The sequence below is a fragment of the Pseudomonas sp. Marseille-Q7302 genome (assembly GCF_965111925.1).
Window position 1 is genome coordinate 3597915 of sequence record NZ_CBCOPK010000001.1, and the last position, 54385, is coordinate 3652299.

Here is a 54385-nt window from a genome sequence, read left to right on the forward strand (position 1 = left end):
CCAGGTGCTCTTCGTAGTTGGGGCTGGCGATGCTGTAGGCACGCATCAGCGGACGACCACCTTCGGTCTCCAGGCCGATCATCACGAACTGACCGTTCTCGAAACGCAGGCCCGCATTGCGGGTGGTCTTGAAGCTGAACAGGGTGTCGTTCCAGTGATGAACGCTCAGGACGCGCTCGGTGTACAGGTTGCTCATCGATGACTCCAGGAAAAATCGGTACAGCCCGGGGCTGGATAGAAATTGCGCGACAGTTTATAGAGGGGGAAAATATCCGTGAAATGAATAATTCGAATATAGGTTATCCAAAAGGCAGATATGAGATTCACGTTGCGTCAACTCGAGGTCTTCGTCGCCGTGGCCCGCCAGGAAAGCGTTTCCCGCGCGGCCGAGGCGCTCAGTTTGTCGCAGTCGGCTACCAGTACCGCCCTGGGCGAACTGGAACGGCAATTCGACTGCCGGGTGTTCGACCGCGCCGGCAAGCGTTTGACACTCAACGCCCTGGGTCGTCAGCTGCTGCCCAAGGCGGTGGCCCTGCTGGACCGCAGCGCCGAGGTGGAGAATCTGCTGCGCGGCAAGACCGGCTTCGGCTCCCTGGAGGTCGGCGCCACCCTCACCATCGGCAACTACCTGGCCACCCTGCTGCTGGGCGACTTCATGCAGCGGCATCCCGATTGCCGGGTCCGCCTGCATGTGCACAACACCGCCAGCGTGGTGCAGCGGATCGCCAACCATGACATCGACCTCGGCCTGATCGAGGGCGATTGCCAGCACCCGGACCTGGAGGTGCAGCCCTGGATCGAGGATGAACTGGTGGTGTTCTGCGCGCCCGGACACACCCTGGCGGGTACCCAGGCCGCGCAGGCCGAGTTGGAAGCCCAGGCCTGGATCCTGCGCGAACAGGGCTCCGGTACCCGGCTGACCTTCGACCAAGCCATGCGCCATCATGCCCAGCCACTGGACGTACGCCTGGAGCTGGAGCACACCGAGGCCATCTTGCGGGCGGTGGAATCGGGGCTGGGTATCGGTTGCCTGTCACGGCTGGCGCTGCGCGACGCCTTCGCCCGCGGCACCTTGGTACCCATCGAGACCCCGACGCTGGATCTGCGCCGGCAATTCTGTTTCATCTGGCACAAGCAGAAGTACCAGACCGGGGCCATGGTCGAATTCCTCGACCTCTGCCGGCAGCTGACCCTGGGCCTGAGCCGCAGCGATCAGATCGACACCGCGCGGCCCCGGCCAGGGCGCTAGTTACTGGCCCTGGTAGATCCGGCGATTCTCTAGCTCCCGCTGCTCGTGGCGGCGGTGGGCGCGCAGCGCCAGCAGGGCGAGGATGCCGATGACCAGGCGATAGCCCTGGGAATAGAGGTCCAGCTCGGCGGTGGCCGACTCGCCCAGCACGCCGCTGATCAGGCGTACCACGAACAGCGTCAGCTGCACGAAGGCCACCAGCAACAGCCCGGCCGACAGCCACTCCGCCCGGCGAAAGGCCAGCACGGCGAACAGCGCCAGGGCGAACTGCATGCCGCCATACCAGACCCGCGCCTCGGCTACCGACGCCGAATCCATCAGCACCATGCCGCGGGCATTGGCCATCTCGTAGGGATAGAACCAGTGCGCCAGGGCGAGTCCAAACCAGACCAGGGCCTGCAGACCCAACACCAGACGTGCGAAGCTAAGCTCGGACATTCCCCGTTTCTCCTTGGGGCCAGAGGTGGATGACAGTCGCTCCAGTGTAGCCAGTGTGGTGTTCCAGAGGTTAACTGCACACTTTTTTGGCGGCGCCTTTTCGGCCGCAGCGGCGGACCATCCTGGCGGCGTTGCCACTCCTCGCCATAGCCCTGCCATGACTCGTCGGGGCGCCTGGCCAATGCCAAAAAATCACTCGCTAGTCCTTGCGCGAACCTCTGAAACACCACACTAGCCAAGGCGCCCCGCGCAGGGAGCGATCCGCACTGCCGATGCAGACCGCCACATCCGGGTTAGGGTTCGCTCGAAGGGCTGGGGTAAGCTGCAGAGATTCTTCGTTTTCGGCTCGGATCGCGAGCCCGCTGCCCAGGTGACCGCCATGCCCGCCGCCTTGCCCGCCCAGCCGCCGCTGGTGCTGTCCATCCAGTCCCATGTCGCCTATGGCCACGTCGGCAACGCCGCCGCCACCCTGCCGCTGCAACTGCTCGGCCTGCAGCCAGTGGTGGTCAACACGGTGCAGTTCTCCAATCACACCGGCTACGGCGAATTCAAGGGTCAGGTCTTTCCGCCCGAACATATCCACGACGTACTCGACGGCCTGCGCGCCCGTGGCGTCCTGGAGCGCTGCGTGGCGGTGCTCTCCGGCTACCTGGGCGACGCCGCCATCGGCGAGGTGATCCTCGGGGTGGTCCAGGAAATCCGCCGCCAGCGCAGCGACCTGCACTATCTCTGCGATCCGGTGATGGGCGACGTCGGCCGTGGCATCTTCGTCCGCCCCGGCATCCCTGACTTCCTGCGCCGTCGCGCCATCGAACAGGCCAGCCTGATCACCCCCAACCACTACGAATTCGAGCTGCTGCATGGCCAGCCGCTGGCGGATACCGCCGACGCCGTGGGCGCCGCCCGCCTGCTGCTGGGGCGCCCAGGTCAGCCGGGCCCCGCGACCATCGTCATCACCAGCCTGCGCACCCCGGACCTGCCCGCCGACGTCCTCAGTACTCTGGTGGTGGAGAGCCAGGATGCCTGGCTGGTGCAGACGCCCTACCTGGACCTGCAGCCACTGCCCAACGGCATGGGTGACGTCTTCTCGGCGGTGCTGCTCGGCCAGTTGCTGAACGGCCAATCGACGCCCGTGGCAGCCTCCCACGCGGTCAGCGCCCTCTACGCCCTGGTCGCCCGCACCGCTCCCGGCAGCCGCGACCTGCCCCTGATCGCTGCCCGCGATCAGATCGTGCGTCCAAGCGAGCTGTTCGAGGCGCAACGGCTTTCGTAGGTTGGGCTGAGCGTTAGCGAAGCCTAACGGTACCGTGCTCGGCCTTGCTCTGTTGGGCTTCGACGATAGAGCCGTCTCAGCCCAACCTACTGGCGACCCTTCCTGCGCCATACCGCCCCCTCTCCCCTCGGGAGAGGGCTGGGGTGAGGGAAAGCCCAGTCACCGCACCCTCATGACGACTGCATATGCCGCTCGCGCTGCTCCTGGCGTTCCTTGGCTTCGACGCCAAGGGTGGCAGTGGGTCTCAGCAGCAGCCGTGCCAGGCCGATGGGTTCGCCGGTCTCCTCGCACCACCCATACTCATCACGGGCCAGGCGCTCCAGCGCCTCGTCGATCTTGTCCAGCAGCTTCTTCTCCCGCTCCAGCTGGCGCAGTTGCCATTGCCGCTGCTGCTCGGCGTTACCGACATCGGCCGGATCGCCGTGGGCGTCCATGCCACGCAGGTCTTCCACCTGCTCGTCGATCAGCCGCTGCAGATCGCCACGCTGATCGAGCAGCAGCCGGCGAAAGAAGTCGCGCTGGGCCTCGTTCATGTAGGCCGACTCGGGTTGGGCCAAGAGTTCTTCAGGGGTCATACGACAGCGCTCCTCGATACAAATGTTATATTATAACACTTCACAAGTGCTCTAGCCTGGGTCTTGTACCTAGCGAAGCCGTCACAAAAATCTCGTAGTGCCTTTGCCAAACCACTACACAAAGCCAAAAGGCTATGAGAAAGTAGCGCCACAACCTGTATGACAACCTTACAACCACAACAGCAGGTCTCTATGTTCGCCAAGGTCCCCGCCAATGTGCTGAGCGATAACGTCGCTCAACAGCTGCTGGACAAGATCGAAGCCGGTGTCTTCGCCCCCGGCAGCAAGATCCCCAGCGAAGCCCTGCTCTCCGAAGCCTTCGGCGTCAGCCGTACCGTGGTGCGCGAAGCCATCTCGCGGCTGAAGAACGAAGGCGTGCTGCAGCCCCAGCAGGGGCGCGGCATCTTCGTCACCACCCACGCCAGCATCCGCCCGCTGCGTATCGACGCCGACGAAGCCAGCCTGCCCGGTAGCGTCTTCCACCTGCTGGCCCTGCGCCGCGCCGTCGAGGCAGAGATCGCCTCCGAGGCCGCCATCAACCGCAGCGAAGCCGACCTGGTGGCCATCGACGAGGCCTTGGCCGCCATCGACGAAGACGTCGCCGACGGCCACGACGGGGTACGCGCCGACGTCGCCTTCCACCGCACCATCGCCCAGGCCGCCGGCAACCCCTACTTCATCAAGACCCTGGAATTCGTCAGCCAGTACCTGGAGACGGCCACGCGCATCACCCGTACCAACGAGGCGCGGCGCGAGGACTTTTCCCGCCAGGTGCACGAAGAACACCAGGCCATCGTTGCCGCCATCCGCCTCGGTGACCCCCTGGCCGCCGCCAATGCCGCCCGCCAGCACATCTACAACGCCGCCCGCCGCCTGCGACAGGCCGGCTTCGCCTGACCACCTTTCTGGAGAACAACAAGATGCAAGACAACGTCGGTGTCATCGGCCTCGGGGCCATGGGTCTGGGCGTCGCCCGTTCGCTGCTGCGCGCGGGTTTCGCCGTGCATGCCTGCGATGTGCGTGCCAGCGTGCTGGAAAGCTTCGCCAGCGAAGGTGGCGTAGCCTGCACCTCGCCTGCGGCCCTGGCCGACAGCTGCGACATCCTGATCACCGTGGTGGTCAACGCCGAGCAGACCGAAGCTGTGCTGTTCGGTGAAGGCGGCGCCGCCTCTGCCCTGCGGCCGGGCAGCCTGGTGATCGCCTGCGCCACCGTGGCCCCGGCCTACGCCGTGGAGCTGGGCGAGCGCCTGGCCCAGCGTGGCATCCTGCTCTTGGACGCCCCGCTCTCCGGCGGCGCGGCCAAGGCCGCCAGCGGCGAGATGACCATGATGACCTCCGGTACCGCCGAGGCCTACGCCAGAGGCGAAGCGGTACTGGCCGCCATGGCTGGCAAGGTCTATCGCCTGGGCGATGCGCCCGGCCAGGGCTCCAAGGTCAAGATCATCAACCAGCTGCTGGCCGGGGTGCACATCGCCGCCTCCGCCGAGGCCATGGCCCTGGGCCTGCGCGAAGGCGTCGATCCGGACGCCCTCTATGAGGTCATCACGCACAGCGCCGGCAATTCCTGGATGTTCGAGAATCGCGTGCCGCACATCCTCAAGGCTGACTACACCCCGCTGTCCGCCGTGGACATCTTCGTCAAGGACCTGGGCCTGGTGCTGGATACCGCGCGCACCTCGAAATTCCCGCTGCCGCTGTCGGCCACCGCCCACCAGATGTTCATGCAGGCGTCCACCGCCGGCCATGGTCGTGAAGACGACTCGGCGGTGATCAAGATCTTCCCGGGCATCGAGCTGCCCAAGGCCGCGGAGTGAAACCCATGAGCCAGACCGAGACCCGCCCGCTGCTGGGCTGCATCGCCGACGACTTCACCGGCGCCACCGATCTCGCCAACATGCTGGTGCGTGGCGGCATGCGCACCGTGCAGGTGATCGGCGTGCCCGCAGCCGACGCCGAACTGGAGGCCGCCGACGCCGTGGTAGTGGCGCTGAAATCCCGCACCACGCCGGCCGCCGAGGCTGTGAGCGAATCCCTGGCCGCCCTCGCCTGGCTGCGCCAGCGCGGCTGCCGGCAGTTCTTCTTCAAGTACTGCTCGACCTTCGATTCCACCGCCGAAGGCAATATCGGCCCGGTGGCCGAGGCGCTGCAGGAGGCGCTGGACTGCGACTTCACCCTGGCCTGCCCGGCCTTCCCGGAAACCGGGCGCACCCTGTTCCGCGGCCACCTGTTCGTGCAGGACCAGCTACTCAGCGAATCCGGCATGCAGCATCACCCGCTGACGCCCATGGGCGACGCCAATCTGGTGCGGGTGCTGCAGGCGCAGAGCCGCGGCACCGTCGGACTGCTGCGCTATGACCAGGTCGCTAAAGGCCCGGAGGCCGTGCGCGCAGCTATCGACGAGTTGCGTCGCTCGGGTCATCGCCTGGCCATCGCCGATGCCCTGTCCGACGCCGACCTGCATACCCTGGGCGCGGCCTGTGCCGAGCTGCCCCTGGTCACCGGCGGCTCGGGCATCGCCCAAGGCCTGCCGGAGAATTTCCGCCGCGCCGGCCTGCTCCAGGCCCATGATGCCGCCGCCCTCGACCTGCCCGCCGGTGGCGAGGCGGTACTGGCCGGCAGCGCCTCCCAGGCCACCAATGGCCAGGTCGCCGCCTGGCTGGAAGCCGGTCGTCCCGCGCTACGCCTGGACCCGCTGGCCCTGGCCCGGGGTGACGACTCCATCGACGCCGCCCTCGCCTGGGCGCGCGAGCAGGGCCAGGCCGTGCTCATCTATGCCACCAGTCCCGCCGACGAGGTCAAGGCCATCCAGCGCGAGCTGGGCGTGGCGCGCGCCGGTGAACTGGTGGAACGTGCCCTCGGCCTGATCGCCCGCGGCCTGTTCGATCAGGGCGTGCGCCGCCTGGTGGTGGCTGGCGGCGAAACCTCCGGCGCCGTGGTCCAGGCCCTGGGCGTGCAAAGCCTGCGCATCGGTGCCCAGATCGATCCGGGCGTGCCGGCCACCCTCGGCCAGGTCGCGGGCGAACCCCTGGCCCTGGCGCTCAAGTCCGGCAACTTCGGCAGTCGCGACTTCTTCGCCAAGGCGCTGCGTCAGCTGGCAGGAGAGCAGGCATGAGCGTCGAAGCCCGTCTGCGCGAAGAGATCTGCACCGTCGGCGCCAGCCTCTATGCCCGCGGCTACACCGTGGGCAGCGCCGGCAACATCAGCGCCCGCCTGGAAGACGGCTGGCTGATCACCCCCACCGACGCCTGCCTGGGTCGCCTGGATCCGGCCGCCATCGCCAAGGTCGGCCTGGATGGCGACTGGGTCTCCGGCGACAAGCCGTCCAAGACCCTGGCCCTGCATCGTCAGGTCTATGACCGCAACCCGGGCGTGGGCGGCGTGGTGCACACCCACTCCACCCACCTGGTGGCCCTGACCCTGGCTGGCGTCTGGCGCCCCGACGACATTCTGCCGCCGATCACCCCCTACCAGGTGATGAAGGTCGGCCATATCCCGCTGATTCCCTATGCCCGCCCCGGCGCCGCCAGCGTCGCCGAGCAGGTGGCGCAACTGGCCAACCGGGTAAGGGGCGTGATGCTCGAACGCCTCGGCCCGGTGGTCTGGGAGAGCAGCGTGAGCAAGGCCAGCTTCGCCCTGGAGGAGCTGGAAGAAACCGCGCGGCTGTGGCTGCTGACCGAGCCGCGACCGGCGCCGCTCGATGCTGCCGCCCTGGCCGAACTGGCGGAGACCTTCGGCGCCGTCTGGTGACCTGAAGCCCGCGCTACCGCAATACCCCCACGATGGCCCTTGCCGGCCGTCGCGGGATCGGCTTGCCCTGGAAAAACAACAATAGCGAGGAAAGTGCCATGTCTTACGTCGTCAGCCCTACCCACCCGGAGTCCCGTTCATGAGTCCGTTGCTCCTGGTCCTCATCGCCGCGGCGGGCATCGCCCTGCTGCTGTTACTGGTCCTCAAGTACAAGTTCCAGCCCTTCGTGGCGCTGATGCTGGTGAGCATCCTGGTAGCCCTGGCGGCCGGGGTGGAACCGTCCAAGCTGGTGGCCACCATCGAAGGCGGCATGGGCAAGATTCTCGGCCACATCGCCATCATCATCGCCCTGGGCGCCATGATCGGCCGCATCATCGAACTCTCCGGCGGCGCCGAGGCCCTGGCCAAGACGCTGATCGAGCGCTTCGGCAATAGACGCACGCCACTGGCCCTGACCCTGGCCGGCTTCCTGGTCGGCATCCCGGTGTTCTTCGAAGTCGGGGTGATCGTGCTGATGCCGCTGGCCTATGGCATCGCCCGCACCGCGCGCAAACCGCTGATCGTCTTTGCCCTGCCAATGTGCGCCACCATGCTCACCGTGCACGCCATGCTGCCGCCCCATCCGGGCGCCGTTGCCGCCGCCGGCCAGTTGGGCGCCGACCTGGGTCGGGTGCTGCTGTTCGGCCTGCCGATCACCGCCGTGCTGGCCCTGATCGGCTGGTGGGTGGCCGGGCGCATGACCCGTCGTCACTACCCCATGACCGACGACATCCGCAGCGACGTCTATGGTCCGCAGATCACCGACACCCATCTGCAGCAGTGGGGCCGCGGCCAGGACATGGCCCCCGGCCTGCCCAGCCTCGGCGCCGCCGCGGTCAAGGTCGACGAGACCCCGGCCGGCCTCGCCGCCGGCCTGCCGCCCGCCCCGGCCCCCGGCTTCGGCCTGGTGGTGACCCTGATCCTGCTGCCCATCGTGCTGATCCTGCTGGGCACCCTGGCCACCAGCTGGCTACCGGCCGGCAACCTGCTGCGCGACATCTTCACCGTGATTGGCGCGCCCCTGGTGGCGCTGCTGATCGACACCCTGCTGTGCGCCTATGTGCTGGGCTTCCGCCGTGGCTGGTCGCGCGAGCAGGTCTCGGACGTCATCGGCTCGGCGCTGCCCGGCGTCGCCATGGTCATCCTCATCGCCGGCGCCGGCGGCGTCTTCGGCAAGGTGCTGGTGGACACCGGCATCGGCGCGGTGGTCTCGGAGCTGCTGCGCGCCACCGGCCTGCCGGTGCTGGCGCTGGGCTTCGTGCTGACCCTGCTACTGCGCGCGGTCCAGGGTTCCACCACCGTGGCCCTGGTCACCACCGCCGGCATCCTCGGCCCGCTGATTGCTACCCTGGACCTCTCGGCCAACCACATGGCCCTGCTCTGCCTGGCCATGGGCGCCGGTGGTCTGGCCGTGTCGCACATCAACGACGCCGGCTACTGGATCTTCACCAAGCTGGTCGGCCTGAGCGTCGCCGACGGCTTGCGCACCTGGACCGTCCTGACCACCCTGCTGGGGTGCCTGGGCTTCACCATCACCCTGCTGCTCTGGCCCTTCGTCTGACCTGGGAGACCCTCATGCCTCGTTTTGCCGCCAACCTCAGCATGCTCTACCCCGAGCATGCCTTTCTCGACCGCTTCGCCGCCGCCGCCGCGGACGGCTTCGAGGCCGTGGAATACCTCTTCCCCTACGACCACAGCGCCGCCGAGATCAAGACGCGTCTGGACGCCGCCGGCCTGACCCAGGTGCTGTTCAACGCCCCGCCCGGTGACTGGGCGGCCGGCGAGCGCGGCCTGGCTGCCCTGCCCGGTCGCGAAGCCGAATGCCGCGCCGGCATCGACCGCGCACTGGAATACGCCGCCGTGCTGGGCAATCGCCTGGTACACGTGATGGCCGGGCTGCTGCCCGCCGAGGTCGACCGGGCCCGCGCCCGCGACACCTACCTGGGCAACCTGACCTATGCCGCCGAACAGGCGGCCAAGGCCGGGGTGACGATCCTCATCGAGCCCATCAACGGGCGCGACATGCCCGGCTATTTCCTCAATCGCCAGGACGACGCCCAGGCCATCCGCCAGGCCATAGGCGCCAGCAATCTCAAGGTGCAGTTCGACTGCTACCACTGCCAGATCGTCGAGGGCGACGTCAGCAAGACCTTCGAACGCGACTTCGCCGGCATCGGCCATGTGCAGATCGCCGGCGTGCCCGATCGCCACGAACCGGACCTGGGCGAGTTGCACTATCCCTACCTGTTCGAGCGCTTCGACGCCCTCGGCTACGACGGCTGGATCGGCTGCGAATACCGTCCGCGGGGCGACACCTCGGCCGGGCTGGAGTGGCTGCGCAAACTGAAGGCTTGAAAGCCGTAGGTTGGGCTGAGCGCAGCAAAGCCCAACACCTCGCAACGCCAGTCGCGTGCCCCTGTTGGGCTTCGACGAAAGAGCCGTCTCAACCCAACCTACAATCTCCCGTAGGTTGGGTTGGGCAACGAAGCCCAACACTGCGCCCTTCCAGCTTGTAGCGTGGACAACGGCGCAGCCTTGTCACCGTCAGGCACCTAGGCCCAGTGGAAAACGCCAGGCGGTTTTCCACGCTACGGATCTATGGCTCCATCGCGGCCATGCCAGTGCGCCGTAGCGACCGCTCCTACAGAGCTGATGTTCCTGTAGGAGCGGCCCATGGCCGCGATAGACCCACCCGCCCCTACACCTCCACCACCGCCAACGGCTGACCCAGCCGCCTCCGGAATTCCTCCAGGAAGGCCGGGGCGAAGGCCCGGGCCGGCCAGTGGTTGAAGATGAAGCCCAGGTCGGAAAATGCGCACGGCTGGGGGAAGTCGAAGCCGTTGATGTCGTCTTCGTGGTCGCATTCCGGGCAGGCGAAGTTATCGCTTTCCGCCGGCATCCAGACTTCCAGATGTTCGAACAGCGCCTCGCCGATCTCGCGGCGGCAGGCGGGGCAGCGCGCCCGACCTTCGAAGCCGTCCAGCGGAGTGAAGATGCAGCGTTCGGTGACGATTTCCAGGCCGCCGTCGGCGAAGTCGCGCGGATCGTCCATGCCTGGCGTCAGGCGCAGCACCTCGGTCAGTCGCGGACCCGGCGCATGGCCACGCCGGCCGCGACTGGGCAGACAGGGCGAGGCCTCGGCCCTGACCACGCCGCTGGCGGCGAGCCAGCCAAGGATCTCCACGGCGGTACGCTCCACCCGCGGATGGCTGGAAATGCGGGGAGCAAGGATGGTCTGGCGCAGGGTCATGGAACGCGGGTCTCGAAGGAAGGGGCGCGCAGCTTAATGGGCTGCTCGCCCCGCGCCCAGAGCTGCTAAGGTGAGGCCGACGAAAGCCACAGATAGCGCCCCATGTTCAAGGATCCCTTCGCTCGCCTCGGCCTCGACCGCGAGGTGCTCAGCGTCAGCCAGCTCAACAGCCGCGCCCGGGTGCTGCTGGAAGACGTCTTCGCCCAGGTCTGGGTCGAGGGCGAGATTTCCAACTTGGCCAAGCCGGCCTCCGGCCACCTGTACTTCACCCTCAAGGATGGCCAGGCCCAGGTACGCTGCGCACTGTTCCGCCAGCACGCCAGCCGGGTACGGCAAGCCCTGCGCGACGGCCTGGCGGTCAAGGTACGCGGCAAGGTCTCGCTGTTCGAAGGCCGCGGCGACTACCAGCTGATCCTCGACAGCGTCGAGCCGGCCGGCGACGGCGCCCTGCGCCTGGCCTTCGAGGCCCTCAAGGAGCGCCTGGCCGCCGAAGGCCTCTTCGCCGCCGAACGCAAGCGAACGCTGCCCGCCCATCCCCAGCGCATCGGCATCGTTTCCTCGCCCACTGGCGCGGTAATCCGCGACATCGTCAGCGTCTTCAAGCGACGGGCGCCCCAGGTCGAGCTGACGCTGATTCCTACCGCCGTGCAGGGCCGCGAGGCCACTGCCCAGATCGTCCGCGCCCTGCAATTGGCCGACCGCCAAGGCTTCGACGCTCTGATCCTGGCCCGTGGCGGCGGTTCGCTGGAAGACCTCTGGTGCTTCAACGAAGAACCCGTGGCCCGCGCCCTGGCGGCCTGCCAGACCCCGGTGGTAAGCGCCGTGGGCCACGAGACCGATGTCTCCATCGCCGACTTCGTCGCCGATGTCCGCGCACCCACCCCTTCGGCCGCGGCGGAATTGCTCGCCCCCCATAGCGCCGACCTGCGCCAGCGCCTGGACAGTCTGCACCGCCAGTTGCTGCTGCGCATGCGCGAGCGCCTGGCCCGCGAGCGACTGCGCCTGGACGCCTGCAGCCGGCGCCTGCGTCATCCTGGCGAGCGCCTGCGCCAGCAGGCCCAACGCCTGGATGATCTGGATCTGCGTTTGCGGCGTGCCTATGTCATCGCCCAGAATCGTCGCCGCGATCGCCTGGCCCACCTGGATACCCGCCTGGCCGGCCAGCATCCCGGGCGCCAACTGGCCTTGCTGCGCCAGCGCCTAGAGCAGCTCGCCGAACAACTGCCCCGGGTCATGCAACGACAGCTGAAGGAACGTCAGCAACGCCTGGCTGGCGCGGTCCAGACCCTACAGATCGTCAGCCCGCTGGCCACCCTGGGCCGTGGCTACAGCATCCTCCTCGACGAACGCGGCCAGGCCGTGCGTGCGGCCGGCCAGGTACAGCCCGGTCAGAGGCTCCATGCCCGCCTGGCCGAAGGCGAGCTGGAGGTACGGGTGCTGGACAATCACCAGGCACCGGTCACCCTGTCGTTGCTGGACTGACGCTGGCGCCTCAGGGCGCCTTGGTCCCCGGATTGCCATGCTCCACGGTGCGCTCGGGCGACTGAGTGGCCGGATCGCTGCCGGGCGTGCTCTTCTGCACCACTTCGCTGCGCTGGGGCGGCGGGGTCTCCGGTGATTTGTCGCAACCGGCGAGTACCGCACTCAGGGTAAGCAAGGCCAGGCTGCTGGCGATGGGACGGAACATGGTCTTCTCCTCTGGGGTTTCAGGGAGGACCCCGGGATTTCCACGGACGTTCCCGCGCGGGCCAACGGCCAGCCGGCTGTCGGCCCTGGCGATCTTCCAGGCGGGCGGCGCAGTCGTACCTGCAGGACCGGTCCCTCCGGTCGCCCACCAGGATCCCACCATGTCCAGACCCGCCCTCAGCCGCCTTGCACTGGCCACGCTATTGACCGCCCTGCCCCAGGCACCTGCCGCCTTTGCTGCCGAGTCCAGCGCCAAGCTGGAAAAGGTCGCCAGCTTCGATCATCAGGTCACTGGCGTTACCGTCAGCGAGAACGGTCGGATCTTCGTCAACTTCCCGCGCTGGACCGAGGACAGCGAAGTCTCGGTAGCTGAACTCAAACCCGACGGTAGCCTGGTGCCCTATCCGGATCCGGCCTGGAACGGCTGGCGCAATGCCAAGCGCGATGAGCTGACGCCAGGCAATCACTGGGTGTGCGTGCAATCCGTGGTGGCCGACGGCCGTGGCAACCTCTGGGTCATCGACCCGGGCGCCCCAGCCCAGGCTCTGGTGGTGCCAGGGGCACCCAAGCTGGTGAAGATCGACTTGGCCAGCAACCAGGTGAGCAAGGTCTACGCGCTGGACGAGAGCGTGGCGCCCCAGGGCAGCTACCTCAACGACGTCCGTCTCAGTCCGGATGGCCGCCATGCCTACATCACCGATTCCGGCGCACGCGGGGCCCTGGTGGTGCTGGACCTGGACAGCGGCAAGGCGCGCCGCGCCCTGGATGGCGATCCCAGCACCCAGGCCGAGAAGGGCGTCAAGGTCAAGGCCGACGGCAAGCCGCTGATGCGTCCGGATGGCCGTGGCGTGGAATTCTCCGCCGATGGCATCGCCCTCTCCCCGGCCGGTGACTATCTCTACTGGCAGGCGGTCAAGGGCAACACCCTCTATCGCATCGCCACCGCCAGCCTGCAGGGCGATGAGCTCGCCAGCCTGCCGGCCAAGGTGGAAAAGGTCGGCGAGAACGGCCCGGCCGATGGCCTGCTGATGGATCCGCAAGGACGTCTCTATGTCAGCGCGGTGGAAGAGCATGCGGTGAAGGTCCGCGAGAACGGTCAGCTCACTACCCTGGTACAGGACAAGCAGCTGATCTGGCCGGACACCTTTGGCCGCGGCCCGGATGGCACCGTCTATGTCACGGATTCGCGCATCCCCGAGATGAATTTCTTCGATCCAAAACAGAAGCCGGCGCTGGAAACCGTGCTCTACAAGATCGTCCCCAACTGATGAAGAATGCCGCGGGCGCCTTGCCCGCGGCCCTTGCCTGCCCCAGCATGGGTGTTTTCGTCGCTGGAAATTCCCATGTCCCGCCTGCTGCCGCTGCTCTGCTGCCTGTTCCTCGCCCTGCCCGCCCATGCCGGTACCTACCTGCAACGCCTGCTGGACAAGCCCGTGCCGGGCGGCGTCGCCGTGGTCCCCATTCCGGGTGACGCGGCGCCGCGGGTGCGCTACCAGGGCAAGCCGGTGCTGGTGGTCAAGGATGGCAACAGCTGGGTGGCCATCGTCGGCATCCCCCTGGGCACCGCAGCAGGCCGCCAGCCATTGGAAGTCGTCGGCGCCACGCCCCTGGCGTTCACGGTTGGTAGCCGGCACTACGCCGAGCAGCGCATCACCCTGAAGAACCAGCGCCAGGTCACGCCCAATCCCGAAGACCTGAAGCGTTTCGAGCGCGAACTGGCCGAACAGCAGGCCGCCTACCGATTGTTCTCGTCCAACCAGCCCAGCAACCTGCTGCTGGACAAGCCCGTGGACGGTCCGCTCTCCAGTCCCTTCGGCCTGCGCCGCTTCTTCAACGGCCAGGAGCGTAACCCGCACTCGGGCCTGGACTTCGCCGTGCCTGCCGGCACCCCGGTCAAGGCCCCGGCCGCCGGCAAGGTGGTACTGGTGGGTGACTACTTCTTCAACGGCAAGACGGTGTTCGTCGATCACGGGCAGGGCCTGATCAGCATGTTCTGCCACCTCTCGCGCATCGATGTGCAGGTCGGTCAGGAGGTCCCGCGTGGCGGCGTGGTCGGTCGCGTCGGCAGCACCGGCCGCGCCACGGGTCCGCACCTGCACTGGAACGTCAGTCTCAATGACGTGCGGGTCGACCCGAGCATCTTCATTGGCGCCTTCAAGCCCTGACCGTAAGCAAACAATTGGTTGCAGTCGGGGGCATTGCCAGGCGTCCGGCGCTGGCTTAAAAGGGACGCCCTTCTCCGCCTCGACCTGGAACCGCCGCCATGACCCCAAGACCCCGCTTCGGCAGCGCCCTCGGCAGCATCCTGCTGGTCACCGCGGCCTGCTACCTGCTCGTGGGCTTCTCCCAGGGCTTCGTGCTGTCGGCCTGGTCCTGGCGCACCTGGCTGGTCTTCGCCGTCATGGTGACGATCTATCCGGTCGGCCTCTTCGCCGGCTGGTGGAAAAAGCGCGACCCAGTGGAGCCTTAGTTCCTAGCCCCAGCCGTGGCGGGCATAGGCCCGCTGGAGCCGTTCCTCTAGCGAATTGAACAGATCGCCGTCCGCCAGGCCGCTCGTGGCCAATAGCCGGTCCTCCAGCTCGGCCTGGCTTTCCAGCCGACCGTCCGGATGGATATGAGTGACCGCCAGGCCCCGCTGCCTCAGACAGGGCGCTACCAGCAATCCACGGTGACAGGTCAGGGGATCGCGCTCCGCGCACAGCAGGGCGATCCGCCAGCGTGCCTGGCCCTGCTCCAGGCGCAGCAGCCCCCGCTGAAACAGCGCACTGGCGGCCAGGCGGTCATAGCGCACCTGCCCATCCTCATAGTGCGCCGGATCCGGGCTGCGTGCGCCCAGCTCCTGGCCCAGGAACACATAGGCGATCCCGGCGGCCGCCAACCCTTCGCGCAAGGCCTCTCGGCGATACTGGGGCACGTGTCGGCTATAGGGCTGCGAGCGCACATCGGCCACGGCCGTCACCTCCTGCGCCTGCAGCAGTTCGATATAGCGCGCCAGTGGGTGATTGGAATGTCCGAGGGTCAGGATCATCGCGTTTCAGCGTAAGGGATCGAGGCGATACAGGCCGCCAATGGGGCACTCCATCCGACTGCCCCGGGCATCGGTTGACACCAGGAAGTCGCCCGGACGCAGGCCAGCGGCCCGCGAGCGATAGCCCAGCCGATTGCCAGCGGCAAGATTACGACAGGGTACGGCGAAGTCCACCAGGTAAGCACGGCCAAGCCCGGTACCCAGCGCCAGATGCCCGGCATCCAGGTAATGCCAGCCGGAGAGATCGAACCCCAGGATGGTGTCCAGGGCAGCGCCCTGCCGATAGCCCAGGTCGGCCAGGCGATCATCCAGAGTCGGCGGACCGAAGGGACGCCCGGCGCAACCGGCGAGCAGCAGTGTCGCGGCGACGGTAAGAACAGCAGCTAAGGGACGCATGGATATCTTCCTGAAAGGGCTGAACCTATGACCGACCGCAGATGACGAATACGGCAAGCAGGGCCCAGCTTTGCTAACGTGGCGTCCGTAGTATCCCGTCAAGAGACCCCCTATGCCCACGGCCCTGACCCGACTGATCGACGACCTCGAAAAACACCCCCAACTGCTCACCCTGGTAGCCTGCCTCGGCCTCCTGCTGGCCGCCTGGGTCCTCAACTGGATCGTCAAGCGCATCCTGGTGCGCGGCTTCTATCGCCTGCTGCGCAGCACCTCCTTCGGCCAGGATCACGAACTCAATCACCACAGGGTCATCGGCCGGCTGGCCAACATCGTCCCGGCCCTGGTGCTCTCGATCGGCATCGAGCTGGTGCCGGGTCGCCCCGACGCCCTGGTCACCGTGGTGCAGAATGTCTGCAGCGCCTTCATCGTGCTGACCATCGCCCTGGCCCTGGGCAGCGCCCTGAACATGGTCAACGTGCTCTATTCGCGGCGCCCTTCGGCGCGGCTCAAGCCGATCAAGGGCTACGTCCAGGTCAGCAAGATCGTCATCTACGCCATCGCGGTCATCCTGATGATCGCCACCCTGATCGACCGCTCGCCGCTGATCCTGCTCTCCGGCCTCGGTGCCATGGCCGCGGTGCTGCTGTTGATCTTCCAGGACACCCTGCTCTCCCTGGTGGCCAGCGTGCAGATCTCCAGCAACGACATCATCCGCGTCGGCGACTGGATCGAAATGCCCCAGCTCAACGCCGATGGCGACGTCATCGACATCGCCCTGCACACGGTCAAGGTGCAGAACTTCGACAAGACCATCACCACCATCCCCACCAAGAGATTCATCACCGACTCCTTCCGCAACTACCGCGGCATGCAGGAGGCCGGTGGCCGGCGCATCAAGCGGGCGCTCAACATCGACCAGAACAGCGTGCACTTCCTCAGCGACACCGAGCGCGAGCACCTGCACCGCTTCAACCTGCTGGATGACTACCTCACCGCCAAGGAGCAGGAACTGGCGGACTGGAACCGCAAGCTGGAAAAACGCGGCCAGGAACCGGTCAACACCCGCCGGGTGACCAACCTGGGTACCTTTCGCGCCTATGTGGAGCGCTACCTGCGTGCCCATCCCGGGGTCCACCAGGGCATGACCCTGCTGGTACGCCAGATGCCGCTCTCCGGCGAGGGTCTGCCGGTGGAGATCTATTGCTTCACCAACACCACGGTGTGGGCGCAATATGAGGGCATCCAGGGGGACATCTTCGATCACCTGCTCTCCATCCTCCCGGAATTCGGCCTGCATGTGTTCCAACACCCGAGCGGACGCGACTTCCGCGGGCGCCTGGAACCGCGCGAGGCGATGACCTCCCTTGGCGAACCGGGCACTCCGGCGCCCTGATCGTCCGTCCCCGGCCTAAGGAAAGACCATGATCATCGTCCACCACCTGAACAACTCCCGCTCCCAGCGGGTGCTCTGGCTGCTCGAAGAGCTTGGCATCGATTATCGGGTACAGCGCTACGAACGCGCCGCCGGCGGGCTGTTCGCGCCGCCGGAATTGCGCAAGGTGCATCCCCTGGGCAAGTCGCCGATAATCGTCGACGGCGACCTGACCCTGGCCGAATCCGGCGCCATCGTCGACTACCTGGCACGGCGCTACGGGCCGCAACTGCTGCCGGCCCAGGACAGTCCCGAGTTCGTGCGCTACACCTACTGGCTGCACTACGCCGAGGGCTCGGCCATGACACCGCTGCTGCTCAAGCTGGTGTTCGACCGTATCGCCACCTCGCCCATGCCCTTCTTCGCCAGGCCCATCGCCAAGGGCATCGCCGCCAAGGCCACCGCGAGCTTCATCCAGCCCCAGCTGGACCTGCACCTGGACTACCTGGAAAGCCAACTGGGCGCCAGCGGCTGGTTCGTCGGCGACCGCTTCACCGCGGCCGACATCCAGCTCAGCTTCCCCCTGGAAGCCGCCGCCAGCCGCGCTGGCCTGGACAACGGCAAGCGCCCCAAGCTGGTGGACTTCCTCCAACGCATCCACGCCCGCCCGGCTTATCAACGGGCGCTGGAGCAGGGTGGGCCCTACGTCTACGCCTGAGGCTGGGCTTGTTGGGCTTCGCTAAACGCTCAACCCAACCTACGGTCCTGCGCTTCCTCTCCCTCGGGGAAAGGCTGGTGTGAGGGGAAACTCCAGCCCCGTAGCGTGGAAAACCGCGCCAGCGTTTTCCACTGAGGGCCCGGTACCTTAGCCGCGTGGACAAGGCTGTGCCGTTGTCCACCCTACACTGCGTCCAGCTGGTCTCGAAGTGCCCCCTCTCCCTCTGGGAGAGGGCTGGGGTGAGGGCGCCCACCCCTACCGCCGCATCGGCATCCGGTCGACCGTGCCGAACAAGGCCTTGAGCGACCACCCCTGCTCTTCGCGTACCTTGATCCCACCGTCCTTGCCTACCAGATAAAGCGTCGCCGGTTGTCCCACACGGGCATCCAGCGCCTTGAGCAGCGCCTGGGTCTGCTCCGGACGCAATGGCTGGTCATTGCGACTGCCCGCCTCGCCCACCACCATGTAGAGCACCATCTCCCGCTCAGCGAAAGCTTCGCGATTGGCCGGTTGCGCCAGCTCCTCGCGTAGCTTCACGACCTGGGGATCGTTCGCCGTCGGCGCGACCAGGATCAGCGGACGCGTCTTCCAGCGTTCCGCCTCAAGAGGATTGTCCGCAGCCTGAGCTGCCGCCAAGCCAGAGATCAGGGTGGTCACCAGCCCTGCCAGCGCGAGAGTCTTCATGGACGCCCTCCTTCCGTTCGTTGCCAAGAGTCGTCCAGCATTGACCCCGGACCGGCGCCAGGGATCGCCTTTGCGATTCCGGGGTACACAAAAATCGCTACGAGCATTATTCATAAACCACCAATATCAGCGTCTTTCCAGCAATAAATCTTCAATAGAAATAACTAAGCAAACATTCCTGCCAATTTTAAAAAGAACATTGCGAGCACTACCCCGGGCGGACTAACGTTAGCCCCATGCACAACGCCCATACCCTCATCCTCCTCCGGCAGCACCGCTGCCTGCGACTGGTCAGTCCACGACTGCGAAGCTCGACCGCGCTCGCTTCGTAAGTCCCGACCACGCCCAAGGAAAGAATCGCCATGACCATGCTCCAAGATCCCTCGCAGAAGTACCGTCCCTTCACGCCCATCGCCCTGCCCGACCGCACCTGGCCGGACAAGGTCATCGACAAGGCGCCGATCTGGCTGTCCACCGACCTGCGCGACGGCAACCAGTCGCTGATCGAGCCGATGGACGCCGAGAAGAAGATGGCCTTCTTCAAGTGCCTGATCGCCGTGGGCCTGAAGGAGATCGAGGTGGGTTTCCCCTCCGCCTCCCAGACCGACTTCGATTTCGTCCGTGAGCTGATCGAGGGTGGACACATCCCCGACGACGTCACCATCCAGGTACTGACCCAGGCCCGTGACGACCTCATCGAGCGTACCTTCGAGTCGCTCAAGGGGGCCAAGCGCGCCATCGTCCACTACTACAACGCCTGTGCACCGAGCTTCCGCCGCATCGTCTTCAACCAGGACCAGGCGGGCGTCAAGGCCATCGCCGTGGCCGCTGGCCAGACCATCGTGCGCCTGGCCGCCGAGCGCCCGGAAACCCAGTGGGGCTTCGAGTATTCCCCCGAGGTGTTCAGCTCCACCGAGACCGACTTCGCCGTCGAGGTGTGCAACGCGGTGATCGCGGTGTTTGCACCGACCCCGGCCAACAAGCTGATTCTCAACCTGCCGGCCACCATCGAGTGCGCCACGCCCAACAACTACGCCGACCAGATCGAGTGGTTCGGCCGCCACATCGACCGCCGCGACAGCGTGCTGATCAGCGTCCACACCCACAACGACCGCGGCACCGGCGTCGCCGCCTCGGAACTGGCGGTGATGGCCGGCGCCGATCGGGTCGAAGGCTGCCTGTTCGGCAACGGCGAACGCACCGGCAACGTCTGCCTGGTGACCCTGGCGCTCAACCTCTACACCCAGGGCGTCAACCCCGAGCTGGACTTCTCCGACATCGACGCCGTGCGCAAGACCGTCGAGGAGTGCAACCAGCTGCCGGTGCACCCGCGCCATCCCTATGTCGGCGATCTGGTCCACACCGCCTTCTCCGGCTCCCACCAGGACGCCATCCGCAAGGGCTTCGCCCAGCAGAAGCCGGATGCGCTCTGGGAGGTGCCCTACCTGCCCATCGACCCGGCCGACATCGGTCGCGACTACGAGGCGGTCATCCGCGTCAACAGCCAGTCGGGCAAGGGCGGCATCGCCTTCCTGCTGGAACAGGAATACGGCATCAGCCTGCCGCGCCGCATGCAGATCGAATTCAGCCAGGTGGTGCAGCGCGAGACCGATCGCCTGGGCCTGGAGATGACCGCGGCCCAGATCCATGGCCTGCTCGAACAGGAATACCTGCAGGCCAAGAGCCCCTATGCGCTGGTCAGCCACAAGCTGCGCGAGGAAGACGGCACCTCCACCGTCGACATCAAGGTCGCCGTCGACGGTCGTACCGAACACTGGCACGGCACCGCCAAGGGCCCGCTGGAAGCCCTGGTCGCCAGCCTGCCCCAGGCAGTGGAGATCATGGACTACCACGAGCACTCCATTGGCGCCGGCGCCAACGCCAAGGCCGCCTCCTACATCGAGGTCCGCCTGGAAGGCCAGCGTCCCCTGCATGGCATCGGTATCGACGAGAACATCACCACGGCCAGCTTCCGTGCCCTGCTCAGCGCCCTGAATCGCGCGGTTACCCAGGCGCAGGCCAAGGCGGCCTAATACTGACATTCGTCAAACTTAAGGGAATGCCCGTCGGCGTTCCCTTTTTTTATGGCGCCTCTGCATCGATACTGGCCGCTTCGAGGAATTTCCGCTCCCGCCGTGCAGCGCCACGCCGAAAGCGGTCCGTTACGGACGGTCGATGAACGTATCTTCGCTTCGGGTTCACCCCGCCCTGGGTAGCGCCTTGGCACTCTGCGGCGTGTTCCTGATCGCTTCTCTGCTGTGCATAACGCTTGCCCGTCAAGATGCCAGTTCGGTGCCCACCCTGTGGTTACCCAACGGTCTGGCCCTGGCATGGCTGCTGCGCCGTCAGCCGCGAGAGTGGCCGCTACTGTCCATTGCGGTGGTAGCCGCCGCCGTACTGGCGGATCTGCTGAGTGGTGGAACGACACTGCATGGCCTGGGGTACGGCCTGAGCAGCTTGGCCGAGATCCTGCTGGGCGCCATGCTGTTACAGCGGCAACGTCTGGCGTTCGATCGCAACATCGCCGCCATGGGCCGCCTGCTTATCCATGGCGTTCTCCTGCCGCCCCTCCTGGGCGCGGCCCTGGGCACCCTGGTCATGCATCTGACAGGGGAGAACGAGTGGCTGACCGTGGCCGTCCACTGGTACATCGGTGACGCGCTGGGCCTGCTAGTAGTACTACCATTGGCCTTTCTACAGTGGCCGCTGACTTTGACGGTCTTCACCCGGCACGGCCTCGGGGAGTTTGTCGCGCTCCTCGTGCTGAGTCCGTTGCTGGCCATCTGTATCCTGAGTTACCTGCCCTATCCCTTCGTCTATCTGGCAATGCTGCTGTTGATGCTGACCATGCGCCTCACGGTAGAGGGTACGGCGCTCATCGGTGGGCTCAACATCTTCCTGCTGGGCAATCTCATTGCCTACGACCATGTCATCGATCTGACGGGCGCATCCCTGGTTACCCAGGCGCTCACCTATATCCCGGTGGCGCTGATGCAGATCCCCCCGCTGCTGCTGGCGTCCGCGGTGCAACAGAGTCGCCATCAGCATCAACGACTGCTGCGCAATCAGGCACGCTATCGGCACGCCATGCAGACGGCGCCCTATGGGATGGCGCTGGTGTCCACCCAGGGCCTGTTATCGGACGTCAATCCGGCTCTGGAAAGCATGCTGGGTTACTCACGCCATGCCCTCGAAGGCCAGCCACTGGGCGACCTGCTGGCCGAGCCCCATGTCGAACCCGACCTTGGCGAGCACGAGCAGACGTTGCAACTCCGCCACCATGACGGCCACGCCCTATGGGTGATGATGGCCTGTTCGCCCGACCACGACGACCAGGATCTGCTGACGGGTTATCTGCTGCAGGTTCGTGATATCGATGCCGAGCGGCGCGCCGATGAGATCAATGCGCACCTGCGCGAGCGCTTGCAACTGGCGATTCGCGCCAGCAACGTCGGCATCTGGGAGTGGGACAGCCGCAGTCGTCAGTTCATCGCCGACACCAAGGTCCATCAGCTCTACGGATTGCCGCTGATCGATGGCTATCACGAACTGACGACCTGGATCGGGGCCTTGCATCCGGAGGATCGCGAGGCCTCCATGACCCTCTTCCGCGAGTCGATCCGTAACCTTTCCTCCTACGAGCACGAATTCCGCATCGTCCGTCCGGACGGTGTCGAGCGCCGGATCCTCTCCGAAGTGATCGCCATCGAAAGCAGCGAGGGCCACTGCCGCATGGTCGGCAGCAACCGCGACGTCACCGAGCACCACCGGTTGACCACGGCACTCTACGAAGAAAAGGAACGACTGCAGGTCACCCTCGCCTCCATCGCCGACGCCGTCCTGACCACCGACGTGGACGGTCGCGTCCTCTTTCTCAATCCGGTCGCCGAGCAGCTGACCGGCTGGTCGCTGGCGGACGCCCAGGGGCGGCCCCACGAAGAGGTGTTTCTCATCCACGACAGCCAGAGCGATGCGATCCTGCCCAGCCCGGTGGCCCGCTGCCTGCGCGACCAGACCATCACCTCGCTGGACGAAGGCGCCGTGCTGCTCAGCCGGCATGGTGAGCGACACGAGGTACAGGATTCCGCAGCGCCGGTGCGCACGGTGGATGGCCGCATCATTGGCGCGGTGCTGGTATTCCAGAACGTCACCCATGCGCGCAACCTGCAGCGTGAACTGAGCTACAACGCCTCCCACGACACCCTCACCGGCCTCTTCAACCGCCTGAAGTTCGAGCAGGAACTGGACGCCGCCTGGCAACAGGCCCAGGCCGGCACCACCCAGCACGCCCTGTGCTTCATCGACCTGGATCGCTTCAAGGTGGTCAACGACTCCGCTGGCCATGCCGCCGGCGACCTGCTGCTGCGCGAGCTGGGTACCCTGCTGCGCGACTCCCTGCGCGGCTCCGATGCCGTGGCGCGCATCGGCGGCGACGAATTCGCCCTCTTGCTGCGTGACTGCGATCTGGTGCAGGCCGAGGCCGTTGCTGAAAAGCTCATCGCCAGCATCGGCGCCGTGCGCTTCAACTGGCAGAACCGGGTCTACGACGTCGGCGCCAGCGCCGGCATCGTCGCCATCACCGCCGAGACCCGCAGCCCCGCCGAGCTGATGAGTCAGGCCGATGTGGCCTGCTACACCGCCAAGCACGCCGGGCGCAATCGCGCCGCGCTCTATCGGGCCGGCAGCGAAGATGTGGAACGCCAGCACCGCGAGATTCTCATGGCCAGCGGTCTGCGCGAGGCCCTGGAACAGCATCGCTTCGAACTGCACGCGCAGCCTATCGTCGCCACGCGCGACAGTGGCCGCGACGAGCAGCATGTCGAACTGCTGCTGCGCCTGCGCGACGTCCAGGGCCAGCTGATTTCCCCGGCCACCTTCATCCCGGCCGCAGAACGCTTCGGCCTGATGAGCAACATCGACCGCTGGGTGGTGCGCCAGGTATTGATCGAGCTGGTGCCCTGGCTGCAGGCGCGTCCCCAGCTGCACGTGGGCATCAATCTCTCGGGCAACAGCCTGAGCGACCCGGGCTTCCTGCCCGAACTGCTGGAGCTGATCGCCGCCTCGCCGCTGGATCCACAGCGCCTGCTGTTCGAGCTGACCGAGACAGCGGTCATCAACAAGCTGTCGGTGGCCTCCGCACTCATCAGCCAGGTACGCGAACGCGGCTGCCGCATCGCCCTGGACGACTTTGGCGCGGGGCTCAGTTCCTTCACCTACCTGAAGCACTTCCGGGTCGACTACGTGAAGATCGACGGCAGCTTCATCCGCAATCTCGATCAGGACCCCCTGGATCGCGCCATCGTCGAGTCCATCAACCAGGTCGCCCATCACCTGGGGGCCGAGACCATCGCCGAGTTCGTCGAATCCCGGGCCACCTTCGAGCTGCTCGGTACCATCGGCGTCGACTACGCCCAGGGCTATGCGCTCGGCAAACCCATCCCCCTGCTGGAGTGGTCAGGGCCGCCGCGTCTCGAACCTTGAGCCGCGGCCATCGGTCGTAACCTGCATGTCTTCCCTATCCAGATGAGGATCCCATGCAAAAACGTACCCTCGGCCACTCCGACCTGCAGGTCCCGCCCCTCTGCTTCGGTGGCAACGTCTTTGGCTGGACGCTGGACGAAGCCCAGTCCTTTCGTATGCTGGACGCGCTGCTCGACGCCGGCCTGGATTTCATCGACACCGCCGACGTCTATTCGCGCTGGGCGCCAGGCAACCGTGGCGGCGAGTCCGAGACCCTGCTCGGCAAGTGGTTCGCCCGGAGCGGCAAGCGCGATCAGGTGATCCTGGCCACCAAGCTGGGCATGGACATGGGCGAAGGTCGCAAGGGCCTCAAGGCGAGCTATGTGCAGGAAGCGGTGGAAGCCTCGCTCAAGCGCCTGCAGACCGATCGCATCGACCTCTACCAGGCGCATTGCGATGATCAGGACACGCCCCTGGAAGAGACCCTGGGGGCCTTCGCCCACCTGGTGGAACAGGGCAAGGTGCGGGTGATCGGCGCCTCCAACCATGGTGGCCAGCGCCTGCGCGAAGCGGCTCAGGTCGCCGAGCGCCTGGGCGTGCCGGCCTACCAGAGCCTGCAGCCGCACTACAATCTACACGCGCGCAAGGACTACGAGACCGATCTGGAACCGGTAGTCCAGGAGCTCGGCCTGGGCGTGATCAGCTACTTCTCCCTGGCCAGCGGCTTTCTTACCGGCAAGTACCGCACCAAGGATGATCTTCAGGGCGCGCGGGCAGAGATGGTCAAAGGCTATCTGGACGAACGCGGCATGGCCATTCTCGCCGGTCTCGACGAGATCGCCGAAAAGCACGACGCCACCCCGGCCCAGGTTGCATTGGCCTGGCTGATCGCCCGTCCGAGCATCACCGCCCCCATCGCCAGCGCCACCTCCCAGGCCCAGCTCGACGACCTGATCGCCGCCACTCGGCTACAGCTGCCCGCCGACGACATCACCTTGCTGGATCAGGTCAGCGCCTATCGCGAATGACGCGCCCAAGCCCCGCTGCAGACTCCTATCGCGGCCATGCCGGTACGCCATAACGGCCGCTCCTACTATTCAAGTTCCATGTAGGAGCGGCCCATGGCCGCGATGACTGCAACCGGAGATATGAAGTCAAGACGTCAGTTTTGACCTTGCGAGCTCACGGATAGGAGCGCCTGCTCGGATACCCCCCTCCACCAGGAGAGAGCCAGGGGTGAGAGCAATGCGTTTCAGCGCCCAGTGGAAAAGGCTACGCCGTTTTCCACGCTACGTATCAGCTAGAGGCTGCCGAAGCCAAATGCTCGCTTGGATAACCCCCTCTCCCTCCGGGAGAGGGCTGGGGTGAGGGCATCGCGATCCGCTACCGCACATAATCCAGCGGCAACGCCGTGCTGTACTTGATCTGCTCCATGGCGAAGCTGGAGCTGACGTCCAGCAGGCCGGGTACCTGAATCAGGCGCTTGTAGACACCGTCGTAGGCGGCGATGTCCGGCACCACGATGCGCATCAGGTAGTCGGTATCGCCGGCCATGCGATAGAGCTCCACCACCTCCGGAATGGCCGCCACCGCCGCATGGAAGCGCTGCAGCCAGTCCATGGCGTGCTGGTTGGTGCGCACCGAGACGAATACGGTCACCCCCACATTGAGCTGCCGTGGATCGAGCAGCGCCACCCGGGCACGGATAACGCCCTGCTCCTCCAGCTTCTGGATACGCCGCCAGCAGGCGGTGGTACCCAGGCCGATACGTTCGGCGATATCGGCCACTGGCCGGGTGCTGTCTTGCTGTAACACCTCAAGAATGGCGCGATCGAAGCGATCCATGGAATAGTTTTCTCTAAAGCGGTCTTCTCCTGAAATTATATTCGCACCTGACAACCAACGAGCAGCCAGAAAGCAAATTTCTTCGAGGCTCGTGGCGTTAGCCTAGACGCATTCAAACGACCGAGGCCGCCATGGACGCTTACCCCCTGTATTTCGATTACGCCGCCACCACCCCGGTCGACGAGACCGTCATCGAAGCCATGCTTGGCTGCATGGGTCGCCAAGGCGTCTTCGGCAACCCTGCCTCGCGTGGTCACGCCTTCGGTAGCGACGCCCAGCGCGCCGTGGACAATGCCCGCCAACAGGTAGCCGAACTGGTCGGCGCCCGGCCCGAGCAGCTGATCTGGACCTCCGGCGCCACCGAATCCAACAATCTAGCCCTGCTTGGCGTGGCCCGGCGTCGCGGGCGTGGGCATCTGATCAGCAGCTGCCTGGAACACCGGGCGGTCCTGGACACCGCGGCCCAGCTGGAAGCCGAAGGCTTCGCCGTCACCTACCTGGCGCCGGACGCGGCAGGTCTCATCAACCCCGATGCCGTCGCCGAGGCCTGGCGGGAGGACACCTGCCTGGTCTCGCTGATGCTGGTGAACAACGAGCTGGGCACTCTGACCGACATCGACGCCATAGGACGGATGGTCCGCGCTCGTGGCGCCCTCTTCCATGTGGACGCCGCCCAGGCCACCGGCAAGGTCGCCATCGATCTGGCCAGCCTGGAGGTCGATCTGATGTCCTTTTCCGCGCACAAGACCTACGGCCCCAAGGGCATCGGTGCCCTCTATGTCGGTCCGCGTGCCGAAGGCGCCTTGCAGGCGCAGATCCATGGGGGCGGCCATGAGCGCGGGTTGCGCTCAGGGACCCTGGCCACCCACCAGATCGTCGGCATGGGCACGGCCTTCGCCCTCGCCGGTCAGGCCATGGCGCGGGAGAACGAGCGTCTCGGCCAGTTGCGCGAGCGGTTCCTGGCCGGCGTCCAGACTTTGCCTGGCATGCAGCTGAACGGCTGCGCCCGGCAGCGCATCCCCCATACCCTCAACCTGACCTTCGCTACGCCGCTCGACACCGCGGCGCTGCAGCGTCAGCTGGCCTTCTCCACCACGTCGGCCTGCAGTTCGGCCAAGGCGGCGCCCTCCCATGTGCTGCTGGGTCTGGGCCTGAGTGCCGAGCAGGCCGCGCGCAGCTACAGGTTCAGCCTGGGCCGCTACACCAGCGAGGCGGACGTGGACCAGGCCGTCGCCCTGATCAACCGCTACGCCGCCCAGCCAGCGCCCTTCTGGGCCTGATCAGTCCAGGCGGAAGGCATCGGCGTCGCGCTGCGCCGGAAAGCGCTCGCGATAGCCGGCCAGGGCCGCGGCCGACAGGGTCGTATGGAAGATGCCGGCTACTGCGCCGGCTTCCACCAGGGGTTCACCCTGGAAGTCCAGCACCTGGCTGTCACCGGCATAGGGATGGCCATTGCCGTCACTGCCGATGCGATTCACCGCCGCGACATAGCAGAGATTCTCGATGGCCCGCGCTGGCAGCAGCCGATTCCAATGCCCACGCCGAGGCGCTGGCCAGTTGGCCACGTAGAGCAGCAGGTCGGTATCGTCCTGAGCGCGACTCCAGACCGGGAATCTCAGGTCGTAGCAGATCAGCGGCCGGATCCGCCACCCCTTGAGCGTCAGCACCAGGCGCTGCTCGCCAGGCGCGTAATGCTCGTGCTCACCGGCCATGCGAAAGAGATGACGCTTGTCGTAGTGCAGCAACTCGCCTTCGGGCGTCGCCCACAGCAGCCGGTTGCGATGCTGTCCATCTTCGTCCTGCACGATCACGCTGCCCGTCACCACGGCGCCGATACGCTGGGCCTGTTCGCGTAGCCAGACGGCGGTCGGCCCATCGGCGGGTTCGGCGAGGGCCGCGGACTCCATGGAAAAGCCGGTGGTGAACATCTCCGGCAGGATGACCAGATCGGTCTCTCCTACCCGTGCCAGCAGTTGCTCGAAGTGGGCACGGTTGGCGGCCGGATCGTGCCAGACCAGTTCAGTCTGCAGCAGCGCCAGGCGCAGGTCCTGGCCGGGGGTCAGATCGCGCATAGCCGCTCCGCTGCCTGCCGCAGGGTGTCTTCGCGCTTGGCGAAGCAGAAGCGCACCAGGCGCAGGTCCGCGGGCGGCCTCTGGTAGAACACCGACAGCGGAATGGCGGCGACGCCGTGCTCGCGGGTCAGCCATTCGGCCATGGCCACATCGTCCAGATCCGGGCGAATGGCGGAATAGTCGACCACCTGGAAATAGGTGCCGGCGGCGCGCTGGAAGCTGAAGCGCGAATGACCCAGCAGATCGCAGAAGAGATCCCGCTTGGCCTGGTAGAAGCTCGGCAGTTCGCTCAGGTGCTCGGGATGAGCGGCCATGAAGTCGGCCAGGGCACCCTGGATTGGCGTGACCCCACAGAAGCTCACGTACTGGTGGACCTTGCGCAACTCGGCCGACAACGCCGGCGGCGCCACCACATAGCCGGTCTTCCAGCCGGTGACGTGATAGGTCTTGCCGAACGAACTGACCACGAAGGCGCGGGCATAGAGCTCGTCATGGGCGATGACGCTGGCATGGCACTCGCCGTCATAGACCAGATGCTCGTAGACCTCATCGCTGACCAGATAGAGATCACGACCGCGAATCAGGTCGGCCAGGCGGTTCAGTTCCGCCGCGCTGACCAAGGCCCCGCTGGGATTGTGCGGGGTATTGAGCACGATGGCGCGGGTGCGGGGGCCCAGGGCCGCCTCCAGCGCCGCCCAATCGATGCCGAAGCCTGGCAGCGCCAGGGGCACGTGCACACAGCGCCCACCCGCCAGCTGCACCGAAGGCTCGTAGCTGTCATAGCAGGGATCGAAGACGATGACCTCGTCACCTGGCCGCACCAGCGTCTGCAAGGCGCAGAACAGCCCCTGGGTGGCCCCCGGCACGATGGTGACCTCGGCGTCGGCATCCACCTCACGGCCATAGAAGTGGGCGACCTTGGCGGCCACCTGCTGGCGTAGCGCCGGCAACCCGGTCATGGGTGCGTACTGGTTGTGCCCGGCCGCCACATGGCGACCGACCGCGGCCATCAGTTCGGCGGGTCCGTCGAAGTCGGGAAAGCCCTGGGACAGATTCAGCGCACCGGTCTGGGCGGCGAGCTGGGACATGCGGGTAAAGATGGTGACGGCGAGGTCGGGAAGCTTGCTCTGGATCATCGCGCGGGCACGGGTCTGGTTGAAAAGACCAGCAGCCTGCGATTTTTTCCCGGCGAGGGCAAGAGAGGCAGCTTGGAAAGGGAGCGGTTCGGTTCGCGCGCCCAGCTAGACGCTCGACCCAACGCTCATCGCGGCCATGGGCCGCTCCTACAGAAGCTCGAATCCTGTAGGAGCGGCCCATGGCCGCGATCAACAGAACCTGGGGTTCCTTGGAAGCCGGACCGCCATGCCCTCGATAAGGTTGATCACGTAGCGTGGAAAACGGCGCAGCCTTTTCCACGAGTGAAGCCGCGGGGACGTCCTCACCCCAACCCTCGCCCCCAGGCAGAGGGGGTAGCTCAGTGCATCCGGTCGCATCAGCGCACCGCCATAGCTGTGATGAGGATGTCCACCAAGATGGGTCAGGTAAAGGCCCTCATCCATACATCCCCTGGCCCTCTCCCTCTGCGAGAGGGCCAGGGTGAGGGTAACTGCACAGCCCTTTCCACTGGAGCATCCACTACGGGAATGCTGACAGAGCGCCCAACGAAAAAGGGGGCTATCAAGCCCCCTTCCTTTCGCAGCGTCCTACGGTCTAGCGCCGCTTGTCCTTGCGCTTCTTCTCGGCCTTCTTGTGGTGGCTCATCAACCGGCGCTTCTTGTTGACCTGGCGCTCGGTGAGGGTGTTCTTCTTGCCCTCGAAGGGGTTCTCGCCACCGCGGTACTCGATACGGATCGGCGTACCCACCAGCTTGAGCACCCGGCGATAGGTCTTCTCCAGATAGCGGGTATAGGACTTGGGTACCGCATCGGTCTGGTTGCCGTGGATGACGATCAGCGGCGGGTTGGCACCACCCAGGTGGGCGTAGCGCAGCTTGATACGCCGGCCACTGACCATCGGCGGCTGGTGCTCCTGCACCGCATCCTCGAGGATCTGGGTCAGGCGGCTGGTGGGCCAGCGGGTGGTGGCCGAGGCGAAAGATTGCTGCACGGACTTGTACAGGTGCCCCACACCGGTGCCATGCAGTGCCGAGATGAAGTGGATGTCGGCGAAGTCGACGAACAGCAGGCGGCGCTCCAGTTCGGTCTTGACGTAGTCGCGCTCGCCGGACTCCATGCCGTCCCACTTGTTCAGGGCGATCACCAGCGCGCGGCCGGTCTCCAGCACGAAGCCGAGCAGGTTGAGGTCGTGCTCGACCACCCCCTCGCGGGCGTCCATGACGAAGATCACTACGTTGGCGTCCTGGATCGCCTGCAGCGTCTTGACCACCGAGAACTTCTCGACCGCCTCGAAGACCTTGCCGCGGCGGCGCACGCCAGCGGTGTCGATCAGGGTGTAGCGTTCTTCGTTGCGCTCGAAGGGGATGTAGATACTGTCGCGGGTGGTGCCGGCCTGGTCATAGACGATCACCCGCTCTTCGCCGAGCATGCGGTTGACCAGGGTCGACTTGCCCACGTTGGGACGGCCGATGACGGCAATCTTGATGCCGGTGGTCTCGTCGATGCCCTGGACGCGGCGGAAGACGTCACCGCCCTCTTCCGCGGCGGCACGGACCTGCTCCTCGGAGAGCTCCTCGACTTCGACCTCGTCCTTGGGAAAGACACCCAGGGCGGCTTCCAGCAGGTTGTTCACGCCACGGCCATGGGCCGCTGCGATGGGATAGGCATCGCCGATGGCCAGGGGGCTGAATTCCGCCCGGGCGATATCCGGGTCGACGGTGTCGACCTTGTTGGCCACCAGGAAGGTGCGCTTGTTTCGCTTGCGCAGGTGCTCGGCGATCATCTGATCGGCGACGGTCATCCCTTCGCGGGAGTCCACCAGGAACAGCACCGCATCGGATTCTTCGATGGCTTGCAGCGATTGCTCGGCCATTTTCAGGTCGATGCCTTCCTCGTCACCGGAGATGCCGCCAGTGTCGACCACGATGTAGGTACGCCCCTGCCACTTGGCTTCGCCGTACTTGCGATCACGGGTCAGGCCGGCAAAGTCGGCGACGATGGCATCGCGAGTCTTGGTCAGGCGGTTGAAAAGCGTGGATTTGCCGACGTTCGGCCGCCCCACCAGGGCAATTACGGGAACCATGCGGCTCTCCCAGAGCAGAAAACACGATGGCCGCTACCGAACTTCACGGTAGCGGCCATCGGTTGAGGATAATAATTTCTAGCGCAGACGATAGGCGACGAGTTTACCGCCATTGCCGTAAACGTAGAGCATGTCGCCGACGACCAGTGGCCGTACCCGGACGCCGTCACCATCGACCTTGGTCCGACCAACGAAACGACCATCGACCTGGCTCAGCAGATGGATGTAGCCGGCATAGTCGCCCACCACCACATTGCTCGACCAGACCACCGGACCGGTGAGCTGGCGACGGGCCAGATCGGCGTTGGTCCAGAGGGCGGAGGTCGAGGATTCCTCGACGGCTTCGACGGTGCCGTTGTCCAGGCTCAGGTAGACGTTGCCGAAGCCTTCGGCCACGCCGTCGTAGCTGGAGGCATCGCGCTGCCAGAGGATCTGGCCATTGGCCGGATTGAGCGCGGCCACGCGACCGTTGTAGCTGACCACATAGAGGGTATCGCCCGACAGCGACAGGCCACCGTCGACGTCAACGATCCGCTCCAGTTCGGAACGGCCCTTGGGCACGGCGATCTGCTGTTCCCACAGCGGCAGGCCGCGCTGCACGTCCAGGGCGACGACTTTTCCGCTGGCGAAACCGGCCATGACCACCTGATTCGCGATCAGGGGGGCACCGGTGCCACGCAGACTCAGCACCGGCTGGGTGTCTTCGTAGATCCAGCGACGAGTACCACTGCCCAGCTCAAAGGCCTGCAGCTTGTCGTCCTGGGACTGCACCACCACCACGTCGTCGTTGACGACCGGCGCCGATAACACTTCGCTGGACGCCTGGGCACGCCACTTCTCGTCGCCACTGCTGGCGTCGAGGGCGATCACCTGGCCCCGCAGGGTGCCGACCAGCACCAGACCGGAGCCCACGCCGACACCGCCGGACACAGGCAGGTCCAGATCCTTCTTCCACAACACCTGGCCGGTCTCGCGATTCATCGCCATGACCCGGCCATCGGCATCGGCGGCAAAGATGGTTTGGCCGTCGACGGCAGGGACCAGGCGGTTGTATTCCTTGCCCTGGCCGTCGCCCACCGAGCGACTCCAGACTTCATCCAGGCGGACTTCTGCCTTGATGTCCTTGAGCTCGGCGGGGGGCAGTTCCTTTTTACCGGTGCTGCTGCACCCGACGACCGCAAGGGCGAGACCCAGTACCGCGATAGGCTTCCAGCGCAACATCAGGCGTCTCCTTTGGCGAGATCATCGAGTTTCATCTGCAGCACGCCTTCGGCTGCATCGTTGGGCAGCGCGGCGCGGGCTTTTTCATAGGCGGCACGCGCTTCGGCGGGCTTCTTCAGCGCCGCCAGGAGATCACCGCGCAATTCTTCGCGATTGGCGACATAGGCCTTGGGCGCCTCGCCATCCAGCAGCTTGAGACCCTCTTCGGCCTTGCCCTGGGCAGCCAGCACCCGAGCCAGGCGCTGGCGCGCCAGCTCGCCGAGTTCGGCGTCATGGGGCTTGTCCACCACGGCCTTGAGCTCGGCGGCCGCGTCGTCCAGGCGATTGTTCTCCACCGCCACCTTGGCGACGAAGAGACTACCGTACTGGGCGTAGGCAGTACCGGAATAATCCTGCTTGAGCTTGCCGTAGGTGTCCGTCACCCGGGCGGTGTCGACCTTGCCACCGGGAGCCAGCGCGGCTTCCACCAGTTGCTGATAGAGCACCGAAGCGCCTTGCGCCTGGCTGTTCTGGTAACGCTGCCAGCCCTGCCAGCCGAGCACCGCCACCAGGGCGATCACACCACCCGCCACCAGCGGCTTGCCGTTACGCTGCCACCAGGCCTTGGCGACCACCAAATTGTCGTCGTCGATGGAACTCAAATCCGTTCTCCTCAATTCCCGCGACCGGAACCGGCCGGGGGCAAAATCTCGTCCAGGCGGGCGGCCAGGGCCGCGAAATCGACCTTTTCCTGGGGCGCATCGCCACGCAGCGGCTTGAGTGCCACCTGTTGCGCGGCCAGTTCGTCTTCACCCAGGATCATGGCCCAGAGCGCGCCGCTCTTGTCGGCCTTCTTGAACTGGCTCTTGAAGCTGCCGGCCCCGGCATTGACCAGCAGACGCAGGTCCGGACGGGCATCGCGCAACTGTTCTGCCAACTTCAGGCCGGCCAGCTCGGCTGCCTCGCCAAAGGCGCACAGGTAGAGATCGGCGGGTCGCTGCAGATCGCCAGGCAGGCATTCCAGGGTTTCCAGCAGCAGCACCAGGCGCTCGACCCCCATGGCGAAGCCGACACCCGGGGTGGGCTTGCCGCCGAACTGGGTGATCAGGCCGTCGTAGCGGCCACCGGCACAGACGGTGCCCTGGGCGCCCAGCTTGTCGGTGACCCACTCGAAGACGGTACGGCCGTAGTAGTCCAGGCCACGCACCAGCTTGGGGTTGATCTGGTAGCGGATGCCGGCGGCGTCCAGACGGGCCTTGAGGCCGTCGAAGTGCGCGCGGGACTCGTCGTCCAGGTAGTCGGCCAGGGTCGGGGCGTCCTGCAGCAGCGCCTGGGTCTGGGCGTTCTTGCTGTCGAGGATGCGCAACGGATTGGTGGTCAGGCGGCGCTGGCTGTCTTCGTCGAGCTGCTCGAAGCGTTCCTGCAGATAGGCCACCAGGGCTTCGCGATAGCGGGCGCGATCGGCGCTGGAACCCAGGCTGTTGAGCTGCAGGGTCACGGCGTCGGTCAGGCCCAGGCGTTGCCAGAGGCGCGCGGTGAGCACGATCAGTTCGGCATCGATGTCCGGACCGGGCAGGTTGAACACCTCCACGCCGATCTGGTGGAACTGACGATAGCGACCCTTTTGCGGCTTCTCATAGCGGAACATGGGCCCGGCGTACCAGAGCTTCTGCACCTGGCCACCACCGGTCATGCCGTGTTCGAGCACGGCCCGCACGCAACCCGCGGTGCCTTCCGGACGCAGGGTCAGGGACTCCTCGTTGCGGTCGAGGAAGGTGTACATCTCCTTGTCCACCACGTCGGTGCCCTCGCCAATGCCACGGGCGAAGAGTTCGGTGAACTCCATGATGGGCAGACGGATCTCGTGGTAGCCATAGCCGTCGAGCAGCGTCGCGAAGGTACGTTCCAGGTAACGCCAGGCCGGAGTCTGCTCCGGCAGGATATCGTTCATGCCACGGATGGCTTGCAGGGACTTGCTCACGAAAGGGCCTTATTCCTTGATCTTTCAGCTGCGCGCGATGAGCGCGGCATCCGCTTCGGCCTTTTCGGCCGCCTTGCGGCGGATGAGCCCTTCCAGCTCGTCCACCAGATTGTCGTTGTTCAGCTTGGACGCCGGCTTGCCATCGATGTACACCAGGTTGTTCGGCGTACCTCCGGTCAGGCCGACATGGGCTTCCTTGGCTTCGCCGGGACCGTTGACCACGCAGCCGATCACCGCGACGTCCAGGGGCACCAGCAGGTCTTCCAGGCGCCCTTCCAGCTCGTTCATGGTCTTGACCACATCGAAGTTCTGCCGCGAGCAGCTCGGGCAGGCGATGAAGTTGATGCCACGCGAGCGCAGGCGCAGGGACTTGAGGATGTCGAAACCGACCTTGATCTCCTCGACCGGATCGGCCGCCAGGGAGATGCGGATGGTGTCGCCGATGCCTTCGGCCAGCAGCATGCCCAACCCCACGGCGGACTTCACCGTGCCCGAGCGCAGGCCGCCGGCTTCGGTGATGCCCAGGTGCAGTGGCTGCTCGATACGGGTGGCCAGCTGGCGGTAGGCCGCCACGGCCATGAAGACGTCACTGGCCTTCACGCTGACCTTGAAGTCGGGATAGTCCAGCTTCTCCAGATGGTCGACGTGGCGCATGGCCGATTCCACCAGGGCTTCCGGAGTGGGCTCGCCATACTTTTTCTGCAGATCCTTTTCCAGCGAACCGGCATTGACGCCGATGCGGATCGGGATACCGCGCTCGCGGGCCGCATCGACCACCGCCTTGACCCGGTCTTCGCGACCGATGTTGCCGGGGTTGATGCGCAGGCAATCCACACCCAGCTCGGCCACGCGCAGGGCGATCTTGTAGTCGAAGTGGATGTCGGCCACCAGCGGCAGGCTGACCCGCTGCTTGATGCGACCAAAGGCTTCGGCGGCGTCCATGTCAGGGACGGAGACACGTACGATGTCGGCACCGGCGTCCTGCAGACGCTGGATCTGGGCCACGGTGGCGTCGACGTCGCAGGTTTCGGTGTTGGTCATGCTCTGCACGGCGATGGGAGCATCGCCGCCGACCGGCACCGAGCCGACCCAGATCTTGCGGGACAGCCGACGTTTGATGGGCGATTCGCTATGCATGCTGGTTTCCCATGAGGTCGCCGGACGTCATTGTCCGGCCTGACCGAGTTTGATGCGGGCGGTCTCGCCCTTGGTGAAGGGCGCAAGGTCGACGACCTGACCGTTGTAGGTGATCTGGGCACCGCGTGCGAAGCCGAGACGGATGTTCACGGGCGGTTTGATCGAGGCGTAGTCGAGGCTCTCGCCACCCTTTTTCACACCGCTGAAGAGAATCTTGCCCGTGCTGTCGCTGACCTGCGTCCAGCAGTTGGCCGTGAAGCGGATGCTCAGGCTGTCGCTACCCGTGGTGGACGAGGCAGCCGCCGCAGTCGTCGGGCTGGCCGACGGCGTGGTGGCTGGTGCAGTGGTGGCTGGCGCGCTCGTCCCCGTCGTCGGCGTCGGTGCCGGCATCTCGCTCGGCGTGGTCATGGCGGCGATGGCGTTGGTGTCGGGCGTGGGCGTACCCACCGGCGACGGCACGCCCGGCGCCGGTGGCTGGGTGGCGACCGGGGGCTGCTCTTCCGGCTCGTCGATGGGATGAATCTCGGTCTTGCCATCGGCGCCCTCGACCTCGACATGCTCCATGCTCACGGCACTGCTGCTGGAGGCCTGACGGCTGCGCTCCTGCCACCAGAACAGACCCATGGCGATGAACAGCACCACGAGGATGAAACTGACGAACCTGAGGACATTGCGCGACAGCCGCACCGGCTCGTCGAGGCGTCCCAGGCTGTGGACCGTACTCCCCTTGGCATCGGTGCCGGTATAGCCATCGAAGGTACGCACCAGTTCGACCTGGTCCAGGCCAAGCAACTTGCCATAGGCCTTGGTGTAGCCGCGGGCGAAGGTGTGCCCCGGCATCTGCTGATAGTTGCCGGTTTCGAGCTGCTCGATGATGCGCTCGCTAAGATTGAGATTCTGGGCAACTTGAGCCTGGCTCCAGCCAAGCGCCAGGCGCTTTTGACGCAAGATCTCACCGGGATTACCCCGTCCGGCGTGTACCGCTTCGGATTGCACTGCGGTCATTTCTGCTCCGACTGAAGTTGACGATATTCAGGTGAGTTCGGGTACAGGCGCTTCAGCTGCAGGGCATAACTCGCGGCGGTGTTGCGGTCGTTGAACACTTCGGCGAGGCGGATCCCGAGCAAGAGGCTGCGGGCATCCTGGGGACTGAGCTGGCTGAAGGCCTGGTAATAGTTCCGGGACGGCACATAGTCGCGCGTCTGGTAGGCCAGTTGAGCCAATTCGAACAGAGCCCTGGGCTGATTGCGATCCAGTCGCAGGGATTTTTCCAGATTTTCCTTGCCCAAGTCGACCTGATTGAGTCGCAGGGCGGTCAGGCCGAGATTCTCGAACACCCGGGCGCGCTCGGGGTACAGGCTGTCCTCGGCGGCCTGGGTGAAGCGCTCATAGGCATCCTTGTAGCGCCCCTGCTCATAGAGGAAGCTGCCGTAGTTGTTGAGGATGCGTGCATCGTGGGGCCGCTCGCGCAGAGCCAGGCGATACTCCTGATCCGACAGTTCCGTCTCGCCCTGGGCCTGGAAGACCAGCCCCAGCGCGGCATGGGCGTCGGCGCTGGAGGAATCCAGCTCCAGGGCCTTTTTCAGCGGCACCTTGGCCTGTTCGGTATTGCCCTGCTGGACATAGCCGAGGCCGAGCTGGATATAGGCATCACGCGCCTGCATCCGCCCCTGGCGGGTATCCATGGGATTGCGATCACCCTCGGTCACGCAGCCGGCGAGGCCGCCGACCACCAGGGCGAGCGCGACAGCCGCAAAGCGCGTGATCGCCATGGTCGCGCCCTCAGCCCTGGAGTGGCGTCACGGTTTCGGCACCGTCGAGCTGGCGGACGGCGATGTAACGCTGGCTACGGCGGGTACGGTCCATGACCTGCCCCACCAGCTGACCGCAGGCGGCGTCAATATCGTCGCCACGGGTGGTACGCACCGTGACGTTGAAACCGGCCTGCTGCAGCAGCTCCTGGAAACGACGGGTTGCGTTCTTGCTCGGCCGCTCGTATCCGGAGTGCGGGAAGGGATTGAAGGGAATCAGGTTGATCTTGCAGGGCACGTTGCGCAGCAGCTCGATCATCTGCAGCGCGTGCTCGGGCAGGTCGTTGACGTCCTTGAGCAGGGTGTACTCGATGGTCAGGACACGCTTCTCGCCCAGTTGCCCGATGTATCTCTGGCAGGCATCGAGCAGCATGGCCAACGGATACTTGCGGTTGATCGGCACCAGCTCATTGCGCAGCTCGTCGTTGGGCGCGTGCAGCGACAGCGCCAGGGAGACGTCGATGTGCTTGGCCAGCTCCTCGATCATCGGCACCACGCCCGAGGTGGACAGGGTGACCTTGCGCTTGGAGATGCCGTAGCCGAGGTCGTCCATCATGATGCGCATGGCGGAGACGACGTTGTCGAAGTTCAGCAACGGCTCGCCCATGCCCATCATCACCACGTTGGTGATGGCGCGGTCGATCTTGGCCGGTACGCTGCCAAAGGACTTGTTGGCGATCCACACCTGGCCGATCACTTCAGCGGCGGTGAGGTTGCTGTTGAAACCCTGCTTGCCAGTGGAGCAGAAGCTGCAGTCCAAGGCGCAACCAGCCTGGGACGACACGCACAGGGTGCCACGGCCGTTCTGCGGAATGTAGACGGTCTCGACGCAGCTGCCGGAGGCGACGCGGATCACCCACTTGCGGGTGCCGTCGCGGGAGATATCTTCGCTGACGATCTCGGGCCCACGGATCTCCGCGGCAGCCTTGAGCTTTTCCTTGAGCGCCTTGCCCAGGTTGCTCATGGCGTCGAAATCGTCGATGCCGAAGTGATGGATCCACTTCATGACCTGGCCGGCGCGAAAGCGCTTCTCCCCGATGGACTCGAAGAACGACTCGAGTTGCGGCTGGGTCAGGCCCAGCAGATTGACCTTATCGGTGGCTGTGGTCATGGGATCACCTCGACGAAATCTGTTTGAAGCCCGCGCGAGGCGCGGGCGGTGCCAGGAAGGCGGGCTGGCCGCTTCCCTGGCCGGCGCTCATCCTTAGCGGATGCGCTCGCAGACTTCGGTAGCTGCGAAGAAGTAGGAGATCTCGCGAGCGGCGGACGCTTCGGAATCCGAACCATGGACGGCGTTTTCGTCGATGGAGACGGCGAAGTCGGCACGGATGGTACCGGCGTCGGCTTTCTTGGGATCGGTAGCGCCCATCAGCTCACGGTTCTTGGCGATGGCGTTGTCGCCTTCCAGCACCTGAACCACGACCGGACCGGAAGTCATGAAGGAGACCAGATCCTTGAAGAAGGGACGCTCTTTGTGTTCGGCGTAGAAGCCACCGGCTTCGCGCTCGGACAGCTGGACCATCTTGGCAGCGACGACGCGCAGGCCAGCCTTCTCGAAGCGGGTGACGATCTCACCGACGACATTCTTGGATACGGCATCGGGCTTGATGATCGACAGGGTACGTTGAACAGACATGTGAACTCCGAATGTGGGAATAGAGCAAAAACGAAACCCGCGGATTATACGCGGGTCCCGGTGAAAAGCGTAGCGCGGTACGGGCGATGCGTCAGGCGGACTCGTCGATCCAGGCGGCCTGGATGGCCTCCAGCACCTTCTCGCCACCGCGCTGGGGATCGTCGTCGAACTCCGGCAGGTCCACGACCCAGTTACGCAGCTTGACGAAGTTCACGTAGCGCGGATCCACGTCGGGATGGGCGTCGTTGAGTTCGATGGCGATATCCAGCACATCGGTCCATTTCAGTGCCATGACAGCTGTCCTCAGTGACCTTCGGAAACCTGGTTGATGGTGTAGCGCGGAATCTCCACCACCAGGTCTTCGCTGCCAACGACCGCCTGGCAGGACAGGCGCGAACGCATTTCCAGGCCCCAGGCCTTGTCCAGCATGTCGTCCTCGAGTTCATCGGAAGGTTCGAGGGAGTCGAAGCCTTCCTGGACGACCACGTGACAGGTGGTGCAGGCACAGGACATCTCGCAGGCGTGCTCGATGTCGATGCCGTTGCGCATGGCCGCGGCGATGATGGTTTCGCCTTCGCTGGCTTCGAAGACCGCGCCCTCGGGGCAGTGCTCGGCGTGGGGCAGCAGGGTGATCTGCGGCATGATGGAACTACTCCTCGATATCGTTGAGACGGCGACCCGCCAGGGCCGCCTTGACCGAGGCGTTCATCCGCCGGGCGGCGAAGGCATCGGTCACCTGAGAAAGACGCTTGGTCTGCTCTTCGAGCGCCTGGACGTCAGTGGCTTCCAGCAGCTCGGCCAGCCGGCCAATTTCCAGCTCGATCACCTGACGCTCCTCGGCGTCCAGCAACCGCTCGCCATCGGTGGCGACCGCGGCGGTGACCGCCTCGATCAACCGCCGCGCCTCGACCTGCTGCTCACGCAGCGCGCGGGCCTGCATGTCGTCGCCGGCGTGACGGAAGGAATCCTGCAGCATATTGGCGATCTCGCCATCGGTCAGACCGTAGGACGGCTTGACCTGGACACTGGCTTCCACCCCACTGGACAACTCACGCGCACTGACGCCGAGCAGGCCGTCGGCGTCGACCTGGAAGGTGACGCGGATCTTGGCCGCACCGGCGACCATGGGTGGGAAGCCGCGCAGCTCGAAGCGGGCCAGCGAGCGGGCGTCCTTGACCAGTTCGCGCTCGCCTTGCAGCACATGCACCAGCATGGCGGTCTGGCCGTCGCGATAGGTGGTGAAGTCCTGCCCCCGCGCCACCGGGATGGTGGTGTTGCGCGGAATGATCTTCTCCATCAGGCCGCCCATGGTCTCGAGCCCCAGGGACAGCGGGATGACGTCCAGCAACAGCAGTTCTTCGCCGGCACGATTGCCGGCCAGGGAATCGGCCTGCAGGGCAGCGCCGATGGCGACCACGCGATCCGGATCGATATCGGTGAGCGGGGTGCACTCGAACAGTTCGCCCACGGCTTCGCGCACATAGGGCACGCGGGTGGAACCACCGACCATGACCACGGCGGAGATCTCCGCCGGCTCCACTTCCGCATCACGCAGGGCACGGCGGCAGGCCTTGAGGCTGCGCGCGACCAGCGGGGCGATGAGCTCTTGGAAGGTGCTGCGCTCCAGCACGCCCGACCAGTCGCCATGGCTGACCTCGACGCGCTCGGCGGCTGACAGGGCTTCCTTGGCGGCGCAAGCGCTCTGCAGCAGACGCCGCTGAGTGCCCGGATCCAGATCGCTGGACAGGCCGGCCTGCTGGACGATCCAGCCGGCGATGGCATGATCGAAATCGTCGCCACCCAGGGCGCTGTCGCCGCCGGTGGCCATGACCTCGAAGACACCACGGGTCAGGCGCAGAATGGAGATATCGAAGGTACCGCCACCCAGGTCATAGATGGCGACCACGCCCTCCTCGCCCCGATCCAGGCCATAGGCCACGGCCGCGGCGGTGGGTTCGTTGAGCAGGCGCAGCACGTTCAGCCCGGCGAAGCGGGCGGCGTCCTTGGTGGCCTGACGCTGGGCGTCGTCGAAATAGGCCGGCACGGTGATGACGGCGCCGACCAGTTCGCCGCCAAGGCTGGCTTCGGCCCGCTCGCGCAGCACCCGCAGGATGTCCGCGGACACCTCTACCGGACTCTTGCGCCCGGCGGCGGTATCGATGAAGGGCATTTCCGATTCACCAGCGACGAAGCGATAGGGCAACTGCTCACCCAGCTGCTTGACGTCGGCGATGCCACGCCCCATGAGGCGCTTGACGGAAAGGATGGTATTGAAGGGATCCTGGGCGGCAGCGGCCTTGGCGCCCACCCCCACTTCCACACCGTCGACGGCGTAGCGCACGGCGGACGGCAGGATCACCTCGCCCTGCAGATCGGGCAGGGTCTCGGCCACGCCACTGCGGACGGCGGCCACGAGGGAATTGGTAGTGCCCAGATCGATGCCCACCGCCAGCTTGCGCTGGTGCGGCTTGGGCGCCATTCCGGGTTCGGCTATCTGCAATAGAGCCATTGGCTAGTCGGCTTATGGTTGTCGGTGCCTGAGCGACACCTGTGATTAATCGTCCAGACGCTCTTCGAGCTGGCGGATCTCGCTGGCCAGCTTGTCGAGAAACTGCATGCGACGGACCAGGCGTTCGGCAGGCTCGCGCTGGGCGGGATCCTGCCAGATAGCGGCAAAGGCCTGCTCAATGTCGCGCTGCGCGTCCTTGAGACGCTGGCGGAAGGCGGGAATGCTCGCGCTGTCGCCGGCGTCCTGCAGGTCTTCCAACTCCTCGCGCCACTGCAATTGCTGCATGAGGAAATCGGTATCCTGGATGGTCGCTTCGAGCGGCATCTCGTGCCCTTCGAGCTCCAGCAGATAACGCGCACGGCGCGACGGCGCGCGCAGCACGTGATAGGCCTCATTGAGCTCCGCCGATCGCTCCAGCGCCTGGCGACGTTCGCGCTCGGGCGCATCGGCGAAACGATCCGGATGGATCGTGCGGGCCAGGTCGCGATAACGCGAGGCCAGACCCGCTTGATCGATCTCGAAGGCAGGCACGAGCTCGAACAGCGCAAAGTGACAGGGCTTACCCATGGAAGGCCTCAGATGTTGAAGCTTTCGCCGCAGCCACACTCGCCACGCACGTTGGGATTGTTGAACTTGAAGCCCTCGTTGAGGCCTTCACGCACGAAATCCAGCTCGGTGCCGTCCAGGTAGACCAGGCTCTTGGGGTCGATGATGACCTTGACGCCATGGCTTTCGAACACCTGATCCTCGGCCGCGAATTCGTCGACGAACTCGAGTACGTAGGCCAGTCCCGAGCAACCCGTGGTACGAACGCCCAGGCGGATGCCCTCACCCTTGCCGCGCCCATCAAGGGACCGCTGCACGTGACGGGCGGCGGACTCGGTCATGCTGATCGCCATGGATCCTCCTTAGAGCAGGCCTTTCTTCTGCTTGTAGTCGCTTACCGCCGCCTTGATGGCGTCTTCGGCAAGCACCGAGCAGTGGATCTTCACCGGCGGCAAGGCCAGTTCTTCGGCGATCATGCTGTTCTTGATCGACGCCGCTTCCTCGATGCTCTTGCCCTTCATCCACTCGGTGGCCAGGGAGCTGGAAGCGATGGCGGAGCCACAGCCGTAGGTCTTGAACTTGGCATCTTCGATGATGCCCTGCTCGTTAACCTTGATCTGCAGACGCATCACGTCGCCGCAGGCCGGAGCGCCGACCATGCCGGTACCGACATCGGGATCAGCCGCGTCGAACTTGCCGACGTTGCGCGGGTTTTCGTAGTGGTCGATGACCTTTTCACTGTATGCCATGGTTCAATCCTCGCTTATCAGGGTGGGTCAGTGGGCTTGCCACTCGACCTGACTCAGGTCTACGCCTTCTTTGAACATGTCCCACAGTGGAGACAATTCGCGCAACTTGTTGACGGCTTCGGTGACCTTGCTCGCGGCATAGTCAACGTCTTCTTCGGTGGTGAAGCGACCGAAGGTGAAACGGATGGAGCTGTGCGCCAGCTCGTCATTGCGGCCCAGGGCACGCAGGACGTAGGACGGCTCCAGGGACGCCGAGGTACAGGCCGAACCGGACGACACCGCCAGATCCTTGAGCGCCATGATTAGCGACTCGCCTTCGACGTAGTTGAAGCTCAGGTTCAGGTTGTGCGGCACACGATGGATCAGGCTGCCGTTCAGGTAGACCTCTTCCAGGCCTTCGAACTGACGGTAGAAACGATCGCTCAGGGCCTTGATACGGACGTTTTCCTGCGCCATCTCTTCCTTGGCGATGCGGAAGGCTTCGCCCATGCCGACGATCTGGTGGGTCGCCAGGGTGCCGGAACGCATACCGCGCTCGTGACCGCCACCGTGGGTCTGGGCCTCGATACGAACGCGCGGCTTGCGGCTGACGTAGAGCGCGCCAATGCCCTTGGGACCATAGGTCTTGTGCGCCGAGAAGGACATCATGTCGACCTTGAGCTTTTGCAGATCGATGTCGACCTTGCCGGTGGACTGAGCGGCATCGACGTGGAAGAGCACACCCCGGGAGCGGGTCAGCTCGCCGATGGCAGCGATGTCGTTGACGGTGCCGATCTCGTTGTTGACGTGCATGATGGACACCAGGGTGGTGTCGTCACGCAGGGCCGCCTCGACCATGTCGGGGGTGATCAGGCCATCTTCGCCCGGCTCGAGGTAGGTCACCTCGAAGCCTTCGCGCTCGAGCTGACGGGTGGTGTCCAACACCGCCTTGTGCTCGATCTTGGAGGTGATCAGGTGCTTGCCCTTGTTCTGGTAGAAGTGCGCGGCGCCCTTGATGGCCAGGTTGTCGGACTCGGTGGCACCGGAGGTCCAGACAATCTCGCGCGGGTCGGCGTTGACCAGTTCGGCCACCTGACGACGGGCGTTTTCCACCGACTCCTCGGCCTTCCAGCCGAACAGGTGGGAGCGCGATGCGGGGTTGCCAAAGTTGCCGTCCACCAGCAGGCACTCGCTCATCTTCTGAGCGACGCGCGGATCGACGGGCGTGGTGGCGGAATAGTCTAGGTAGATCGGCAATTTCATCGGTTACTCCTAATCAGACGGGCGTCTCTGCTCAGTCGATGGTGGACGCTTCGATTTTTTCGACCGCTAACGGCGATTGCTTGCTGGCACAGACCTTGTTGTCCTGACGCTTGGCAACCTGCTGGATCTCGTTGCGGGCGACCAGGTCAGCCAGGGTGATGCCACTGAGAAAGGTGTGGATCTGATCGCTCAGATCGCACCAGAGGTGGTGGGTCAGGCAGGTATCGCCCTGATGACAGCCACCGCCGCCCTGGCAACGGGTGGCATCCACGGATTCATTGACGGCATCGATCACCTGCGCCACATGGATACCACCCATGTCGCGCGCCAGCTGATAACCACCGCCCGGACCGCGCACGCTGTTGACCAGCGAACCACGACGCAGACGTGCGAACAGCTGTTCCAGGTAGGACAGCGAGATGCCCTGCCGCTCGGAAATGTCGGCCAGCGACACCGGGCCGCGCTGGGCGTGCAGCGCCAGGTCGAGCATGGCGGTTACGGCATAGCGGCCTTTGGTGGTCAGTCTCATGACGAACTCGAGCGGGTTGCATCGGATGAGCTCGATTATCGGATTCCCGACAAAAAAGGTCAACTATAAAACCAACCAAATCACTCAGGCATTATCTATCGGAGGGATAGTCCGCGGGTGGGATTCGCCGCGGGCGGCCTTCTGGGTTTCGGTCAGGATGCCGCGCAGGATGTTCATCTCCAGCTTGCTGATGCCGGACCGCCCATAGAGGCGTCGCAAGCGACTCATCAGGTGGCGCGGCTTGGCCGGATCGAGGAAGCCGATCTCTACCAGGGTCTGCTCCAGGTGCTCGTAGTAGAGTTCCAGCTCCTCCACCGTCACCGGCTGGGTGTTGAGCATGGCGGTGGCTTCGACCTTGTTCATCTTGGTCGGCTGGTTCTGCGCGGCGAGCCAGGCCATGCGCACTTCGTACACCAGCACCTGGACCGCCGCGGCGAGGTTGAGCGAGCCGAAGGCCGAGTCCGAGGGGATGTGCACATGGTAATGGCAGCGCTGCAGCTCTTCGTTGGTGAGGCCGGCGTATTCACGCCCGAACACCAGGGCCACTTCGCCGCCCTGCTCCACCTGGGCCAGGGAAGTGGTGGCGCATTCGCGTGGATCCAGCAGCGGCCAGGGGATACGACGATCCCGGGCGCTGGTGCCCAGCACCAGGCTGCAGCCGGTCAAGGCCTCTTCCAGGGTGTCGACGACGATGGCGGCATCGAGCACGTCGTTGGCCCCGGAGGCACGGGCATTGGCTTCGCCGCTGGGAAAATCCTCGGGATCGACCAGATAGAGGCGCGACAGCCCCATGTTCTTCATAGCCCGGGCGGCACCGCCGATATTGCCGGGATGGCTGGTGTTGACCAGAACGACGCGGATGTTATTCAGCACGTGGCTATCCTCGAGCGGACGCGGGAAATCGGCGCCGTATACTACGCCCACACGCGCCCGCTTGCCACGAATACCCCTTCCAGCGCCGCGAAGTCTGCTATCATTGCCGGCTTTCCTTATACAACCCAGGTGATTTATCCATGCAGCCCATGCTGAACATCGCACTGCGCGCGGCCCGCAGCGCCGGTGAATTGATTTTCCGTTCGATTGAGCGCCTGGACGTTATCGCCGTCGACGAAAAAGGCGCCAATGACTTCGTTTCCGAAGTCGATCGCGCTGCCGAGCAGACCATTCTCGCCATCCTGCGCAAGGCCTACCCCACCCACGGCTTCTACGGTGAGGAATCCGGCTACCTGGCAGGCGAAGGCGAAGGCGCCGACTACGTCTGGATCGTCGACCCGCTGGATGGCACCACCAACTTCATCCGTGGCGTCCCGCACTTCTCGGTGAGCATCGCCTGCAAGTACAAGGGCCGCCTGGAACACGCCGTGGTCCTCGATCCGGTACGCCAGGAAGAATTCACCGCCAGCCGTGGCCGCGGTGCCGCCCTGAACGGTCGTCGCATCCGCGTCACCAACCGCCGCAGCCTGGAAGGCGCCCTGCTGGGCACCGGCTTTCCCTTCCGTGCCAATGACGTCGACCACCTGGACAACTACCTGGGCATGTTCCGCAGCCTGATCGGCCAGACCGCGGGCATCCGCCGCGCCGGTTCCGCCGCGCTGGACCTGGCCTATGTCGCCGCCGGTCGTTTCGATGCGTTCTGGGAAATGGGCCTGTCGGAGTGGGACATGGCTGCGGGCGCCCTGCTGGTGCAGGAAGCCGGTGGCCTGATCGGTGACTTCAACGGTGGCCACGACTTCCTCGAGAAGGGTCACATCGTCGCCGGCAATCCCAAGTGCTTCCGCGGTCTGCTGACCCAGATTCAGCCGCACCTGCCGGCGTCGCTCAAACGCTGAGCAGGTACCGGGCATGAAAAAGCCCCTGTCGGCGATGCTGACAGGGGCTTTTTCATGACTGCCGCAGAGAGGCTCCACGGCAGGCTGGCCAGGGTTACTTGACCACTTTCAGACTCGGCCGCGCGGGAGCTGGCTTCGGCGCCTCGGGCTTGCTGCCGCCGTTGTCGGGACCCTGGTCATCCGGCGGGCTGGGCTCGCTGTCGAAGACCATGCCCTGGCCATTCTCCCGGGCGTAGATGGCTAGAATGGCACCGATCGGAACGTAAAGATTGTAGGCCACACCGCCGAAGCGGCCGTTGAAGCTCACGGCTTCGTTGTCCATGTGCAGGTCACGCACGGCACTGGGCGAAGCGTTCAGCACGATCTGGCCGTCGTTGGCATAGCCCGGCGGCACGCGCACCTCGGCGTAGTCGGCGTTGACCAGCAGGTGAGGCGTGCAGTCGTTGTCCACGATCCACTCATAGAGCGCGCGGACCAGGTAGGGGCGACTGGAATTCATGGGGTTCTCCTCTAGCGCATCTCACGCTCGGTGACCGAAAGACTGGATCGGAAACTGTCGCGCGCGAACATACGATCCATGTAGTCCTGCAGCGGCTTTGCCGCTCGGGGCAATTCGATGCCCAGGCGCGGCAGTCGCCACAGGATGGGGAGCAGGCAACAGTCCACCAGGGAAAAGTCGTCGCTCAGAAAAAAGGGTTTTTCCGCGAAGATCGGCGCCACGCCGGTCAGGCTTTCCCGCAGTTCCTTGCGCGCGACAGCGAGATCGGCGCCCGGCGCGGCCTGCAGGATGGCGTCCACCAGGGTGCACCAGTCGCGCCCGATGCGGTGCATCAGCAGCCGCGACTGACCGCGGGTGACCGGATAGGCCGGCAGCAGCGGCGGATGCGGATAGCGTTCTTCGAGGTACTCCATGAGCACCTCGGTACCGTAGAGCACCAGGTCGCGATCCATCAGCGTCGGCACGGTGCCATAGGGATTGTGCTCTGCCAGCTGCCGGGGACACTCGCCGCGGCGCACGGCGATGAATTCGCACTCGACGTTCTTTTCCGCCAGTATCAGACGGATCCGGTGGCTGTAGTGATCCTCGGGATCATGGAAACAGGTCAGGCGGGTTATGGCGCCCATGGGTCCCTCCCCCGTCAGGGGCGAAGCTGCAAAGGGGGGGATTATCTCGCACCTTGCCGCCTGCCACCTAGTCTCATCGCTCACTGTCGGGCAATCGCCGCCAGAATTCGCGCTTGAGCCAGAAGGCCAGGACGGCGAACAGCAGCAGATAACCCAGCACCCAGGGCGCGAGACGCCAGGCCAGGCTGCGCTCGGGCGCCGCCGAATAGCTCAGGTAGGCGACCAGGTCCTCGACGGTGCGGGCGAACTGCTCGGGCGTCTGGGCGCCGCTGCCCGGCTCGAGGCGCAGCACGCAGCGTCCTTGGCTGCAGTCGTGCAGCTGACGCCCGCGCAGGGCGGCCAGGACGTCCGGCATGCGAGTGCCGGGCGCCGTGAGGTTATCGACGCCGAGCGGACGTCCGGGCGCCACATAGAACTCCTGCAGGAAGGCACGCAACCAGGCATCGCCACGCACGGCGGCGATGAGGGTGAGATCCGGCGGCACGCTGCCAAAGGCGCGGCGGGCGTCCTCGGGCTTGAGCAGGCCTAGCATGGGCGCGCTGGCGGTACGCCCGGGCGCCCAGCTGGCGAGATCGAGGTGGAGATCGGCGGCGACGCGGTCGAAGCGCTGGTACTCCTGGCCGTGGCAGGCCAGGCAGTAGCGACCGAAGGTGATGGCACCCACCCGGGGATCGCCTTCGGCGCCGAGGGCCAGACCGCTGCAAAGCAGCAGCAGACCCAGCAGCAGGCCACGCATCATGACCTGAACTCCGGCGGCGTTCGCGGACGACCCAGGCGGCTGTACCAGGGCATGCCCAGCAGACTGGCGAAATAGAGCACGGCAGCCAGACGCGCCAGCAGCAGGCGCTCGTCGGTGAGGGCTGCCACGCCCAGCCCCCCCAGAGTGGCAAAGGCCAGACACGCCATATACAGCCCCAGCCGCGCCGGCCAGGCCTTGTGGCGTACCGAGCGGACCGCGCTGCGATCCAGCCAGGGCAGCACGAACAGCAGGGCGATGGCCAAGGCGGCCAGGCCAAGGCCGCCGGCTTTGCTCGGTACCGCCCGCAACAGCGCATAGAAGGCGGCTAGGTACCAGGGTGGGGCGATGTGCGCGGGCGTCACCAGCGGATCGGCGGGTTGCTGGTTGGCCGGCTCCAGCACCAGCCCGCCCAGGTCCGGCGCCAGGAGCACCACGCCCAGGAACACCAGCAGGAAGACCACCAGGCCGCAGAGGTCCTTGAGGGTCAGGTAGGGGTGGAAAGGCACCCCTGCCGCGCCGCGCAGGTCGCGATCATCGCCCTCGGGATTGTTCGATCCGGTCTGGCGCAGGGCGACGACGTGCAGCGTCACCAGCATGACAATCAGCAGCGGCAGCCCTACCACATGCAGGGCCTGGAAGCGGCGCAGGGTGGCATCGGACAGCACCACCCCGCCCCGCAGCAGATCGGCCAGGGTCGGGCCAACCACAGGTACCGCCTCGACCGCGCTGAGGGACACCTGGGCGCCCCAGTAGGAGAGCTGCCCCCAGGGCAGCAGATAGCCGAAGAAGGCCTGGGCCAGCAGCAGCACATAGAGCAGCACGCCAAAGGTCCAGACCAGTTCGCGCGGCGCGCGATAGGAGCCATAGAGCAGGCCCCGCAGCATGTGCAGATAGAGGCAAACGAACAGCGCCGAGGCACCCACCGCATGCAGATAGCGGATCAGCCAGCCGAAGGGCACCTCGCGCATGAACAGCTGGACCGAGGCGAAGGCGCCCTTCACTGTCGGCTCGTAGCCGAACAGCAGCCAGAGCCCCGTCAGCACCTGCAGCGCCAGGATGAAGACCAGCAGCGAACCGAACAGATAGAAGACGTTGAGGTTGCGGGGTACCCGGTATTCGCTGATATGGCGTCGCCAGAAGGCTCCGATCGGCAGCCGTCGCTCCAGCCACCCGGGCTCGTTGTCGTTCATGTCGCCCCCTCCCCATCGCTGCCGATCACCAGCAGGTTGTCGCCCCGGAAATGATAGGGCGGCACGGCGAGATTCAAGGGCGCGGGCTGGTCACGATAGACCCGGCCGGCGAGATCGAATTGGGAGCCATGGCAGGGGCACAGATAACCCCCCTCCCGGTCCGTCCCGGACGGCGCCAGGGAGGGAATGCAGCCGAGGTGGGTGCAGATGGCGGTGACAACGAAAATGTCCGGCCGCCGAGATCTCAGACGCGGATCGACATAGGGTGGCTGGCTGGATTCCCGGGAATCCGGGTCGGCCAGCCCTGCCTGGTCCGCCAGGAGTCGGGCCTGGTCCGCGGCGCTGCGACGCAGGACGCAGACCGGCTGGCCGCGCCACTGCAGCGTGAGCTGTTCACCTTCGCGCAACGCTTTGAGATCCACCTCGACCGGCGCCGCCGCCGCCTCCGCCGAACGACTGGGCCGCAGGGCGCAGACGAAGGGCACACTGCCCGCCACCAGTCCCAGGCCGCCCACGGCAGAGGTGGTGGCGATCAGCAGACGGCGGCGTTGGGCATCGGGCGAGTCATCGGTCACGTCAGGCTTCCCGGCTCCATGTCCAGCGTCACCCCGAAGCGCTCCCGCACCGAGACGCGAATGCGCTCCGCCAGGGCCAGGACGTCACGGCTGCTGGCGCCGCCGAAGTTGACCAGCACCAGCGCCTGGGCGGCATGCACCCCCACTGGGCCCTCGCGATGCCCCCGCCAGCCAGCCTGGTCGATCAGCCAGCCGGCGGCCAGCTTGACCGTGCCGTCGGCCTGGGGATAGGTCGGCAGGGACGGATAGCGTTGCTGCAGCGCGGCAGCTTCGGCGGCCGTCACCACGGGATTCTTGAAGAAGCTGCCGGCATTGCCCAGCACCGCGGGGTCGGGCAGCTTGCTCTGGCGGATGCTGCAGATGGCCGCACTCACGGTCTCAGGCGTCGGCTGCGTGACGCCAGCCTCGGCCAGGGCCTGGCGCACAGGACCATAGTCGAGCACCAGCCGCGGCTGGCGACTGAGATGGAAGCGCACCCGCAGGACGATCCAGCGGCCGGCCTCGGCCTTGAAGCGGCTTTCGCGATAGGCGAAGGCGCAGTCGTCCGCGGTCAGGTCGTGAAGTTCGCCACTGTGGCGATCGAGCGCCGTCACCCCGGCGCATCTGTCCTTGAGCTCGACGCCATAGGCGCCGATGTTCTGGATCGGTGAGGCACCGACGGTACCCGGGATCAGGCTGAGATTTTCCAGGCCGTACCAGCCGTTGGCCAGGGTGGCCATGACGAAGGGATGCCAGGGCTCACCGGCTTCGGCCTCCACCAGCAGGGCATCGCCCTCCTCCGCCAGCAGGCGAATACCGCGGGACGTCAGCCGCAGCACCAGACCCTCGACCCGTTCGGGCAGGACCAGATTGCTGCCACCGCCCAGCACCCGTAGCGGCGCGCCAAGCTGCTGCGCCAAGGTCAGGGCCTCGTGGACCTCGGCATCGCTCGCGGCTTCCAGATAGCGCTCGGCTTCCGCCACCAGGCCGAAGGTGTTGAGCCCCTGCAAGGGGACCTGCTGTTGCACCTCAGCGACCATGACGGGCAGCCACCTCGGCGACCAGGCCATCGCAGGCACTGTCCAGCAGGTCCAGGACGCGCTCGAAGCCGGCCGCGCCGCCGTAGTAGGGATCGGGCACCTCATCCACCGCCAGCCCCTGACGCGCCAGGAACAGCTCGGGTACCGCACCCTGGTCGGGGCGCAGCTGTTCCAACCAGGCGAGATTGTCCTGGTCCATGGCCAGGATCAGGTCGAAGCGCTGGAAATCGTCCGTGGTTACCTGGCGCGCGCGCAGGCCGCTGATGTCATAGCCGCGCCCCGCAGCGGCCTGGATGGCGCGGGAATCCGGGGCCTTGCCGACATGCCAGTCACCGGTACCGGCCGAGTCCAGCGTCACCGCCTCGGCCAGGCCCGCGGCGTCCAGCTTGGTCCTTAGGATGCCCTCAGCCGTGGGTGAGCGACAGATGTTGCCCATGCAAACGAACAGGATACGCAGGGTCATCTAGGCTCCCAGCAGGCGTCTTACGCGCTCGAGGTCTTCAGCGGTATCCACGCCCGCCTGGGGCGCTTCCAGGGCATCGGCGACATGGATGCGCACGCCGTGCCAGAGGGCACGCAGCTGCTCCAGGGCTTCGGTCTCCTCCAGGGCGCAGGGGCCCCAGCTGACGAAGTCGGCGAGAAAGCCGGCGCGATAGGCGTAGATGCCGATATGACGGCGATAGGGAAAACCCTGGGGCATCTGCGAACGATCACCGGCGAAGGCATTGCGGGCCCAGGGCAGCGGCGCCCGGCTGAAGGTCAGCGCCAGGCCGTTCACGTCGGTGGCCACCTTGACCACGTTGGGATTGAACAGGCTGTCGACCTCCTGGATCGGCTCGGCCAGGGTAGCCACGCCGGCCTCGGGATGGGCGGCGAGATTGGTGGCCACCTGATCGATCACCGCGGGCGGAATCAGCGGCTCATCGCCCTGGACATTGACCACCAGCGCATCGTCGGCCAGGCCGAGCAGCTCAGCCACCTCGGCCAGGCGATCGGTACCGGAGGCGTGGTCGGCCCGGGTCAGCAGCACCCGGGCACCAAAGCCTTCGCAGGCGCGCAGGATATCCTCGTGGTCGGTCGCCACCACCACCTGCTCGGCGCCACTGCGCCGGGCCTGTTCCCAGACGTGCTGGATCATCGGCTTGCCGGCGATGTCGAGCAGCGGCTTGTTGGGCAGCCGCGTGCTGGCAAGGCGCGCCGGGATGACGACGGTGAAGGCGGTGCTCATTTATCCAGGCGCTCGTCCGTGGTGATGACGCGTGCCTCGCTTTCCAGCATCACCGGGATGCCGTCGCGAATCGGGAAGGCCAGGCCCGCGGCCTTGCTGATGAGTTCGGTCTTGTCGTCGCTCAAGATCAGCGGGCTCTTGGTCAGGGGGCAGGCGAGGATGTCCAGCAGCTTGAGATCCATGGGCGATTGTTCCGTCAGTGAGAGTGTTCGGGCAGGAGTCGAGCGAGACGCCCATCCAGCCAGGCGACGAAAGCGGCCGAGGGCTGGGCGTCCACCGCCAGGTACCACCAGTCGGCGGCGGCGAAGGGCCGACACTTGACCGCGTCCTTCTCGGTCATCACCAGCGGCAGCTCGGGCGTGAAGGCCAGGTCCGCAGCGCTGTAGCTGGCGTGATCGGCGAAGGCATGGGGCAACGGCTGCCAGTGTAGTCCTTCGAGGGTAGCGAAGAAACGTCCGGGGTTGCCGATGCCGGCCAGGGCATGCAGGCGCTGCCCTGGCGGAAAGAAGTCCAGCGGCCGGGTCTCGCCGCTACGCAGATTGACCAGGGCGCTGGGCTGCAGGGTCAGGCCGAAGCCGGCGGCAGGATCGGTCGCGGCGCCGTTGTGGATCACGGCATCCACCTCGGCCAGGCGCTCCAGGGGTTCGCGCAAGGGGCCGGCCGGCAGGCAGCGCCCGTTGCCGAAGCCCCGCGCCGCATCGACCATGACCAGCTCCAGATCCCGGGCCAGACGATAGTGCTGCAGACCGTCGTCGCTGAGGATGACATCGAGCGCTTCCTCAGCGAGCAATCGCTCGACCGCGCGACCGCGGTCGGGATCCGTCACCAGCGGCACCCCGGTGCGCTGCACGATGAGCAGCGGCTCGTCGCCGGCGATGGCGGCGGTGTCGGTGATCCGTACCCGCCAGGGCAGGCTCGGCGGCGTGGCGCCATAGCCCCGGCTGACCACCCCGACCCTCAGACCGCGCGCGCGCAGATGGTCGATCAGCCAGAGGATCATGGGCGTCTTGCCGGTCCCGCCAACGGTGAGATTGCCGACCACGATGACCGGGACGGGCGCCCGATGGATGCTGCCCTGCCCCGCCAGGAAGCGCTGGCGCTTGCGCTGGGCTATCTGCCGATAGAGGGCTTCGAGCGGCGTCAGCAGACCCAAGGCCGGATGCCCTGCATACCAGGCACGAACCAGACGTTCGCCCAGGCTCACGGGCGTTTCGCCTGGGCCTCGAGGGTGGTGATGCGTAGCTGGCTGAAGCCCAGCTTGCCGGCGGCATCCATGGCCATGACCACCGCCTGGTGGGTGGCGCGGCCATCGGCGGTGATCACCAGCGGCAGGCTGTTGTCGCCGCCGGATTCCCGCTGCAGCGCGGTGGTCAGGCCGGTCAGATCGTTGCGTGCCAGGGTCTGGCCGTTGAGCGCCATCTGGCCTTCGGCGGTGATGCTGATTTCCAGGGTCTTGCCCTGGTTGGCGGCCGCCGCGGCGCTGTCGGCCTCGGGCAGTTCGATCTTCAGCTGGCTGGGCTTGTTGAAGGTCGCGGTCACCACGAAGAACAACAGCAGGACGAAGATGACGTCGATGAAGGAGGCCAGGTTGATATAGACCTCTTCGCGAGCGGCGCCTCCGGCGCGGCGACGGAATTTCACGCCGGGGCTCCTTCGCGCACGTCCACCTCGCGATCGCCATGGAGGATGTCCACCAGCTTGACCGCTTCCTGTTCCATGCCCACCACCAGCTCGTCGACGCGACGCAGCAGATAGCGATGGAAGAACACCGCGGGAATCGCCACCAGCAGACCGGTGGCGGTGGTGACCAGCGCCTTGGAGATACCGCCGGCGAGAATGGGCGCATTGGCCATGCCGTCGTTCATGAAGGCACTGAAGATGTCGATCATGCCGAATACCGTGCCCAGCAGCCCCATCAGCGGCGCCAACGCAGCGATGCTGCCGAGGGTATTGAGATAGCGCTCGAGGTCATGCACCACACGACTGCCGGCTTCCTCGATGGCTTCCTTCATGATGTCGCGACCATGGCGGGAATTGGTCAGGCCCGCAGCGAGGATGTCGCCCAGGGGCGATCCGGCGCGCAGTTCGCGCAGCCGTTCGGCGTTGAGCTGCTTGTCCTGGATCCAGCGCCAGACCTGGGCGAGCAGTGTGGGTGGTGCGACCCGGCTGCGCCTGAGGGTCCACAGCCGCTCGGCGATGATGGCCGTGGCCAGGATGGAACTGAGGATGATCGGCAGCATCATCCAGCCGCCAGCTTTGACCATTTCGAACACGAGACCGTTACCCCTGCCGCAAAATGCGGCCACTCTA

Annotated in this window: 60 protein-coding genes (1 of these 60 running past the window's edge); 19 read left to right on the top strand and 41 right to left on the bottom strand. The window is 65.7% G+C overall.

Annotated elements, in window-relative coordinates:
• Nucleotides 1-196, bottom strand: partial view of a ferredoxin-NADP reductase gene (gene fpr / locus ACWPW1_RS16780; RefSeq protein WP_007160677.1) — the start only. Its footprint begins 584 nt before the window's first position; 196 of the gene's 780 nt are visible here — the first part of the coding sequence; it begins with the start codon at nt 194-196; its stop codon lies beyond the left edge, outside the window.
• A gap of 120 nt (nt 197-316) precedes the next feature.
• Between fpr and ACWPW1_RS16785 the strand changes: the two genes are divergently transcribed.
• A complete protein-coding gene (locus ACWPW1_RS16785; protein WP_059315799.1) occupies nt 317-1249 on the top strand; it encodes a LysR family transcriptional regulator in 933 nt (310 codons plus the stop codon).
• Here ACWPW1_RS16785 and ACWPW1_RS16790 read toward each other — a convergent pair whose 3' ends face one another.
• A complete protein-coding gene (locus ACWPW1_RS16790) occupies nt 1250-1687 on the bottom strand; it encodes a DUF4345 family protein (RefSeq protein WP_059315800.1) in 438 nt (145 codons plus the stop codon).
• A gap of 379 nt (nt 1688-2066) precedes the next feature.
• On the opposite strand from ACWPW1_RS16790, the gene pdxY reads away from it, so the two are divergent.
• Complete coding sequence (gene pdxY / locus ACWPW1_RS16795; RefSeq protein WP_271655668.1) at nt 2067-2960, top strand: pyridoxal kinase PdxY; 894 nt, start codon at nt 2067-2069, stop codon at nt 2958-2960.
• Nucleotides 2961-3130: 170 nt separating this feature from the next.
• Here pdxY and dksA read toward each other — a convergent pair whose 3' ends face one another.
• The gene (gene dksA, locus ACWPW1_RS16800) at nt 3131-3535 is read right to left on the bottom strand and encodes an RNA polymerase-binding protein DksA (protein WP_173149520.1); all 405 of its coding nucleotides are present in this window, start codon (nt 3533-3535) and stop codon (nt 3131-3133) included.
• Between the two features lie 192 nt (nt 3536-3727).
• Between dksA and ACWPW1_RS16805 the strand changes: the two genes are divergently transcribed.
• The 6 genes from ACWPW1_RS16805 to otnI all read left to right on the top strand — a co-directional run bounded on the left by ACWPW1_RS16805 (nt 3728) and on the right by otnI (nt 9676).
• Complete coding sequence (locus tag ACWPW1_RS16805) at nt 3728-4432, top strand: FadR/GntR family transcriptional regulator (RefSeq protein ID WP_017638637.1); 705 nt, start codon at nt 3728-3730, stop codon at nt 4430-4432.
• A gap of 23 nt (nt 4433-4455) precedes the next feature.
• Nucleotides 4456-5349, top strand: coding sequence for an L-threonate dehydrogenase (gene ltnD / locus ACWPW1_RS16810; RefSeq protein ID WP_454253478.1), 894 nt, complete (start codon nt 4456-4458; stop codon nt 5347-5349).
• Between the two features lie 5 nt (nt 5350-5354).
• Nucleotides 5355-6647, top strand: coding sequence for a 3-oxo-tetronate kinase (gene otnK / locus ACWPW1_RS16815; protein WP_173149524.1), 1293 nt, complete (start codon nt 5355-5357; stop codon nt 6645-6647).
• On the top strand, nt 6644-7282 hold the full coding sequence (gene otnC, locus ACWPW1_RS16820; RefSeq protein ID WP_058790666.1) for a 3-oxo-tetronate 4-phosphate decarboxylase: 639 nt from the start codon (nt 6644-6646) through the stop codon (nt 7280-7282). The genes otnK and otnC overlap by 4 nt, the downstream gene beginning before the upstream one ends.
• Nucleotides 7283-7421: 139 nt before the next feature.
• Nucleotides 7422-8882 carry a GntT/GntP/DsdX family permease gene (locus ACWPW1_RS16825; RefSeq protein WP_454253479.1) on the top strand — a complete coding sequence of 487 codons (1461 nt, stop codon included), beginning with the start codon at nt 7422-7424 and terminating at the stop codon, nt 8880-8882.
• 14 nt (nt 8883-8896) lie between these two features.
• Nucleotides 8897-9676 (top strand): 2-oxo-tetronate isomerase, encoded by a 780-nt coding sequence (gene otnI, locus ACWPW1_RS16830; protein WP_323149581.1) that lies wholly within the window; start codon nt 8897-8899, stop codon nt 9674-9676.
• A 343-nt stretch (nt 9677-10019) separates the two neighbouring features.
• Here the strand turns inward: otnI and ACWPW1_RS16835 are convergent, their stop codons facing one another.
• Nucleotides 10020-10571, bottom strand: coding sequence for a hypothetical protein (locus tag ACWPW1_RS16835; RefSeq protein WP_017640643.1), 552 nt, complete (start codon nt 10569-10571; stop codon nt 10020-10022).
• Nucleotides 10572-10673: 102 nt separating this feature from the next.
• On the opposite strand from ACWPW1_RS16835, the gene xseA reads away from it, so the two are divergent.
• The gene (gene xseA / locus ACWPW1_RS16840) at nt 10674-12053 is read left to right on the top strand and encodes an exodeoxyribonuclease VII large subunit (RefSeq protein ID WP_454253480.1); all 1380 of its coding nucleotides are present in this window, start codon (nt 10674-10676) and stop codon (nt 12051-12053) included.
• A gap of 10 nt (nt 12054-12063) precedes the next feature.
• Here xseA and ACWPW1_RS16845 read toward each other — a convergent pair whose 3' ends face one another.
• Nucleotides 12064-12258, bottom strand: a complete 195-nt coding sequence (locus tag ACWPW1_RS16845; RefSeq protein WP_454253481.1) for a hypothetical protein — start codon at nt 12256-12258, stop codon at nt 12064-12066.
• Nucleotides 12259-12418: 160 nt separating this feature from the next.
• Here ACWPW1_RS16845 and ACWPW1_RS16850 point away from each other — a divergent pair, with 160 nt between their 5' ends.
• The 3 genes from ACWPW1_RS16850 to ACWPW1_RS16860 all read left to right on the top strand — a co-directional run bounded on the left by ACWPW1_RS16850 (nt 12419) and on the right by ACWPW1_RS16860 (nt 14727).
• The gene (locus ACWPW1_RS16850) at nt 12419-13525 is read left to right on the top strand and encodes an L-dopachrome tautomerase-related protein (protein ID WP_454253482.1); all 1107 of its coding nucleotides are present in this window, start codon (nt 12419-12421) and stop codon (nt 13523-13525) included.
• A gap of 75 nt (nt 13526-13600) precedes the next feature.
• A complete protein-coding gene (locus ACWPW1_RS16855; protein ID WP_454253483.1) occupies nt 13601-14422 on the top strand; it encodes a peptidoglycan DD-metalloendopeptidase family protein in 822 nt (273 codons plus the stop codon).
• Nucleotides 14423-14520: 98 nt separating this feature from the next.
• Nucleotides 14521-14727, top strand: coding sequence for a hypothetical protein (locus tag ACWPW1_RS16860; RefSeq protein ID WP_454253484.1), 207 nt, complete (start codon nt 14521-14523; stop codon nt 14725-14727).
• A 3-nt stretch (nt 14728-14730) separates the two neighbouring features.
• On the opposite strand, the gene ACWPW1_RS16865 is transcribed toward ACWPW1_RS16860, so the two are convergent.
• Nucleotides 14731-15285, bottom strand: coding sequence for a DUF488 domain-containing protein (locus ACWPW1_RS16865; protein ID WP_454253485.1), 555 nt, complete (start codon nt 15283-15285; stop codon nt 14731-14733).
• Nucleotides 15286-15291: 6 nt separating this feature from the next.
• A complete protein-coding gene (locus ACWPW1_RS16870; RefSeq protein WP_059315814.1) occupies nt 15292-15681 on the bottom strand; it encodes a DUF6491 family protein in 390 nt (129 codons plus the stop codon).
• Between the two features lie 112 nt (nt 15682-15793).
• Here ACWPW1_RS16870 and ACWPW1_RS16875 point away from each other — a divergent pair, with 112 nt between their 5' ends.
• Together ACWPW1_RS16875 and ACWPW1_RS16880 are read left to right on the top strand one after the other, a co-directional pair.
• A complete protein-coding gene (locus ACWPW1_RS16875; protein WP_454253486.1) occupies nt 15794-17074 on the top strand; it encodes a mechanosensitive ion channel family protein in 1281 nt (426 codons plus the stop codon).
• A 28-nt stretch (nt 17075-17102) separates the two neighbouring features.
• Nucleotides 17103-17771: a glutathione S-transferase family protein gene (locus ACWPW1_RS16880; protein ID WP_454253487.1), complete on the top strand. Its 669-nt coding sequence runs from the start codon at nt 17103-17105 to the stop codon at nt 17769-17771.
• Nucleotides 17772-18026: 255 nt separating this feature from the next.
• On the opposite strand, the gene ACWPW1_RS16885 is transcribed toward ACWPW1_RS16880, so the two are convergent.
• Nucleotides 18027-18455: a DUF4174 domain-containing protein gene (locus tag ACWPW1_RS16885; protein WP_454253488.1), complete on the bottom strand. Its 429-nt coding sequence runs from the start codon at nt 18453-18455 to the stop codon at nt 18027-18029.
• A gap of 362 nt (nt 18456-18817) precedes the next feature.
• On the opposite strand from ACWPW1_RS16885, the gene leuA reads away from it, so the two are divergent.
• The 3 genes from leuA (at nt 18818) to ACWPW1_RS16900 (ending at nt 24943) form a co-directional block, all read left to right on the top strand.
• Complete coding sequence (leuA, locus tag ACWPW1_RS16890; RefSeq protein ID WP_271655679.1) at nt 18818-20488, top strand: 2-isopropylmalate synthase; 1671 nt, start codon at nt 18818-18820, stop codon at nt 20486-20488.
• A 142-nt stretch (nt 20489-20630) separates the two neighbouring features.
• Nucleotides 20631-23936, top strand: coding sequence for an EAL domain-containing protein (locus ACWPW1_RS16895; RefSeq protein ID WP_454253489.1), 3306 nt, complete (start codon nt 20631-20633; stop codon nt 23934-23936).
• A 53-nt stretch (nt 23937-23989) separates the two neighbouring features.
• Entirely contained in the window at nt 23990-24943 is a 954-nt protein-coding gene (locus ACWPW1_RS16900) for an aldo/keto reductase (protein ID WP_454253490.1), read from the top strand.
• A gap of 355 nt (nt 24944-25298) precedes the next feature.
• Here ACWPW1_RS16900 and ACWPW1_RS16905 read toward each other — a convergent pair whose 3' ends face one another.
• Nucleotides 25299-25760, bottom strand: a complete 462-nt coding sequence (locus tag ACWPW1_RS16905) for an Lrp/AsnC family transcriptional regulator (protein ID WP_059315821.1) — start codon at nt 25758-25760, stop codon at nt 25299-25301.
• A 131-nt stretch (nt 25761-25891) separates the two neighbouring features.
• Between ACWPW1_RS16905 and ACWPW1_RS16910 the strand changes: the two genes are divergently transcribed.
• Nucleotides 25892-27040, top strand: a complete 1149-nt coding sequence (locus tag ACWPW1_RS16910) for an aminotransferase class V-fold PLP-dependent enzyme (RefSeq protein ID WP_454253491.1) — start codon at nt 25892-25894, stop codon at nt 27038-27040.
• Here ACWPW1_RS16910 and ACWPW1_RS16915 read toward each other — a convergent pair whose 3' ends face one another.
• The 20 genes from ACWPW1_RS16915 to trmJ form a co-directional block, all read right to left on the bottom strand.
• Nucleotides 27041-27832 (bottom strand): amidohydrolase, encoded by a 792-nt coding sequence (locus ACWPW1_RS16915; protein ID WP_454253492.1) that lies wholly within the window; start codon nt 27830-27832, stop codon nt 27041-27043.
• Nucleotides 27820-28968 (bottom strand): pyridoxal phosphate-dependent aminotransferase, encoded by a 1149-nt coding sequence (locus tag ACWPW1_RS16920; protein WP_454253493.1) that lies wholly within the window; start codon nt 28966-28968, stop codon nt 27820-27822. The genes ACWPW1_RS16915 and ACWPW1_RS16920 overlap by 13 nt, the downstream gene beginning before the upstream one ends.
• 574 nt (nt 28969-29542) lie before the next feature.
• The gene (der, locus tag ACWPW1_RS16925; protein WP_059315825.1) at nt 29543-31030 is read right to left on the bottom strand and encodes a ribosome biogenesis GTPase Der; all 1488 of its coding nucleotides are present in this window, start codon (nt 31028-31030) and stop codon (nt 29543-29545) included.
• 78 nt (nt 31031-31108) lie between these two features.
• The gene (bamB, locus tag ACWPW1_RS16930; protein WP_059315826.1) at nt 31109-32251 is read right to left on the bottom strand and encodes an outer membrane protein assembly factor BamB; all 1143 of its coding nucleotides are present in this window, start codon (nt 32249-32251) and stop codon (nt 31109-31111) included.
• Nucleotides 32251-32892 (bottom strand): tetratricopeptide repeat protein, encoded by a 642-nt coding sequence (locus ACWPW1_RS16935; RefSeq protein WP_454253494.1) that lies wholly within the window; start codon nt 32890-32892, stop codon nt 32251-32253. The genes bamB and ACWPW1_RS16935 overlap by 1 nt, the downstream gene beginning before the upstream one ends.
• Before the next feature lie 11 nt (nt 32893-32903).
• Entirely contained in the window at nt 32904-34211 is a 1308-nt protein-coding gene (gene hisS, locus ACWPW1_RS16940; RefSeq protein ID WP_323149148.1) for a histidine--tRNA ligase, read from the bottom strand.
• Nucleotides 34212-34235: 24 nt separating this feature from the next.
• Nucleotides 34236-35348: a flavodoxin-dependent (E)-4-hydroxy-3-methylbut-2-enyl-diphosphate synthase gene (ispG, locus tag ACWPW1_RS16945; protein WP_058759998.1), complete on the bottom strand. Its 1113-nt coding sequence runs from the start codon at nt 35346-35348 to the stop codon at nt 34236-34238.
• A gap of 27 nt (nt 35349-35375) precedes the next feature.
• The gene (locus ACWPW1_RS16950) at nt 35376-36353 is read right to left on the bottom strand and encodes a RodZ domain-containing protein (protein WP_434774818.1); all 978 of its coding nucleotides are present in this window, start codon (nt 36351-36353) and stop codon (nt 35376-35378) included.
• The gene (gene pilW, locus ACWPW1_RS16955; RefSeq protein ID WP_059315829.1) at nt 36350-37120 is read right to left on the bottom strand and encodes a type IV pilus biogenesis/stability protein PilW; all 771 of its coding nucleotides are present in this window, start codon (nt 37118-37120) and stop codon (nt 36350-36352) included. The genes ACWPW1_RS16950 and pilW overlap by 4 nt, the downstream gene beginning before the upstream one ends.
• A 10-nt stretch (nt 37121-37130) precedes the next feature.
• Nucleotides 37131-38270 carry a 23S rRNA (adenine(2503)-C(2))-methyltransferase RlmN gene (gene rlmN / locus ACWPW1_RS16960; RefSeq protein ID WP_059315830.1) on the bottom strand — a complete coding sequence of 380 codons (1140 nt, stop codon included), beginning with the start codon at nt 38268-38270 and terminating at the stop codon, nt 37131-37133.
• A 93-nt stretch (nt 38271-38363) separates the two neighbouring features.
• Nucleotides 38364-38795, bottom strand: a complete 432-nt coding sequence (gene ndk / locus ACWPW1_RS16965) for a nucleoside-diphosphate kinase (RefSeq protein WP_007162425.1) — start codon at nt 38793-38795, stop codon at nt 38364-38366.
• A gap of 91 nt (nt 38796-38886) precedes the next feature.
• Nucleotides 38887-39087 carry a Fe-S cluster assembly protein IscX gene (gene iscX / locus ACWPW1_RS16970; protein WP_017639750.1) on the bottom strand — a complete coding sequence of 67 codons (201 nt, stop codon included), beginning with the start codon at nt 39085-39087 and terminating at the stop codon, nt 38887-38889.
• 11 nt (nt 39088-39098) lie between these two features.
• Nucleotides 39099-39437 (bottom strand): ISC system 2Fe-2S type ferredoxin, encoded by a 339-nt coding sequence (fdx, locus tag ACWPW1_RS16975; RefSeq protein ID WP_017639751.1) that lies wholly within the window; start codon nt 39435-39437, stop codon nt 39099-39101.
• Nucleotides 39438-39444: 7 nt separating this feature from the next.
• A complete protein-coding gene (gene hscA / locus ACWPW1_RS16980; protein WP_454253495.1) occupies nt 39445-41304 on the bottom strand; it encodes a Fe-S protein assembly chaperone HscA in 1860 nt (619 codons plus the stop codon).
• A 45-nt stretch (nt 41305-41349) separates the two neighbouring features.
• The gene (gene hscB / locus ACWPW1_RS16985; protein WP_059315832.1) at nt 41350-41871 is read right to left on the bottom strand and encodes a co-chaperone HscB; all 522 of its coding nucleotides are present in this window, start codon (nt 41869-41871) and stop codon (nt 41350-41352) included.
• An 8-nt stretch (nt 41872-41879) separates the two neighbouring features.
• A complete protein-coding gene (gene iscA / locus ACWPW1_RS16990) occupies nt 41880-42203 on the bottom strand; it encodes an iron-sulfur cluster assembly protein IscA (RefSeq protein ID WP_007162420.1) in 324 nt (107 codons plus the stop codon).
• 9 nt (nt 42204-42212) lie between these two features.
• Nucleotides 42213-42599 carry a Fe-S cluster assembly scaffold IscU gene (iscU, locus tag ACWPW1_RS16995; RefSeq protein ID WP_007162419.1) on the bottom strand — a complete coding sequence of 129 codons (387 nt, stop codon included), beginning with the start codon at nt 42597-42599 and terminating at the stop codon, nt 42213-42215.
• Between the two features lie 27 nt (nt 42600-42626).
• Nucleotides 42627-43841: an IscS subfamily cysteine desulfurase gene (locus ACWPW1_RS17000; RefSeq protein ID WP_059315833.1), complete on the bottom strand. Its 1215-nt coding sequence runs from the start codon at nt 43839-43841 to the stop codon at nt 42627-42629.
• A 31-nt stretch (nt 43842-43872) separates the two neighbouring features.
• Nucleotides 43873-44370 (bottom strand): Fe-S cluster assembly transcriptional regulator IscR, encoded by a 498-nt coding sequence (gene iscR, locus ACWPW1_RS17005; protein ID WP_059315834.1) that lies wholly within the window; start codon nt 44368-44370, stop codon nt 43873-43875.
• A gap of 84 nt (nt 44371-44454) precedes the next feature.
• Complete coding sequence (gene trmJ / locus ACWPW1_RS17010; RefSeq protein WP_454253496.1) at nt 44455-45243, bottom strand: tRNA (cytosine(32)/uridine(32)-2'-O)-methyltransferase TrmJ; 789 nt, start codon at nt 45241-45243, stop codon at nt 44455-44457.
• A 140-nt stretch (nt 45244-45383) separates the two neighbouring features.
• Between trmJ and suhB the strand changes: the two genes are divergently transcribed.
• Complete coding sequence (gene suhB, locus ACWPW1_RS17015; RefSeq protein ID WP_059315836.1) at nt 45384-46199, top strand: type III secretion system regulator SuhB; 816 nt, start codon at nt 45384-45386, stop codon at nt 46197-46199.
• A 94-nt stretch (nt 46200-46293) separates the two neighbouring features.
• Here the strand turns inward: suhB and ACWPW1_RS17020 are convergent, their stop codons facing one another.
• From ACWPW1_RS17020 to ACWPW1_RS17075, 12 genes are all read right to left on the bottom strand, one after another.
• A complete protein-coding gene (locus ACWPW1_RS17020) occupies nt 46294-46698 on the bottom strand; it encodes a ClpXP protease specificity-enhancing factor (protein WP_158892868.1) in 405 nt (134 codons plus the stop codon).
• A gap of 11 nt (nt 46699-46709) precedes the next feature.
• The gene (locus ACWPW1_RS17025; RefSeq protein ID WP_059315838.1) at nt 46710-47324 is read right to left on the bottom strand and encodes a glutathione S-transferase N-terminal domain-containing protein; all 615 of its coding nucleotides are present in this window, start codon (nt 47322-47324) and stop codon (nt 46710-46712) included.
• 73 nt (nt 47325-47397) lie between these two features.
• The gene (locus tag ACWPW1_RS17030; protein WP_454253497.1) at nt 47398-48063 is read right to left on the bottom strand and encodes a cytochrome c1; all 666 of its coding nucleotides are present in this window, start codon (nt 48061-48063) and stop codon (nt 47398-47400) included.
• Nucleotides 48060-49253 carry a cytochrome b gene (locus ACWPW1_RS17035; protein WP_454253498.1) on the bottom strand — a complete coding sequence of 398 codons (1194 nt, stop codon included), beginning with the start codon at nt 49251-49253 and terminating at the stop codon, nt 48060-48062. Before ACWPW1_RS17035 ends, ACWPW1_RS17030 begins: the two co-directional genes overlap by 4 nt.
• Complete coding sequence (petA, locus tag ACWPW1_RS17040) at nt 49250-49828, bottom strand: ubiquinol-cytochrome c reductase iron-sulfur subunit (protein WP_454253499.1); 579 nt, start codon at nt 49826-49828, stop codon at nt 49250-49252. Before petA ends, ACWPW1_RS17035 begins: the two co-directional genes overlap by 4 nt.
• The gene (gene murB, locus ACWPW1_RS17045; RefSeq protein ID WP_454253500.1) at nt 49825-50847 is read right to left on the bottom strand and encodes a UDP-N-acetylmuramate dehydrogenase; all 1023 of its coding nucleotides are present in this window, start codon (nt 50845-50847) and stop codon (nt 49825-49827) included. The genes petA and murB overlap by 4 nt, the downstream gene beginning before the upstream one ends.
• Nucleotides 50837-51304 (bottom strand): low molecular weight protein-tyrosine-phosphatase, encoded by a 468-nt coding sequence (locus ACWPW1_RS17050; RefSeq protein WP_454253938.1) that lies wholly within the window; start codon nt 51302-51304, stop codon nt 50837-50839. The genes murB and ACWPW1_RS17050 overlap by 11 nt, the downstream gene beginning before the upstream one ends.
• Nucleotides 51305-51310: 6 nt before the next feature.
• Entirely contained in the window at nt 51311-52075 is a 765-nt protein-coding gene (gene kdsB, locus ACWPW1_RS17055) for a 3-deoxy-manno-octulosonate cytidylyltransferase (protein WP_454253501.1), read from the bottom strand.
• Nucleotides 52072-52257: a Trm112 family protein gene (locus ACWPW1_RS17060; RefSeq protein WP_059232294.1), complete on the bottom strand. Its 186-nt coding sequence runs from the start codon at nt 52255-52257 to the stop codon at nt 52072-52074. The genes kdsB and ACWPW1_RS17060 overlap by 4 nt, the downstream gene beginning before the upstream one ends.
• 14 nt (nt 52258-52271) lie before the next feature.
• Nucleotides 52272-53279, bottom strand: a complete 1008-nt coding sequence (gene lpxK, locus ACWPW1_RS17065) for a tetraacyldisaccharide 4'-kinase (RefSeq protein WP_454253502.1) — start codon at nt 53277-53279, stop codon at nt 52272-52274.
• Complete coding sequence (locus ACWPW1_RS17070) at nt 53276-53716, bottom strand: ExbD/TolR family protein (protein ID WP_059315846.1); 441 nt, start codon at nt 53714-53716, stop codon at nt 53276-53278. The genes lpxK and ACWPW1_RS17070 overlap by 4 nt, the downstream gene beginning before the upstream one ends.
• Nucleotides 53713-54348 carry a MotA/TolQ/ExbB proton channel family protein gene (locus ACWPW1_RS17075; RefSeq protein ID WP_059315847.1) on the bottom strand — a complete coding sequence of 212 codons (636 nt, stop codon included), beginning with the start codon at nt 54346-54348 and terminating at the stop codon, nt 53713-53715. The genes ACWPW1_RS17070 and ACWPW1_RS17075 overlap by 4 nt, the downstream gene beginning before the upstream one ends.
• Nucleotides 54349-54385 lie beyond the last annotated feature (37 nt).

What these genes read in the sequence shown, in the direction of transcription:
- ACWPW1_RS16785 (WP_059315799.1), top strand. Translation starts at nt 317, where the DNA reads ATGAGATTCACGTTGCGTCAACTCGAGGTCTTCGTCGCCGTGGCCCGC.
- ACWPW1_RS16790 (WP_059315800.1), bottom strand. Translation starts at nt 1,687, where the DNA reads ATGTCCGAGCTTAGCTTCGCACGTCTGGTGTTGGGTCTGCAGGCCCTG.
- pdxY (WP_271655668.1), top strand. Translation starts at nt 2,067, where the DNA reads ATGCCCGCCGCCTTGCCCGCCCAGCCGCCGCTGGTGCTGTCCATCCAG.
- dksA (WP_173149520.1), bottom strand. Translation starts at nt 3,535, where the DNA reads ATGACCCCTGAAGAACTCTTGGCCCAACCCGAGTCGGCCTACATGAAC.
- ACWPW1_RS16805 (WP_017638637.1), top strand. Translation starts at nt 3,728, where the DNA reads ATGTTCGCCAAGGTCCCCGCCAATGTGCTGAGCGATAACGTCGCTCAA.
- ltnD (WP_454253478.1), top strand. Translation starts at nt 4,456, where the DNA reads ATGCAAGACAACGTCGGTGTCATCGGCCTCGGGGCCATGGGTCTGGGC.
- otnK (WP_173149524.1), top strand. Translation starts at nt 5,355, where the DNA reads ATGAGCCAGACCGAGACCCGCCCGCTGCTGGGCTGCATCGCCGACGAC.
- otnC (WP_058790666.1), top strand. Translation starts at nt 6,644, where the DNA reads ATGAGCGTCGAAGCCCGTCTGCGCGAAGAGATCTGCACCGTCGGCGCC.
- ACWPW1_RS16825 (WP_454253479.1), top strand. Translation starts at nt 7,422, where the DNA reads ATGAGTCCGTTGCTCCTGGTCCTCATCGCCGCGGCGGGCATCGCCCTG.
- otnI (WP_323149581.1), top strand. Translation starts at nt 8,897, where the DNA reads ATGCCTCGTTTTGCCGCCAACCTCAGCATGCTCTACCCCGAGCATGCC.
- ACWPW1_RS16835 (WP_017640643.1), bottom strand. Translation starts at nt 10,571, where the DNA reads ATGACCCTGCGCCAGACCATCCTTGCTCCCCGCATTTCCAGCCATCCG.
- xseA (WP_454253480.1), top strand. Translation starts at nt 10,674, where the DNA reads ATGTTCAAGGATCCCTTCGCTCGCCTCGGCCTCGACCGCGAGGTGCTC.
- ACWPW1_RS16845 (WP_454253481.1), bottom strand. Translation starts at nt 12,258, where the DNA reads ATGTTCCGTCCCATCGCCAGCAGCCTGGCCTTGCTTACCCTGAGTGCG.
- ACWPW1_RS16850 (WP_454253482.1), top strand. Translation starts at nt 12,419, where the DNA reads ATGTCCAGACCCGCCCTCAGCCGCCTTGCACTGGCCACGCTATTGACC.
- ACWPW1_RS16855 (WP_454253483.1), top strand. Translation starts at nt 13,601, where the DNA reads ATGTCCCGCCTGCTGCCGCTGCTCTGCTGCCTGTTCCTCGCCCTGCCC.
- ACWPW1_RS16860 (WP_454253484.1), top strand. Translation starts at nt 14,521, where the DNA reads ATGACCCCAAGACCCCGCTTCGGCAGCGCCCTCGGCAGCATCCTGCTG.
- ACWPW1_RS16865 (WP_454253485.1), bottom strand. Translation starts at nt 15,285, where the DNA reads ATGATCCTGACCCTCGGACATTCCAATCACCCACTGGCGCGCTATATC.
- ACWPW1_RS16870 (WP_059315814.1), bottom strand. Translation starts at nt 15,681, where the DNA reads ATGCGTCCCTTAGCTGCTGTTCTTACCGTCGCCGCGACACTGCTGCTC.
- ACWPW1_RS16875 (WP_454253486.1), top strand. Translation starts at nt 15,794, where the DNA reads ATGCCCACGGCCCTGACCCGACTGATCGACGACCTCGAAAAACACCCC.
- ACWPW1_RS16880 (WP_454253487.1), top strand. Translation starts at nt 17,103, where the DNA reads ATGATCATCGTCCACCACCTGAACAACTCCCGCTCCCAGCGGGTGCTC.
- ACWPW1_RS16885 (WP_454253488.1), bottom strand. Translation starts at nt 18,455, where the DNA reads ATGAAGACTCTCGCGCTGGCAGGGCTGGTGACCACCCTGATCTCTGGC.
- leuA (WP_271655679.1), top strand. Translation starts at nt 18,818, where the DNA reads ATGACCATGCTCCAAGATCCCTCGCAGAAGTACCGTCCCTTCACGCCC.
- ACWPW1_RS16895 (WP_454253489.1), top strand. Translation starts at nt 20,631, where the DNA reads ATGAACGTATCTTCGCTTCGGGTTCACCCCGCCCTGGGTAGCGCCTTG.
- ACWPW1_RS16900 (WP_454253490.1), top strand. Translation starts at nt 23,990, where the DNA reads ATGCAAAAACGTACCCTCGGCCACTCCGACCTGCAGGTCCCGCCCCTC.
- ACWPW1_RS16905 (WP_059315821.1), bottom strand. Translation starts at nt 25,760, where the DNA reads ATGGATCGCTTCGATCGCGCCATTCTTGAGGTGTTACAGCAAGACAGC.
- ACWPW1_RS16910 (WP_454253491.1), top strand. Translation starts at nt 25,892, where the DNA reads ATGGACGCTTACCCCCTGTATTTCGATTACGCCGCCACCACCCCGGTC.
- ACWPW1_RS16915 (WP_454253492.1), bottom strand. Translation starts at nt 27,832, where the DNA reads ATGCGCGATCTGACCCCCGGCCAGGACCTGCGCCTGGCGCTGCTGCAG.
- ACWPW1_RS16920 (WP_454253493.1), bottom strand. Translation starts at nt 28,968, where the DNA reads ATGATCCAGAGCAAGCTTCCCGACCTCGCCGTCACCATCTTTACCCGC.
- der (WP_059315825.1), bottom strand. Translation starts at nt 31,030, where the DNA reads ATGGTTCCCGTAATTGCCCTGGTGGGGCGGCCGAACGTCGGCAAATCC.
- bamB (WP_059315826.1), bottom strand. Translation starts at nt 32,251, where the DNA reads ATGTTGCGCTGGAAGCCTATCGCGGTACTGGGTCTCGCCCTTGCGGTC.
- ispG (WP_058759998.1), bottom strand. Translation starts at nt 35,348, where the DNA reads ATGCATAGCGAATCGCCCATCAAACGTCGGCTGTCCCGCAAGATCTGG.
- ACWPW1_RS16950 (WP_434774818.1), bottom strand. Translation starts at nt 36,353, where the DNA reads ATGACCGCAGTGCAATCCGAAGCGGTACACGCCGGACGGGGTAATCCC.
- pilW (WP_059315829.1), bottom strand. Translation starts at nt 37,120, where the DNA reads ATGGCGATCACGCGCTTTGCGGCTGTCGCGCTCGCCCTGGTGGTCGGC.
- rlmN (WP_059315830.1), bottom strand. Translation starts at nt 38,270, where the DNA reads ATGACCACAGCCACCGATAAGGTCAATCTGCTGGGCCTGACCCAGCCG.
- ndk (WP_007162425.1), bottom strand. Translation starts at nt 38,795, where the DNA reads ATGTCTGTTCAACGTACCCTGTCGATCATCAAGCCCGATGCCGTATCC.
- iscX (WP_017639750.1), bottom strand. Translation starts at nt 39,087, where the DNA reads ATGGCACTGAAATGGACCGATGTGCTGGATATCGCCATCGAACTCAAC.
- fdx (WP_017639751.1), bottom strand. Translation starts at nt 39,437, where the DNA reads ATGCCGCAGATCACCCTGCTGCCCCACGCCGAGCACTGCCCCGAGGGC.
- hscA (WP_454253495.1), bottom strand. Translation starts at nt 41,304, where the DNA reads ATGGCTCTATTGCAGATAGCCGAACCCGGAATGGCGCCCAAGCCGCAC.
- hscB (WP_059315832.1), bottom strand. Translation starts at nt 41,871, where the DNA reads ATGGGTAAGCCCTGTCACTTTGCGCTGTTCGAGCTCGTGCCTGCCTTC.
- iscA (WP_007162420.1), bottom strand. Translation starts at nt 42,203, where the DNA reads ATGGCGATCAGCATGACCGAGTCCGCCGCCCGTCACGTGCAGCGGTCC.
- iscU (WP_007162419.1), bottom strand. Translation starts at nt 42,599, where the DNA reads ATGGCATACAGTGAAAAGGTCATCGACCACTACGAAAACCCGCGCAAC.
- ACWPW1_RS17000 (WP_059315833.1), bottom strand. Translation starts at nt 43,841, where the DNA reads ATGAAATTGCCGATCTACCTAGACTATTCCGCCACCACGCCCGTCGAT.
- iscR (WP_059315834.1), bottom strand. Translation starts at nt 44,370, where the DNA reads ATGAGACTGACCACCAAAGGCCGCTATGCCGTAACCGCCATGCTCGAC.
- suhB (WP_059315836.1), top strand. Translation starts at nt 45,384, where the DNA reads ATGCAGCCCATGCTGAACATCGCACTGCGCGCGGCCCGCAGCGCCGGT.
- ACWPW1_RS17020 (WP_158892868.1), bottom strand. Translation starts at nt 46,698, where the DNA reads ATGAATTCCAGTCGCCCCTACCTGGTCCGCGCGCTCTATGAGTGGATC.
- ACWPW1_RS17025 (WP_059315838.1), bottom strand. Translation starts at nt 47,324, where the DNA reads ATGGGCGCCATAACCCGCCTGACCTGTTTCCATGATCCCGAGGATCAC.
- ACWPW1_RS17030 (WP_454253497.1), bottom strand. Translation starts at nt 48,063, where the DNA reads ATGATGCGTGGCCTGCTGCTGGGTCTGCTGCTGCTTTGCAGCGGTCTG.
- ACWPW1_RS17035 (WP_454253498.1), bottom strand. Translation starts at nt 49,253, where the DNA reads ATGAACGACAACGAGCCCGGGTGGCTGGAGCGACGGCTGCCGATCGGA.
- murB (WP_454253500.1), bottom strand. Translation starts at nt 50,847, where the DNA reads ATGGTCGCTGAGGTGCAACAGCAGGTCCCCTTGCAGGGGCTCAACACC.
- kdsB (WP_454253501.1), bottom strand. Translation starts at nt 52,075, where the DNA reads ATGAGCACCGCCTTCACCGTCGTCATCCCGGCGCGCCTTGCCAGCACG.
- ACWPW1_RS17060 (WP_059232294.1), bottom strand. Translation starts at nt 52,257, where the DNA reads ATGGATCTCAAGCTGCTGGACATCCTCGCCTGCCCCCTGACCAAGAGC.